Origin of the sequence: Ancylobacter polymorphus (assembly GCF_030813495.1) — a bacterium.
GTDB classification, from domain to species: Bacteria; Pseudomonadota; Alphaproteobacteria; order Rhizobiales; family Xanthobacteraceae; genus Ancylobacter; species Ancylobacter polymorphus.
In genome coordinates this window covers 563530-619171 of the sequence record NZ_JAUSUI010000002.1, presented here as the reverse complement: position 1 = coordinate 619171, position 55642 = coordinate 563530, and the positions used below count along the sequence as shown (strand labels likewise).

Genomic DNA, 55642 nt, shown 5'->3' with positions numbered 1-55642 from the left:
TCCAACGCCATCAAATACACGCCGCGCGGCCGGGTGCTGGTGGGCGTGCGGCGGCGGCGCGGAAAGCTGCGCATCGAGGTGCTGGACACCGGCGTCGGCGTGCCGCAGGCCAAGCAGAAAATCATCTTCAAGGAGTTCCAGCGCCTCGACGAAGGCGCGCGGGTGGCGCGCGGGCTGGGTCTCGGCCTTTCCATCGTCGAGCGCATCGCCCGCGTGCTCGGCCACAGCATCACCCTGGCTTCCGTGCCCGGCAAGGGCTCGGTCTTTTCAGTCGAACTGCCGGCCGCGCCCGCCCTGCCCGCCCGCGAGACGCCTTCGCCGCGCGCGGCGGCGCCGCTGGCGACGCTTCAGGGCCTCAGCGTGCTGTGCATCGACAACGACCCCGCCATTCTCGACGGCATGGAAACGCTGCTGCATGGCTGGGGCTGCGAGGTGCTGAAAGCGCCGGGCGTCGAGGAGGCGCTCGCCATGCTGCGCGAGCGGCGCGCCCCGCCCGACGTACTGCTGATCGACTATCATCTCGATGCCGGCGACGGCATAGAGGCGACCAAGAAACTGCGCTGGAAGCTCGGCCAGAGCCTGCCGGCGGTGCTGATCACCGCCGACCGCTCCAAGCGGGTGCGCGACGGGGCCAAGGCGACGGAGATGGAAGTGCTGAACAAGCCGGTGCGCCCGGCGGCGCTGCGCGCTTTGCTCGCCCAGTGCCGCGCCGCGCGGGCGGCGGCGGAGTGAGGAACGCCCGTCTCAGGGATGCGGATCGGGAAAGCCGTGCCTCTCGCTCAAAGCCGCAAGAATTCCATCCTTGTCGGCGATGAAGCCCCGCCCTTCATGACGGCCCGTCTCATGGGCCGAGGTCGCGCCGGGAGCCAGCAAGAGCAGCGGGAGCGACTGGTGCGCCTCGCCAACAACGCGAATGAGCGCCTGCCGAGGTCTCGCCCAGTCGATCCGTTCGACAGCGAGGCGCGTGGTCAGATCGGGAAAGGAGGCGAGCACGCCCTCGATCAGGGCACAGTGCCAGCAATAGAATGTCTGCCCGGGATAGGCCGGATCGGCGAAGCCGGGGCGCAGCAGAAAGAGCGTATCCGGCGCGGCCATTCTCTTCACCCCGCCGGCTGCGAGCCCTGCGCCCAGGTGCCGCCCTCGATCTTGGAGGCGGCGATCACCGCCTGGGTGCGGCTCTCGACCCCCAGCTTCTGCAATATGGCGGAGACATGCGCCTTCACCGTCGCCTCGGAGACGCCGAGCTCATAGGCGATCTGCTTGTTGAGCAGGCCTTCGGACAGCATCATCAGCACCCGCACCTGCTGCGGGGTCAGCGTGGCGAGGCGGGCGACGAGAGCCTGCGTCTCCTTGTCGGAACCGCCGGAGAGATCGACATCGCGCGGGGTCCAGGTGCGGCCCTCCAGCACGGCGGCGATGGCCTCGCGCATGGTCTCGGCCGCGCTGGTCTTCGGGATGAAGCCGGAGGCGCCGAATTCCATGCAGTTGCGGATGACGCCGGCTTCCTCATTGGCGGACACCACCACCACCGGAATGCCGGGATACTGCGCGCGCAAGTACATCAGCCCGGAAAAGCCGCGCACCCCGGGCATGGTGAGATCGAGCAGGATCAGGTCGAGGTCGCTCTCGCGCTCCAGCAGCGCCTGAAGGTCCTCGAAGCCGCCGGCCTCGAACAGTTCCGCCTCGGGAAACTGGCGGGACAGCGCCTCGCGCAGCGCGCCCCGGAACAGCGGGTGATCGTCGGCGATCACCAGCCGGAAACTCGTCGTCCTATCCACGCGCAGCGGCCCCCTCCACCTGCACCGACCCGTTCTCGCCGCGGGCCCGTGCCGCGATCATGGTGCGGACGGACCGCCACCGCAAGCCGCGCGGCCGGCGGGCCCGCCGCGGGCCTGACCGCAGGTCGTTACGCGACCTTTAGTGGGCCTCGCCGACAAACGCCACAACCAATTCGCGCCGGTGCGGCCGTACCCGGTGCTCGACGAGATAGAGTCCCTGCCAGGTGCCGAGCGCCATGCGCCCGCCAAGGACCGGCACGGCGAGATGCACGCCGGTGAGCACCGCCTTGATATGGGCGGGCATGTCGTCCGGCCCTTCGAGGTCATGCACCCAGCCCGCATGCTCGGGCGCCAGCCGCTCCAGCGCGGTGAGCAGGTCCGTCTTCACATCCGGGTCGGCGTTTTCCTGCAAGGTGAGCGAGGCGGAGGTGTGGCGGCAGAACACCGACACCTCGCCCTCGCCGGCGCCGATCTCCGTGAGGAACGCCGCCACCGGCACCGTGATCTCAACAAAACCCCGCCCCGGCGTGTCGACGGTGAGAAGGGTGGTGAACCGCCGCGTCACCGCGCTTTCGCGCACCTCGCCCTGACGGATCCGCGCCATCGGCATGCCTCCTGCCCCCTTGCGCGCTGGACGTCGCGCGCCAGCTAGGCTTGGATAGACCCGATCAGCCCCTGATGACAGGTCCTTCGCCACCCCCGTTCCTCGGAGTGTCGCTTGCCTATGAGTTCGATGCCTTCCCCCGCGCCCGCGCGCGCTAGCGCCCCGCTGGTGGTTGATCCCGCCCTGTTCGACCCCTCGGCCATCGCCCCGGACACGCGGGCGGTGAACGCCAGCATCATCAAGGCGCTCGGCGCCGTGCCGGACCGCTGGGTGTTTCCCATGGCGATGCTGCGCAAGCTGCGGCTGGAGGGAAAGGGTCCGTTCCCGCTCTCGCCGGAAAGCCCCTATGCCAAGTCGATCGAGATCGAGGGCCCGCGCGGCCCCATCCCGCTGCGCCTTCTCACCCCGCCGACGCCGGCCAGGGGCGTGTATCTGCATCTTCATGGCGGCGGCTGGTGCCTCGGCTCGGCGCGGGAGAATGACGGGCTCAACCACCGCTTTGTCGAGCGCACCGGCTTCGCCGTGGTCTCGGTCGATTACCGGCTGGCGCCGGAGCACCCCTATCCCGCCGGTCCGGACGATTGCGAGGCTGCCGCGCTATGGCTGCTGCGCGAGGGGCCGGCGCGCTTCGGCACCGACCGCTTCGCCATTGGCGGGGAATCCGCCGGCGCCAATCTCTCGGTCGCGACATTGCTGCGCCTGCGCGACCGGCACGGGCTCACCCCGTTCCGCGCCGCCAATCTCAATGCGGGCGCCTATGATCTCGGCCTGACGCCGAGCGCCCGCAACTGGGGCGACGAGCCGCTGGTGCTGAACACGCGCGACATCAATGTGTTCGTCGGCCACTATCTGCGCGAGGGCGGCGACGTCGCCGCGTCGGACATCTCGCCACTGCACGCCGACCTCAAGGGCCTGCCGCCGGCGCTGTTCACCATCGGCACGCGCGATGCGCTGCTGGACGACACGCTGTTCATGGCGCCGCGCTGGCTGGCCGCCGGAAATGGCGCGGAACTCGCCGTCTATCCCGGCGGCTGCCATGTCTTTGTCGGCTTCCCCGGCTCGCTGGCCGACCAGGCATTGGCGCGCGTCCACGCCTTTATCGGCACCTGCTGACCGGAGCGATGGGGCAGCTACAGCCCCTCGCCCTTCGGCGGCGGGGGCGCGCCATCCGGCGGCAGGTCCTTGCGCAGGCGCTCGATCATCTCGACAAAGCGGCGGAAAGCGTGCTCGGCCAGATCAACCGCCTGGTCGAGCTTCTGGCGCGCCTCTCCCGGCAGGTCCTCCGGCGCGGCGGAAGGCGGGGCGTCCTTCGGCGATGGTGAATCCGGCGTTGTCTGCGGCGGCGCCATGATGTCGGGAACGCCGGCGCGGCCCTGTTTCTCCAGCGCCGCGAGCCGCGCCTGCAGCCGGCCGATCTCCGCTTCCAGCGCCGCCCGGTCGTCGGGCACCGCCTCGCAGCTCCAGCCGCCGGCGCGGGCGGCGCAGAACGACATCGCCCCGGTGCGGGTGTCGAGCCGCATCAGCCCGCCCTCCACCGGCTGCATGGTGAATCCGGTCGCCTCCGCCGGGGGAGCCCCCGTACCCGGCCCCGGCTGCGCCTGCGCGCCCGCCGCCAGCAGTACCGCGCCGGCGATGAGGCCCGCGCGGCCAGGTCGTGTCGTCATTCCCGTGCTCAGCCGCATGCTCGGCCTCCTTCGCCAGACGCGGGCGCGTGCGCGCTATGGGGTAAACGGCGCCCGCCCGCTTGATAACGCCGCGTCGAGGAGTTCGATCCGGTCCTGACCCCAGAACACCTCGCCATCCAGCACATAGGCGGGCGAGCCGAAAACGTCCGCCTCGATGGCGGCATCGTGATTGGCCTGGTAGATGGTGGCGGTGCGGTCCTGCGCGGCGGCGTCAAGCAGCTCCGACGGCAGGCCGAGTTCCGCCAGCAGGGTGGCGAGCGTTGCGGCATCCGCGAGGTTCTCCTCGCGCTGCCACACCCCGGCCATCAGCCGCTGCGCCAGCGGGCCGACATCATGGCCGGCGATCTGCGCGGCGATGATCAGCCGGTCGGCCTGCTTCGGATCGAACGGCCAATGGGCCGGCTTGACGTGGAGGTCGACGCCCCGCGCCTCGCGCCAGCGCTTCAGCTCGACCAGACGGTAACGCTGGCGGGCGGGGTGGCGCTTGGCGAGCGGCAGCCCGCCGGTCTCGGCGAACAGATCGCCGAGCTGCACCGGGCGGAAATTCACCCGCACTCCATGGCGCTGCGCCAGATCGAGAAAGCGGGCATGGCCGATGAAGGCCCACGGGCTGACGACGGAGAAATAATAGTCGATGGAACGCGACATGGTGGTACTCGGCTGAACGGGGTGATCCGGACCTTGCCGCCCACGCTAACCGATTTTTGCCGTCCGTGGGCAAGCGCCCGCCCGGCGCCGCGCCGAAAAGCAAACGGCGCCCACCGGGGCGCCGTTCAGGTCGGGTCTGAGGAAGAAGGCGTCAGGCCGCGCTGCGGGTGGCGAAGGCGGCGACCATCTGGCGCAGCTCGCCGATGGCTTCCTCGATCTCCACCTTCTGCTGCTCCAGCAGGCCAAGCTGCTCGGTGCACTTCTCGGCGGTGAGGGCGAGGCCGCCGGCCGGCACGGCGCTGCCTTCGCGCAGCGCGACCATGGCCTTGATCTCGGCGAGGGTGAAGCCGAGCTTCTTGCCCTTCAGAATGATGGCGAGGCGCGAGCGCTCGGCGGCGCTGTAGAGGCGGGTGAGACCCTCGCGGCGCGGCGCCAGCAGGCCCTTATCCTCATAGAAGCGCAGCGCGCGCAGCGTCACGCCGAATTCGCGGGCGAGGTCGCCAATGGTGAAGAAACCGGCTTCGCCCGACGTGGTGTGGGCGACGTCGAGGGTGCGTTCGGCCTCGTAGGAGGTGAAATCCATCTGGGCAGCTCCGGGGGGAAGGGACGGGTCACGCGTCAGCGCTGTTGACCCACTGTCGCAGAGAGGTTGCCGCAAGGGGAGAAAGTCACACCCTCCGTTAGGGAAACTTACTGTTAAATGGAAACTCAATCCTTTGTTTTTACTGAGGTATATTGAATACCTCGGCGAGCTGTCCGGCGGGGGTAAAGCGCGGACGAAGGCCGGCGCGAGCCGCGAATTTCCACGCAGGCCACCCGGCGGCACCCGGAATCGGCCGGTCGGGCACCCCAGGGAAGGCAGGGAAAGGGCCCGGCACCGTCCCCGTCATTAACCAGCCCTTTACCAAGATTCGTAACAGTTGCGGCAGGCAGCCTTCCGCGGTCGCCGCGATGATTCCTGCCGCCAATCGTGCCGGACGACGGAGACCCCAGGTGAGGCAAGAGGCCCCTTCGACGACCGGAACGATCGCCCCCGAGGCGTGGCGCGCCTTGGACGAGGCGGCCCGCCGGGACGGCCTTCCGCTCGACCAATGGCTGCGCGCCCAGCTCATGGGTCCGGCCGCCGGGGTCACACCGCCGGGGCTGGAGAGCCTGAACAACCTCGCCGAGCTGCGTCGCCGCATCGAGGAACTCGCCGGCCAGATCGGCCGCATCGAGGCCGCCACCCCGGCCGAGCGCGCGGCCGTCGCGCCGCAGCCCGTCGAGATGCCGCCCGTCGAGATGCCGGCGCCGCCCGAGGCCGTCGCCGCCGCGGCAATGTCCTCCAACGACCGTCTCGCCGCCGCCATGCGCGAAATCGACCATCGTCTGGCGGCGCTGCAGCTTTCGCGCCGGCGCGCCGCGACGCCGGAAGCCGCCCCCAGCCCCGCCGCCATCGAGGCCGCCGTGGCCGAGATCGCCGCGCGCCAGAGCGAGCTCGACCGCGACATCAACCCGCGCCGCCCCCTCGCGGCAGAGCCTCCCCGACGCGCGGCTGACGCGCCGATGCCGGCCGCCCCGGAGGCGCCAGCGCTTGAGAGCCCGATGCCGGAAGCCCCCGCCCGCCCGGCGCCGCCGCGCGACCCGTTCGGCGCCGGCATGGCCCGCAAAACCATCGCGCCGCCTGCGGCCCCCGCGCCGCTGCCTTCGGAGGCGCTCGCCGCGCTGCAGGAAGAACTTGCCGGCCTGCGGCAGTCCATCGCCGGCCTTGCCCCGCGCCATTCGGTCGACGAATTGCAGCGCGTGGTCGCGCTGCTGGTCGAGCGGGTGGAGCGCTCCGAAACGCGCGACGAAAGCCTGCGCGCCAGCCTCGCCGCGCTGCGCGAGATGATCGGCGGGCTGCGCCTGCCGGAGCCGCCGGACGTCCTGCTCGGACGCCTCGCGGCGCTGGAACGCAAGATCGACATCGTCAACGCCAAGGTGGTGGACGGCGCGACCGTCGCCCGGCTGCAGGCGCAGATCGGCGAAATCCGCGACCTGCAGGCCCGCGCCCTCTCCTCGGATTCGCTGCGGCTGCTGGCCGAGCAGGTGTCGCTGCTCGCCACCCGCGTGGCGGAAATGGCCGCCAGCGAGAACGAGACCATCTCGGCTGCCTTCGGCGCGCTGGAACGCCGGCTCGACACGCTGTCGGAGACGAGGACCGCACCGGCCACCCTGCCGCTCGATGATGTGCTCGCCCGTCTCGACGCCATCCAGGCCGATCTCGCCCGCACGCGAGGCGAGATGCCCGCCGGTCTGGAAGCCCTGTTCACCCGCCTGTCCGAACGGCTGGAACAGATCGCGCCGCCGGTCGATGACGGGCCCCGCTTCGAGGCGCTCGGCCGGCAGATCGAGGCGCTGGCGCAGCGCGTCGGGTCCGGCGGCAGCGCGTTGGCCGGCGACCTCGCCAGCCAGCTTTCCGGTCATCTCGCCAGCCAGTTCGCGGTCCAGCTCGCCGGCATCGAGCGCGCGGTCAACGACCTGTTCATCCAGATGGAGGAGACGCGGGCCAGCCTGCTCGCCGCCTCCCAGCCACGCCCGCCCGCCGGCCCCAGCGGCGATCCCGAAACCATCACCGCCCTCATCCGCCGCGAGATCGCCGCGCTGGAGAGCCGGCGTAGCGCTGAGAAATCGTCGGAGCGCGCCGCCGTCACGGCGGCGGCGGAAGCCGCAGTCGCGGCCGAACTCGCCAGCCTCGCCGCCTCCTCGCCGCCGGCGGCGCCCGAAACTGCAACGCCGGAGCCGGAAGCGAGCGCCCCCGCCCCTGCCGATGTCGTGTTCACGCCGGCCCCGGCCTCGATCCCGAAAGCCTTCGAGCCGCAGTTGATGCGCGCCGCGCTGGAAGCGCTCAGCCGCACCGCGGCCGCCACCCGCCGCACACCCGCGGCGTCCCCGACGCCAGCAGACGAAGCCGCGCCGGCGCCTCTCCCGCCGGTGGGGGCGAACGACGCTGCCACCAGCCGGGCGACCCTGATCGCGCAGGCCCGCCGCGCCGCCAGCCCGACGGAACGGCCGGCCGCGCCCCGGCCCGCTCCCGCCGCACTGGTGGAACCGCGCCGCCATATCGGCGCCCGCCCGGCCCCGGCGCCTGGCCGCTGGCTGGCGCGCATCCGTGCCATGCTGGTGATCGCGGTCTGCGGCTCGGCGCTGGCCTATGGGTCCTGGCAGCTTCTGACGCAGTTGCGGCAGGAGCAGTTGCGTGCCGCCGGCCCCGCCACCGTGCCGGGTCCGGAGGACATCACCGGCTCGGTCGGCAATGGCGCCCCGCGCGCCCCGGCCCCGCCGTCCAATCTCATCTTCTCGCGCTGAAAGCGCGCGCCGCTCAGCGGTCCGGCAGGCAGGCGTGATGGGCGATGCGGTAGGTGCGCGCGGCACCGACGAGATGCGCGTCATAGGCCCCGCCGAACAGACCCGCTAGCGCCGCGTCGCGTATGTTCAGCCCGCCGGCATAGGCGCCGAGCGCCGGCAGCACGAGGCGCCTTCCATCGGTGGCGAAACAGCGCCGGCGCAGGCTGCGCCCGCGCACCACCACCCGCGCGACGGGATGGAAATGCCCCGCGATCTCCCCCTCATCCGCGCCAGCTTCGGGCTCGTGGCGCAGCGTGAGCGGGCCCACGCGCAGTTCGTCGGCACTGTCGCCGGCGAGCCCCGGCATCGGCGCGGGATCGTGATTGCCGGCGATCCACACCAGATCGCGCCCGCGCGCGAGCGCGGCGAGACTGGCGCGCTCGTCCGGCCCCAGCCGGTCCACGCCGCCGCGATCGTGAAAACTGTCGCCCAGCGCCACCAGCACGCGCGGGCGCCGGCGCGCGACGATGCGGGCCAGCAGGTCGAGCGTCGCCCGGCTGTCATAGGGCGGCAGCGGCACGCCGCGCACGGCGAAGGCGGAACCCTTTTCCAGATGCAGGTCGGCGACGATCAGCATCCGCTCGGACGGCCACCACAGCGCCCCGGCGGCGTCGAGCACGAGCGTTGCACCGGCCAGCGTCACCGCCGCGCCGTCCTGCGCCACGTCCCGCTCCTCAACCGCTTCCCTCGCCTGCACCGTCCATCGCCTCCCGGATCAGTTCGTCCTCGGCCTCGGCCAATAGCGCCTCCGACGCCCCGCCCGCCACCATTTCGCGGCCGATCTCCAGCATCACCGGCACCGCCAGCGGCGACACGCGCGGCAGGGCGACATGGTCGATTCGGCCTCTGATACGGGCGAGCATGTCCGAGAGCCGACGAATGTCCAACAGGCCCGTCGCCGCATCCGCCCGCGCCGCGCGCAGCAGCACATGGCCCGGCTCGTGCCGGCGCAGCACGTCATAGACGAGATCGGTGGACATGGTCACCTGGCGGGAATTCTTCTCCTTGCCGGGGAAACGCCGCTCGATCAGCCCGGCAATGACCGCGCATTGGCGGAAGGTGCGCTTCATCAGCGCCGATTCCGCCAGCCATTCCTCCAGATCGTCGCCGAGCATGTCGGCGTCGAACAGCGCGTCCAGCGAGAGCCGTCCTTGGGCGGTGGCCAGCGACATGTCGGAGACGCCGTAAATCACCAGCGCGTAGTCATTGGCCATGAAGCCGAGCGGGTGCAGCCCGGCGCGGTCGAGCCGGCGGGTCAGCAGCATGCCGAGCGTCTGATGGGCGAGCCTTCCCTCGAAGGGATAGGCGACGAGATGGTAGCGGTCGCCGCGCGGAAAGGTCTCGACCAGCAGGTCTTCCCGCCCCGGCAGGCGGGAGCGCAGCTTCTGCAGTTCCAGCCAGTCGCGCACTTGGCCCGGCAGGCTCCGCCAGCGCTCCGGCGCGGAGAGCAGCGCCCGCACCCGCGCGGCGAGGAAGGTGGAGAGCGGAAACTTGCCGCCGGCATAGGAGGGAACGCGCGGCTCCTTGGCGCTGGTGCGGGCGACGCGCACCTCGTTCTCGTGGATGGTGAGATATTCCAGCACCTCGCCGGCAAAGACGAAGGTGTCGCCGGGGCTCATCGTCTCGACGAAATACTCCTCCACCTCGCCCAGCACCCGCCCGCCATAGCGCGATTTGGCGCTGGCGAGGCGCACTTTCAGCATGGTGGATTCGACGATCGTGCCAACATTCAGCCGGTATTGCTGCGCCACCTGCGGATTGGCGACGCGCCAGCTTCCGTCCTTCCTCTGGCGGATGCGGGCGAAGCGCTCATAGGCGCGCAGCGCATAGCCGCCGGTGGCGTTGAAGCCGACGACATCGTCGAAATCGGCGCGGGAGAGGTCGGCATAGGGCTCGGCGGAGGCGATTTCCGCGAACAGTGCATCCGCCTCGAACGGCCCGGCGCAGGCCATGCCGAGCACATGCTGCGCCAGCACGTCGAGCGCGCCGGACCGCACCACCGCGCTGTCCTGCGCCCCCGCCCGCACCGCTTCCAGCGCGGCGCGGCATTCCAGCACCTCGAAGCGGTTGGCCGGCACCAGCACCGCGCGGCTTGGCTCGTCCAGCCGGTGATTGGCCCGGCCGATGCGCTGCATCAGCCGCGACGACCCCTTCGGCGCGCCGACATTGACCACGAGGTCCACCGCGCCCCAGTCGATGCCGAGGTCGAGCGAGGAGGTGCACACCACCGCCTTCAGCTTGCCCTCGCCCATCGCCGCCTCCACGCGCCGGCGCTGCGACACGTCGAGCGAGCCGTGATGCAGGGCGATCGGCAGATTGGCGTCGTTGATGTGCCACAGCTCCTGGAACAGCAGTTCCGCCTGCATGCGGGTGTTGACGAAGACCAGCGTCGTCGTGTGCCGCTCGATCAGGCGGTAAATCTCTTTGAGCGAATGGCGCGCCGTGTGCCCGGCCCAGGGCACATGGGCGGCGCTGTCGAGCATGGAAAGATCCGGCGCCGCGCCGGGATCGGCCACCACCAGTTCCCCCATCTCGCCATTGCCCCGCTGCGGCACCAGCCAGCGCCGCAGCGTGTCGGGATCGGCCACGGTGGCGGAGAGGCCGACCGTCTGCGCCATGGGGGCGATCGCGCGCAGCCGGGCGAGGCCGAGGCTCAAGAGGTCGCCGCGCTTGGAGCCGGCCAGCGCATGGAGTTCGTCCAGCACGATGCGCTTCAGGTCCGCGAACAGCGGCTCGGCATCGGCGGAAGCGAGCAGCAGCGCGATCTGCTCCGGCGTGGTGAGCAATATGTCCGGCGGGTCGCGGCGCTGGCGCTGGCGGCGCGAGGCCGGGGTGTCGCCGGTGCGGGTCTCGATGCGGACGGCCAAGCCCATTTCCTGCGCCGGCCGTTCCAGATTGCGGGCGACATCGACGGCCAGCGCCTTCAGCGGCGAGATATAGAGCGTGTGCAGGCCGGGCGGGCGGGCGCTGTTGCGCGGGGTGGGACGGCCGGCGAGCTCGACGAGGCTCGGCAGGAAGCCGGCCAGCGTCTTACCCGCGCCCGTGGGCGCGATCAGCAGGGTGGAGCGGCCCTCCCGCGCCTGCGCCAGCAGTTCCAGCTGATGCGCGCGCGGCGCCCAGCCCCTGCCGGCAAACCAGCGTCGGAACGGCTCGGGCAGGAGATCGTCGGGCGCGGCATCCATGATCGTCACCGCGAGAAGCTAGTGACTCGCCCGCGAAATGCGAGCCCTCACCCCTCGCGCAACGCCACAACGAGCAGGCCGGCGACCGGCTGCTCCTTTTCCTTGCGCACCGAAACCGGATCGAGGGTGAGCGGCGCAAGGCCGGCGGCGACGAGTTCGGCGCGCACATAGTCCGCCGCATGGGCGAAGCGCAGCGTGTCGCGCAGCAGGACGCCCTCGCCGCCATGGGTCTCGGTGGTGAAGGCGAGCAGCCCGCCCGGCTCCAGCACGCGGCGGCTCTCGCCGAGGATCGGGCCGAGGTCGTCGAGATAGCAGAAGGCGTCGCCGGCGAAGATCAGATCCACCTCGCGCGCCGGGCGCGCCGTGAGGAAGGCGACCATCTCGTCGGCGGCCAGCGCGTCATAGACCTTCCGCCGCCGCGCATGGGCGACCATGTTGGGCGAGAGGTCCACGCCCTCCATCGTGCCGATGCGGTCGACCAGCCGGGCGCCGACCAGCCCGGTGCCGCAGCCGAGATCGAGCCCATGGGCGAAGGCAAAAGGGCGCGCCAGCCTTTCGCAGGCCTGCGCCAGCCCCGCCTCGATCACCTCCGGCCCGCGATAGTCGAGCCGCGCCAGCGCCGCGTCGAAGCGGTCGGCATATTGGTCGAACAGCGCGCGCACATAGGCCGGGCTCATGCCGGCCACCTCGCCCTCCAGCCGGGCGAGGCGCAGCGTGGCGCCGAGCGTGTCGGCGGGATCGAGCGCCCGCGCCTGCGCGAAAGCCTCGCCCGCCCCCGGCGCGTCGCCCGCCGCCTCGCGCGCCTCGCCGAGCAGGAACCAGCCCGGCGCATAGTGGCCGGCGCGGGCCACCGCCTCGGCGAGAAGCTCCGCCGCGTCGGCGGCATTGCCCTCTTCCATCAGCGCACGCGCCCAGTCGATCCGGCGATCGACCGTCGGGTCGCCGGAAGAGAGAATGAGCCGGCCGTCGGCCATGGCGGGGTCTCGCGAAAAAAGAGGAGGCGCGCCCTATATAGGTTTCACGATGCGCCCGGAAGAGCTTCTCCACACCACCCCACAGGGGCTTTACTCGCCAGCCGGCGACTTCTTCATCGACCCGACGCGGCCGGTGGCGCGGGCGCTCATCACCCATGGCCATTCCGACCATGCCCGCGCCGGCCATGGCCGCGTGCTCGCGACCCAGCAGACGCTCGACATCATGGCCATACGCTACGGCGAAGCCTTCGCCGGGACGACCCAGGCGGCCGACTATGGCGCGCGCATTGAGGTGAACGGCGTCGGCGTCACCTTCCACCCCGCCGGGCATATTCTCGGCAGCGCGCAGATCGCGCTGGAGTGGCGCGGCTGCACCATCGTCGCCTCGGGCGACTACAAGCCCGGCACCGACCCCACCGCTTTGCCCTTCGCCCCCGTGCCCTGCCATGTCTTCATCTCGGAAGCGACCTTCGGCCTCCCGGTGTTCCGCCATCCCGCCCCGGCGGTGGAGATCGGCAAGCTGATGGACTCGCTGGCGCTGTTTCCCGAGCGCGCGCATCTCGTCGGCGCCTATGCGCTCGGCAAGGCGCAGCGGGTGATGGCGCTGCTGCGTGCTGCCGGCCATGACCGGCCGATCCTGCTGCACGGCGCCATGGAGAAGCTCACCGCCTATTACCGCACGCAGGGCATCGATCTCGGCGAGACCCGGCCCGCCCGCGACGCGACCCCGGCCGAGCGCGCCGGGGCGGTCGTGCTCTGCCCGCCCGGCGCGCTCACCGATGTATGGTCGCGGCGCTTCCCCGATCCCGTCACCGCCTTCGCCTCCGGCTGGATGCGCATCCGCGCCCGCGCCCGGCAGAACGGCGTCGAGCTGCCGCTGATCCTTTCCGACCATGCCGACTGGGATGAACTCCAGGTCGCCATCCGCGCCACCGGCTGCGAGGAACTGTGGGTCACCCACGGGCAGGAGGACGCGCTGGTGCATTGGGCGACGCAGGAAGGGCTGCGCGCCCGGCCGCTGCACATGGTCGGCTATGGCGAGGAGGAGGGCGAGAGCGCCGCGCCCGCCCCCCCCGCCCCGGAGGCGCCGCCCACACCGGAGGTGGCACCGTGAACCGCTTCGCCGCCTTGCTCGACCGCCTCGCCTATGAGCCGCGCCGCAACGGCAAGATAAGGCTCATCGCCGATTATTTCCGCCACACGCCGGACCCCGAGCGCGGCTGGGCGCTGGCCGCGCTCACCGGCGCGCTCTCCTTCCGCAACGCCAAGCCGGGGCTGATCCGCCAGCTCATCGGCGAGCGGACCGATCCGGTGCTGTTCGCCCTTTCTTATGACTATGTCGGCGACCTCTCGGAGACGGTGGCGCTGATGTGGCCGGCGCCGCACGGGCTCAACGACACCGAGCCGCCGCCGCTTTCCGCCATCGTCCATGCCCTCACCCATATGGGCCGCGCCGAGATGCCGGCGGTGCTCGCCTCCCTGCTCGACCGGCTGGACGAGACCGGGCGCTGGGCGCTGTTGAAGCTCATCACCGGCGGCCTGCGCATCGGCGTCTCCGCCCGCCTCGCCAAGACCGCCGTGGCGGCGCTGGGCGAGCATGCGCCCGATGCGATCGAGCTGGTCTGGCCGGGGCTGACGCCGCCCTATGCGGAGCTGTTCGCCTGGGCCGAGGGGCGCGGGCCGAAGCCGGAAACCGAGGACCCCGCTCCGTTCCGGCCGGTCATGCTCTCGCACCCGCTGGAAGAGGCGGATGTCGCCAAGCTCGACCCCGCCGATTTCCGCGCCGAATGGAAATGGGACGGCATCCGCGTGCAGGCCGCCCGCGCCGCCGGGCCGGACGGGCGGCATGTGACGCGGCTCTACAGCCGCACCGGCGAGGATATCTCCGGCGCGTTCCCGGACCTCGCCGAGGCGCTGGCCTTTGACGGGGTGGTGGATGGCGAATTGCTGATCCTGCGCGAGGGGCGGGTTCAATCCTTCAACGTGCTGCAACAGCGGCTGAACCGGAAAGCCGTCACGCCAAAGATGCTGCTGGAGTTCCCCGCCCATATCCGCGGCTATGACCTGCTGATCGAGGCGGGCGAAGATGTACGCGATCTGCCCTTCGAGGCCCGCCGGGCGCGGCTGGAGGCCCTGATTTCAGCCCACCCCGCGCAGGGACGGCTCGACCTCTCGCCGCTCGTGCCCTTCCCCACATGGGATGCGCTCGCCGCCGCCCGCGCCGACCCCGCCGCCCATGGCGCGGGAGAGGACGCGGAAGCGGTGGAAGGGGTGATGCTCAAGCGCGCCGACAGCCTCTATTTGCCCGGCCGCCCCAAGGGGCCGTGGTGGAAATGGAAGCGCGACCCGCACAGCGTCGACGCGGTGCTGATGTATGCCCAGCGCGGCCATGGCAAGCGCTCTTCCTATTATTCCGACTACACCTTCGGCGTCTGGACCGAAGCGGGCGAACTGGTGCCGGTCGGCAAGGCCTATTTCGGCTTCACCGATGCCGAATTGATCGAGATCGACCGCTTCGTGCGCCGCCACACGGTGAACCGCTTCGGCCCGGTGCGCGAGGTGGTGCACACGCCGACCGAGGGGCTGGTGCTGGAAGTCGCCTTTGAAGGGCTGGCGCGCTCCACCCGCCACCGCTCCGGCCTTGCCATGCGCTTTCCCCGCATCGCCCGGCTGCGCTGGGACAAGCCGCCGGCCGAGGCCGACCGGCTGGAGACGCTGGAGGCGATGATCGAAGCCGGCCTCAGGCGCGGAACAGCCGCTTGATTGCCGCGAGCGGCCCTGTGCCGGCCAATGGCGCGCGCGGCGGCTTGATGATCAGCCCCTGGCCGGTCGGCAGCGACAGCACGCTCACGCCGAGCTTGCGGGCGCACGCATCCATGCCGAGCTTTTGCTGGCGGTAGCCGACATAGGCGTAATCGTCGAGCAGGATGAAACCTCCATCGACCAGCCGGGGCCAGAGATACGCGAGCGCAGCGACCTCGGGCGGCATGCAGTTCATGTCGATGCTGAGAAAGGCGATCTGCCGGGCCTCGATCTGACTGAGCGTCTCCGGCACGGCGCCGACGATGATCCTGTGGTTCTTCCATTCGGAGAAATTGGCGCGCGCCGCATCCGCCGAGGTCACATAGAAACCGCTGTCGATGGTCTTCCGGTTCTTTTCCAGAATGCCCTCGGCCTCCTCGGCCTCTGAAACATAGCGCGGGTCGATGCCGCTGAACGTGTCCAGCAGATGGAAGGTCCGTCCCGTGCGGTCCCAGTCCAGCAGTTCCATGATGGCCGAGCTGAGGAAGCCCCTATTGACCCCGCATTCCACGAAGTCGCCCGGCAGCTTACTGGCCGCCTGTGCGGCCCACAGGCCGACATGGACCCGCCAGTGCCAGCGATAATCGGTCTCCGCCGCCTTGACGCCGCGCGCATAGGCGCGCCGAAAGGCGGGGTCGTTCATGAACTCATGATTGTGCCGGGTCGCCAGCGCATCCTGGTCATAGAGGTGAACGGGCGACACCTCCTCATCCACCGCATCGGCTACGGGGTCCGGCAGGGCAGCGGGTGGCTCATTCTCCGGCGGCTTGATCTCGGGCGGCGCAACCGCGCGCGCCTCACTCCCGCTCCGCCGGGCCTCGTCCGGGCGGCCGACCGACCAGGCGAGTCCGGCGGGATAATCGACGGTCTCGAGGTGAAGGGAGGTGGCGCCAATCTCCGCCAGCAGCGTCCAGATATCCGCGCCGAACTCGCTGTGGACGATGTAATCCTCCGGCTGCGTGTCGGGCGAGCCGTGATAGCTCGGCGGCAGGCCGTCGCGCCGGCGGGAGAGGCGGCCGACGATCACCGGCGCGGTGAAGCACAGGCGGCCACCTGGCCGGAGCACGCGCAGGCATTCGCGCAGCGCCGCTGCCGGGTCGGGAATGTGCTCGAGCGTGTCCGAGTGGAACACCAGATCGAAACTGTCATCGGGCAGGGACAGGTCCTGCATGTCGAAATCGGGGAAATCCGCCCGCTGGTAGCCATCCAGCCTGCTGAAACTCTCCGACACGCCGGCACAGCCATTCATGTCGGCGACCTGCAGGCCGCGCCAGCGGTCGCGTTTCAACACCTCGCGCAAAGGCCCATTCTCTCCCATCCAGGCGAGAATGGCGCGCGCCAGAGCCATGCCACGAATCTGCGTGCCGCAGTCCCGGCACTTGGTGCCCTGCTGATGATTCACATAGGCCACCTCGTCCGGGGACAACTCCCACGCCGCGACAAGTCCGGGCCACAGCACCTCGGCTTTGGTGACTTCACTACCGCCGCAGACGGGGCAAGGGTTTCGCATATCTGCTCTGTCGCTGGTCATTCTGCCACGCGGCGAATCCGGTAGCGGGATCACAGAGCTTAGACTGACGGCTTTGCAACCCGCGAGTCCCCCGCCGCCGCTCCCCGTCGGCCCACGGCCGTGCTAGGGAAGCAGCGTTCGCCTGCCGGGGAAATGTGAGTCATGGCCGATAATCAGCTTGCCCGCTGGATGGGCGGTTCGCCCTTCTGGGTTCTCATGCGGCTCGTGCTGCTCTCGGTGGTGGTGGGCGTCATCCTCGCCGCGCTGGGGCTCGACCCGCTCAACATCCTCGCCAGCCTGGAAAGCCTGGTGCGGCATCTGTTCAATTTCAGCTTCGAGGCGATCGAGCGGCTGTGGCGCTATTTCATCCTCGGCGCGGTCATCGTCATCCCGCTCTGGCTCATCCTGCGCATCGCCAATCGCGGACGCTGATCCCGTGAGCCTCGCGGCCGCCGGCCGGGTGGAGGTCACCTCCCGGCGCTTCCTCCTCCTCGCCTTGCCGGCGACGCTGGCGCAGATGACCACGCCGATCCTGGGGCTGGTGGCCACCGGCGCCATCGGCCGGCTCGGCGACGCGACGCTGCTCGGCGCGGTGGCGGTGGGCGCGCTGCTGTTCGACTTCGCCTTCTGGATCTTCGGCTCGATCCGCATGGGCACGGCCGGCCTCACCGCGCAGGCGCTCGGGCGCGGCGAGAGTGTGGAACTGCGGGCGGTACTGATCCGCGCGCTGCTGATCGCCGCTCTCATCGGCCTCGCGCTCATCGTGCTGCACGGGCCGCTGGCCGATCTCGCCTTTCTCGCCATGGGCGCCAGCGAGGGCGTGCACGCGGCGGCGACGCTGTATTTCTCCGTGCGCATCCTTTCCGCGCCCTTCGCCATCGCCAATTTCGCCCTGCTGGGCTGGCTGGTCGGCATCGCCCGCACCGATATCGGCCTCGCCCTGCAAATCCTCATCGCCATCGTAAACGCGGTGGCCACGGTCGCTCTGGTGCTGTGGTGGGATTTCGGCATTGCCGGCGCCGCGAGCGCCAATGTGCTGGCGGAAATCGCCGGCACGCTGTTCGGGCTCATTGCCGCCGCGCGGCTGGTGGGGCGGGACTGGCGGGTGCCCTGGCACACGGTCATCGCCCGCACGCGGCTCATCGAGACGGTGGCGGTCAATCGCGACATCATGATCCGCACCGCGCTCCTGATGAGCGTGCTGCTGTTCTTCACCGCGCAGGGGGCGCGGCAGGACGATGTGACGCTCGCCGCCAATGCGGTGCTCTATAACATCGTCATGGTCTCGGCCTTCTTCCTCGACGGCTTCTCCACCGCCGCCGAGCAGATTTGCGGCCAGAGCGTCGGCGCCAGGGACAAGGCGGGCTTTCGCCGCGCGGTGCGGCTGGTGCTTGCCTGGGGGTTCGGCTTCGCCGCGCCGGCCACCGCGCTGCTGCTGGTGGGCGGCGGGCCACTGATCGATCTTCTGTCGGCGAATGAACAGGTGCGGGAGGTCGGCCGCGCCTTCCTGCCGCTGGCGGCGCTGACGCCGCTGCTCGGCGTCGCCGCCTTCGCCTATGACGGCATCTATGGCGGCGCCACCTGGGCGCGTGACATGCGCAACATGATGCTGCCGGCGGTGGCGCTGTTCTTCCTCGCCTGGTGGCTGACCCTGCCGCTGGGCAATAGCGGCCTGTGGCTCGCCTATCTCGCCTTCATCGCCGGGCGCGGCGTGTTCCTGGCGCTGCGGATGCCGGCGCTGGAGCGCGGAACCTTCGGTTAGAGCATTTTCGATCGAAGTGGGTTCCGGTTCGGGTGACGAAAATGCGTAAAAACAAAAACCTAGAGCGCATCAGGTGAACCCGTTTTCACCTGATGCGCTCTAGGCCGGAAACGGCGCCGCCACCAGTTCGCGCGCCCGGCGCCCGGTCAGCGCCGCGAGCGTGGTGTTCTCGCGCGCCAGCTGCGCGGTGAGCCCCTGCTTGATCCGCTCCGCCAGCCCCAGCCCCTCATAGACCAGAGCGGAATAGAGCTGGATGAGGCTCGCCCCGGCCTCGATCTTGGCCAGCGCGGCGGCGGGGCTGTCGATGCCGCCCACCCCGATGAGCGGGAAGGCGCCGTCCACCCGCACAGAGGTTTCCGCCAGCATGCGGGTGGAGAGCGTGAACAGCGGCCGGCCGGAGAGGCCGCCGGTCTCGCCTTTGTGCGGCGAGCGCAGGCCGGGCGGGCGGGAAAGGGTGGTGTTGGAGACGATCAGCCCGTCGATCCGCCGCCGACGCGCCACGCTCACCACCCCGTCGAGATGCGGCAGAGCGAGATCGGGCGCGATCTTCAGCAGCAGCGGCACGCCGGGCGCGACCTCATCGCGCGCCTCGATAACCCGCGCCAGCAGGTCGTCGAGCGCCTTCTCCTCCTGCAGGTCGCGCAGGCCGGGCGTGTTGGGCGAGGAGACATTGGCGGTGAAATAGCCCGCCACTCCGGCGAAGGCGCGGATGCCGGCGACGTAATCGGCGGCGCGGTCGGTGCTGTCCTTGTTCGCCCCGACATTCACCCCGACAATGCCGGGCGCCCGGCGCTTTGTGCGGGCGGAAAGCCGCGCCAGCGCGGGGCCATGGCCGCCGCTGTTGAAACCGTAGCGGTTGATCACCGCCCGGTCCTCGACAAGGCGGAAATTGCGCGGGCGCGGATTGCCGGGCTGGGGGCGCGGCGTGATGGTGCCGACCTCGACAAAGCCGAAGCCGGCGCCCAGCATCGCGTCCGGCACCTCCGCCTCCTTGTCGAACCCCGCCGCCAGCCCCACCGGATTGGGAAAGGCGAGGCCGAAGGCCGACACGTTGAGGCGGGAATCGTCCACCGGCGCCGGGCGCGGCGGCAGGCAGGCGAGCGCGCGGATGGAGAGGCCATGCGCGGTCTCGGGGTCCATCAGCCGGGCGAAGGGAAGGGCGAGGTCGAGCAGGCGGCTCATCGGCGCACTCATGAGATCACCCCTCCAGCGCCGGGAACAGATGCCGCCCCTGCGGGCCGAGCGGCAGGTCGCGGATATAGGCCACCGCCTCAAGCGCGAGCGGGCCGTAGAGATGCGGGAACAGGTCGCCCCCGCGCGAGGGCTCCCAGCGCAGAAGGTCGGGCGGAAGGTGCTCCACCCGCACCGCCACCAGCAGCAGGTCGTCCTGCCCGGCGAAATGCTTGGCCGCCGTCTCCGCCACCTGCCCGGCGGTGGAGAAATGGATGAAACCGTCCGCCACATCCACCGGCGCGCCGTCGAACCGCCCGGCGGCTTCCGCCGCCTGCCACAGCGCGCGCGGCGCGATCTTGTAGATGAGCCTCGCCTGCGCCGCCGCCATGTCCGTGTTCCCGCCTCGTGCCGTTCGGCCCGTCCTACAGGGCCTCGGGGGCGGAGGCAACGCGGCGCCAGGCCCGGATGATGGCGTCGGCGGAGAGATGGATGTCCGCCTCGGTGGTGGAAGCGCCGATCACCGAGAGTCGCATGATCCAGCGCCCGCGCCATGCCGCGCCGGCGGCGAAGCAAAGGCCGTCTTCCTGCACCGCGGCGATGGTGGCGCGGGTCAGCGCGTCGCCTGCCGCCCCCTCCGCCGCGCCGCCGAAGCGCAGGGCGACCTGGTTCAGCACCACCTTGTTCAGCACGGCGATGCCGGGCTCGGCGGCGAGACGTTCCGCCAGAAGCCGGGCCTGCGCGCAATGGCGCTCCACCAGGGCGGCGATGCCTTCGCGGCCGAAATGGCGCAGCAGCGCCCAGCTGGCGAAGCCACGGGCGCGGCGCGACAGTTCGGGCACATAATGCGAGGGGTCGCGCTCATGCTCGCTCACCGGCGGCAGATAGCTCGCCGCGATGGTCATGGCGCGGCGATGGGCGTCGGCGTCGCGCACGATGGCATAGCCGCAGTCGAACGGCGTCTGCAGCCATTTGTGCCCGTCCGTCGCCCAGGAATCGGCCGCCTCACTACCGGCGGCGAGGTGCGCGCGCGTCGGGCAGGCCCGCGCCCACAGGCCGAAAGCGCCGTCCACATGCACCCACCCCACCCGCGCCCGGGCGAGCGGGACGAGCCGCGCATGGTCGTCGCTGGCGCCGCTATGGATATGCCCGGCCTGCGTCACCACGATCAGCGGCGCGCCCGCGGGCACGGCACGCGCCAGCACATCCTCGAACGCGTCCGGCCGCATCACCCCCTCAGCATCGGCCGGCACGCGGATCAGGCTCGCCTTGCCGAAGCCGAGATAATGCAGCGCCGAGAACACGCTGGCATGCGCCTCCTCGCCGATCAGCACCCGCACCGGCGGGGCGCCGAACAGGCCCAGCGCCTCCACATCCCACCCCACCCGGCGCAGCACCTCGCCGCGCGCGGCGGCGAGGGCGACGAAGCTCGCCATGGTGGCGCCGGTGACGAAGCCGACCCCGCTCTCCGCCGGCAGGCGCAGCACCTCCAGCAGCCAGCGCGCCGCCACCGTCTCGGCGGCGGCGGCGGCGGGCGCGGCGAAGTGATTGGCGGTGTTCTGGCCCCAGGCCGCGGTCAGCCAGTCGGCGGCGACGCCGACCGGGTGGGAATTGCCGATCACCCAGCCGAAAAAGCGCGGCCCGACGGAGGCGCGCAGCCCCGGCTCGGCCCGCGCCACCAGCGCGTCGAGCACGTCCGCGCCCGGCACGCCGGCCTCGGGCAGCGGGCCGTCAAAGGCGGCGAGGCAGGCGGCATAATCCCTCGCCGGCGGGTGCGCTGTGGGGTCCGCGCGGTAGGCGATGGCCCGGCGCGCCGCTGCCAGCAGCAGGGCCTCGGTCTCGTCCTGTGGCGTCTCGTCTGTGCGCATGCCGGCCCCTGCCCGAAAGGGCGGCCATCCTAGGCAGGGTGCGCGCCCTGTCCAGCGCCGGGCCAAAGCTGCGCCAAAGCCGCGCCAAAGCCGCCGCAAGACGGCTGGACAGCGGCAAGAATAGGGTATAATTCCTACATATCTGACAAAAATCCGAGCACGAATCATGCTCAGCCATGCCCAGATCTGGCGCGCTTTGGACAGGCTGGCGGAACGGCTGGACCTCAGCCCCTCCGCCCTCGCCCGCCGCGCCGGGCTGGACGCCACCACCTTCAACCGCTCCAAGCGTGAGGCGGCGGACGGGCGGCCGCGCTGGCCGTCCACCGAGAGCATCGCCAAGGTGCTGGCCGCCACCGGCACCAGCCTCGACGAGTTCATGGGGCTGGTGAATGGCGGCACCGGCGGGCGCCGCGCCATTCCGCTCATCGGCTTCGCGCAGGCGGGCGAAGGCGGCTATTTCGACGATGCCGGCTTTCCCGTCGGCGGCGCCTGGGACGAGATCGCCTTTCCCAATGTCGGCGACGAGCACGCCTATGCGCTGGAAATCTCCGGCGATTCCATGCTGCCGCTCTACCGCGACGGCGATGTCGTCGTGGTCTCGCCCTCCGCACCGATCCGGCGCGGCGACCGGGTGGTGGTGAAGACGCGCGAGGGCGAGGTGCTGGCCAAGGAGCTGAAGCGCCAGACCAACCGCACGGTGGAACTGCGCTCGCTCAACCCCGAGCATCCCGACCGCCTGCTGCAGGAAGCGGACATTGCCTGGATCGCCCGTGTGCTGTGGGCGAGCCAGTAGCCGAACACGAAAACGGCCCCGCTTGGGGCCGCCTCGTTTGTCGCTTGGGTAAGGCGCTGCGGTCAGCAGCGCACCGCCACGCGGCGGCCATAGCGGTCATAGGCCCAGCAGTCGCCCGGCGAGGTGGCCGCGCCGATCAGCGCGCCCGTACCCGCGCCCACGCCCGCGCCGATCGCCGCGCCCGTGCCGCCGCCGGCGATGCCGCCGATGACCGCGCCGGTGCCGCCGCCAATGAGCGCGCCGCCCGTGGCGCGGCGTTCCGTGGTGGTGCAGGCGGCGATGCTGAGCGTGGCCAGCGAAAGCACAACGATCTTGAGCATATCCCTCTCCTTTTGAGAATGCCGGACCTGCCCGGCAGACCGTGACGGCGATACCTGATCTCGATGGCGCCCTGCCTCCGGCCGGAGGCGGCGCCCGTCCGGTAACGTGCGGTTCGCCCTGAGGTTCCACTGTCACGGTCGCAGGGTAGGATGCGGCTTGCACCCGCCGCCGCGCGGAGTATGCTACAAAAACACTAGATTTTTTGACGGGAGTTCGCCATGACCATCCGCCTCGGGGACATCGTTCCCGATTTCGATGCCGAGACCACCGAAGGCCCGATCCGCTTCCATGAATGGCTGGGCGATTCCTGGGGGGTGCTGTTCTCGCACCCGAAGAACTTCACCCCGGTCTGCACCACCGAACTCGGTCAGGTGGCACGGCTGAAGCCGGAATTCGACCGGCGCAACGTCAAGGTGATCGGCCTCTCCGTCGATCCGCTCGACGCGCATGCGAAATGGGCGGAGGACATTGCGGAGACACAGGGCTACGCCCCGAACTTCCCGCTGATCGCCGACCCGGAGCGCACCGTCTCCGGCCTTTACGACATGATCCACCCCAACGCCTCGGACACGATGACCGTGCGCTCGGTGTTTGTCGTCGGGCCGGACAAGAAGCTGAAGCTCTCCCTCACCTACCCCGCCAGCGCCGGGCGCAATTTCGACGAGATCCTGCGGGTAATCGACTCGCTCCAGCTCACCGCGCAGCACGCTGTCGCCACCCCGGCCAACTGGAAGGACGGCGAGGATGTGATCATCGTCCCCTCGGTCAGCGACGAGGCGGCGAAGGAGAAGTTTCCCGGCGGCTGGAAGACGCTGAAGCCTTATCTGCGCATGGTGCCGCAGCCGGGCAAGTGAGAGCGCTCTCGTCTCGCCCCAATGCGCCATCCCGGCCGCAGCGAAGCGGCAGCCGGGATCGTCCGCCGCTGTCACGCGATCCCGGATCGGCCTTGCGGCTGTCCGGGATGACGGGTTCGAAGGGGTACGTCCTCAGACCGTGAGCGGCTTGCGGTACTGAATGAAGCCGGCGCGCTCGGCGACGGCGTTGTAAAGCCGCTGCGCCGTGTGGTTGGTCTCATGGGTCAGCCAATAGAGTTCGGCGCTGCCCTTCGCCGCCGCGTCCGCCGCGACATGGTCGATCAGCCGGCGGCCGAGGCCCTGCCCGCGCTGGCTGGCGTCCACATAAAGATCGTTGAGGTAGCACACATCGCCCACCGACCAGGTGGAGCGGTGGAACAGCCAGTGCACCAGCCCGACCGCCTGCCCGCCAGCATCGAAGGCCAGCGCGCCATGCACCGGCTCGGCCGGATCGAGCAGGCGCTGCCAGGTCGTCGCCGTCACCTCGTCCGGCAGCGTCGCCTCGTAAAAGACGAGATAGGCCTGCCAGAGCGGCAGCCAGAGCGCGTGATCCCCGGCCGTGAGAGCGCGTATGTCCGTCATGTCACCACCCTGCCCGCGGTCAGGTCGCTGCCGCGCAAAAACTCATCCGCCGGCATCGCCCGGCTGCCGGCCTTCTGCACCTCGATGAGCCGTACCGCGCCCTCTCCGCAGGCGATGGTGAGCGCGCCGTCCAGCACCAAACCGGGGGCGCCGGAACCCGCGCCCCGCGTCGAGCGCAGCACTTTTACCCGCGCGCCGTCGAGCTCGAACCAGGCGCCGGGAAAGGGCGAGAGGCCGCGAATATGGTCGTGCACCGCCGCCGCCGGCCGGGTCCAGTCGATGCGGGTCTCGTTCTTGTCGATCTTGGCGGCATAGGTCACGCCGTCTTCGGGCTGAGGCGTGAAGCCGAGCGCGCCGCGCTCCAGCGCCGCCAGCGCCCGCGCCATCAGGTCGCCGCCGACGATCATCAGCCGGTCGTGCAGCTCGCCTGCCGTCATGTCCGGCCCGATGGCGACGCGCTCCACCAGCCCCACCGGCCCGGTATCGAGCCCCGCTTCCATCTTCATGACCGCGACGCCGGTCTCGCTATCGCCGGCCATGATGGCCCGCTGGATCGGCGCCGCGCCGCGCCAGCGCGGCAGCAGCGAGGCGTGGAGATTGAGACAGCCGAGCGGAGGAAGATCGAGGATCGCCTGCGGGAGAATGCGCCCATAGGCCACCACCACGGCGGCGTCGGCCTCATGCGCGGCGAAGGTCGCGGCCGCCTCCTCGGTGCGCAGGGTAGACGGCGTCAGCACGGGAATGCCGAGCCGTTCCGCCGCGCGGTGCACCGGCGAGGGCACGAGATCGAGCCCGCGCCGCCCGCCCGGCGCCGGCGCGCGCGTATAGGCCGCCACCACCTCGTGGCCGGCGCCGACGATCTCCACCAGCGTGGAAACCGCGAAATCGGGCGTGCCCATGAAGACGATGCGCATGCGGCTCTCCGCTGAAAGGTGGAAACGAAGCGTCGCCTGCGCGGCGGGGTCAGGCCCGCTCTTTCTTCGCCAGCTTGGTGAACTTGGTGATCACCCGGTCGCGCTTGAGCTTGGAGATGTGATCGATGAACAGAACGCCGTTGAGATGGTCGATCTCATGCTGAACGCAGGTGGCGAGCAGCCCGTCGGCGTCCATTTCCTGCGTCTCGCCATTGAGGTCCATATAGCGGACCTTCACCCGCGCCGGGCGCTCGACATCGGCGTAATATTCCGGGATCGACAGACAGCCCTCGGCATAGACCGACATCTCCTCGGAGGAGGCAATGATCTCCGGGTTGATCAGCGCCAGCGGGTGCTTCTCGCGCTCGGCTTCCTCGTCCTCCGCCCCGTCCGCCTGCGCCTGGCGCGGGCCGACATCGACGGTGACGATGCGCTCGGGAATGCCGACCTGGATCGCCGCCAGCCCGATGCCGGGGGCGTCATACATGGTCTCGAACATGTCCTCGACGATCGCGCGCACGCGCGCATCCACGCGCAGCACGGGGTCGGAGAGCTGGCGCAGGCGGGTATCGGGGAGGATCACGAGCGGACGTATCGACATGCCGTTCAGATAAGCGCCGCGCCGAATTCCGTCAACGCGGGGTTTACCCTGCCCGCGACGGATGTTCACTCTCCGTTCGCGCCAACGCCAGAATCTGCTAGAAGACGGCGATGGATCAGATCGTGTTCACGCTCGGCACCCAGCCGGTGACGCTGGCGCAGACGCTCGCGGGCGCTGGCGCGCTCGCCTTTCTGCTGCTCGTCGCCGTTCTGCGCGCGGTTTCGCGCAGCGCCCGGCAGAACGCGCTTGAGGCGGACGAGCAGGCCCGCCGCGCGGACGAACTGGAAGAACGCCTCGCCGATCTCGCCCGCACCCAGGCGGAAACCATCGGGCGGGTGCAGTCGATGACGGAGGTGCTGGCCCAGCGCCAGGGCGATCTCGCCCGTGCCGTGGCCGAGCGGCTCGACGCCTCCTCCCACCGCATGGGCGAAAGTCTGGCGCGGGCGAGCGAAGCCACGCACGAAAATCTCGTGCGGCTCAATGAGCGCCTCGCCCTTGTCGACCAGGCGCGGGCGAGCCTGGGCGAACTCTCCGGCCAGGTGATGAGCCTGCGCGAGACGCTGGCCAACAAGCAGGCGCGCGGCGCCTTCGGCGAGGGGCGGCTGCAGGCCATCATCGCCGACGCCCTGCCGCGCGACAGCTTCGCCTTCCAGCACACGCTGAGCAATGGACGCCGCGCCGACTGCGCCATCTTCCTGCCCGGCGACACGCGCCCGCTGCTGGTCGATTCCAAATTTCCGCTGGAATCGATCACCGCCTTTCGCGAGGCGCCGACGCCGGAAGCGCGCAAGCCGGCGGAAGCGCGGCTGAAGGCCGATGTCGGCCGGCATGTGAAGGACATTGCCGAGCGCTACCTCGTCGGCGGCGAAACGCAGGACGTGGCGCTGATGTTCGTGCCCTCCGAATCCGTCTATGGCGAGTTGCACGAACATTTCGACGATCTCATCCAGCAGGCGTTCCGCGCCCGCGTGATCCTCGTCTCGCCCTCGCTGCTGATGCTCGCCGTGCAGGTGGTGCAGGCCATCTGCAAGGATGCGCGCATGCGCGAGCAGGCCGACCTCATCCGCACCGAATGCGGCAAGCTGGTCGCCGACGTGATCCGCCTGCGCGACCGTGTCGGCAATCTGCAAAAGCACTTCGGCCAGATGACCGACGACGTGGCGCAGGCGCTGACTTCCGCCGACAAGATCGCCAGGCGCGGCGCGCGCATCGAGCAACTGGAGTTCGAGGCCGACGGCCCGGCGCGCACCTCCGCGCCGCCTGATCTCTTCGCTGCGGATACGCTGCCCACCCCGCCGCTGCGCGGGGCGGCCGAATGAGGGGTGACGGTGGGCGCGGCGGTCTTTAATCTGTCCAATTCGCAGGATGAAGCTTTTCTGATAGTTTGATAGAATGTTTCTATCGTCTGTGTCAGGAAACGTCCCGCGTGATCGACCGTTTCGAACTTCTGCTCGCCCTCGCCAAGGAGCGCCATTTCGGCCGTGCCGCCGAATCCTGCGGGGTGACCCAGCCCACGCTCTCGGCCGGCCTCAAGCAGCTGGAGGAACAGCTCGGCGTCCGGCTGGTGGAGCGCGGCTCGCGCTTCATCGGCTTCACCCCGGAAGGGGAGCGCGCGCTGCAATGGGCGCGGCGGGTCATCGGCGATGTGCGCGCCATGCGCCAGGAAATCGCCGGCATGCGCAAGGGGCTTTCCGGCCATCTGCGCATCGCCGCCATTCCCACCGCCATGCCGATGCTCTCCGAGCTCACCACGCCGTTCCACGCCAAGCACGCCGATGTGCGCTTCACGCTGATTTCCGCGTCTTCCAACGAGGTGCTGCGGCTGATCGAGAATCTGGAGGCCGATGCCGGCATCACCTATCTCGACAACGACCCGCTCGGGCGGGTGCAGACCGTGCCGCTCTACAAGGAAGGCTACCGCTTCCTCACCTCGGCCGACTCGCCGCTCGGCGACAAACCTAAGGTGACCTGGGAGGAAATCGGCCGGGTGCCGCTGTGCCTGCTGACCCCCGACATGCAGAACCGCCGCATCGTCGACAAGCAGCTCGCCGAGGCCGGGCATGCGGTGGTGCCGATGCTGGAGGCCAATTCGACCCTCGCTCTGCTCTCGCATGTGCGCACTGGCAAATGGGCGAGCGTGGTGGCCAACACTTTGGCGGATGTGTTCGCCTTTCCCCCCAGCATCCGCTCCATCCCGATCCAGGGGCCGGAAGTTCTGCACCAGATGGGCCTCGTCGTGCTCGACCGCGAGCCGATGACGCCGATCGTCACCGCCCTGCTGGCGGAAGCCCGCGCCGTCGCCCCCTCGCTGGCGACGCGGATCTGAGCCGCACGTACCGGGCGGGGCGACGCTCAGGAGCGCCCCACCCGCGACATGACCGGCGGAAAAACCGGCCCCTTCTCGAAAATCACCATCGAATCGTGCACATGAATGCCGCTGCAGCCTTCACTCACCGACGGATGCCGGAGGCTGTGACGGTGATACCAGCGGTGCATGTCGGCGATGACCTCGCCGACATAGCGGAAGAAATTGCGCCGGCCGCGATACCCGCCCCCATAGTCACGCCAATAGGCGGTGTGCAGATCTTCGATCACATAGATCCCGCCGGGGTGCAGACGGCCGAAAAGCGCCTCCAGAGTCACGGGCAGATGCTTCATCTGGTGGCTGCCATCGTCCAGCACGATATCCACGCCGCCCATCTCATCGACGACCCGGTTCAGGAAGGCGACATCGTCCTGCGAGCCGATGCGGACCTGGCCGGCGACACCATCATAAGCGAGGCAGCTCGGGTCGATGTCGATTCCATAGATGACGGCATCGGCCCCGAAATATGTCCGCCACATCTGAAGACTGCCGCCCTTACCGACTCCTATTTCCAGAAATCTCACCGGCGCAGCGCGAAACGGCGCGAAGTAGCGATCATAGAGCGGTATGTAATGGTGCCATTTGCTGACGATACCGAACTCGTTTCCGGCGAAGCAGGTCAGCATGTCGCCTGAGTAGGCGTATTTGCGCGAGATATCTTCGCTCACCTCGCCGGCATCGTCATAGGAGAAATGATAGCGGGTGCGAGGCGGATAGATCGCGTCCCTGACGCTCCGCAGCACGGGGACGAGAGCCGCCGGCACGAAAGGCCTTAACCGTGCCCGAAGACTCATCCGTCGCTCCCGATCCTGCCGGTGGGGAATATTTTACCTTCATCTGATGGCACGGCAAGCGGCGGGCTGTGGGGAGGTCTCACATCCGCGCCTGCGCCCCTCTCAGCCCAAGGAACCCTGAGCCGCCTCAATTGTTGTCCCGCCACGCGGCCAAGGCCGTATCGTACGTGGAGGCTTACATGCTGGGTTGGGCGCTGACCTTTCTCGTGGTGGCTCTGATCGCCGCCGTTCTCGGCTTCGGCGGCATCGCCGGAACCGCCATAGAAATTGCCAAGATCATCTTCTTCGTCGCCATCATCCTGTTTCTGGTGTCGGCGGTGTTTGGCTTCATGCGCCGTGGCCGGGCGCCCTGATCCCGCTTCCGGCGCTAAAGCAAAGAACGCCCCCGACGCAAGCCGGGGGCGTTCTCGCGTGAGGGCGAGGTCGAGGCGCGGTATCTGGGAGAGAATGAATGTGCGCCTCAGCTGGCCGGCAAAGGGCCGGGGCGCGGGACGTTAGGTGCGCTCGGCGGCGAGCACGGCGCGCGTGGTCTTGTCGGGACCGAAATCGCTGACATCGTCCAGTGCCAGCATCTCGCCGAGCCGCTTGCGCGCCCGGTTCACCCGGCTCTTGATGGTGCCGACCGCGCATTGGCAGATATCGGCGGCTTCCTCATAGGAAAAGCCGGAGGCGCCAACCAGGACGAGCGCTTCGCGCTGGTCGGGCGGCAACTGGTCGAGCGCGGCGCGGAAATCCTCGAAATCCAGATGGGTGTTCTGGTCGGGATTGCTGGTCAGCGTCGCGGCGAAGGCGCCGTCCGAATCCGGCACTTCCCGCCGCCGCTTGCGGTACTCGGAGCGGAACAGATTGCGCAGGATGGTGAACAGCCAGGCCGGCAGATTAGTGCCGGGCCGGAAGCTCGAAATATTGGCGAAGGCACGCAGCAGCGTTTCCTGCACCAGATCGTCCGCCCGGTCGACGCTACCCGACAGCGAGATGGCGAAGGCCCGCAGATTGGGGATGGCGGCGATGATCTCGTCGCGCAAAGTCGGGTCGAACCGGCTCACTTGCGCCCCCCACCCTCGCCGGACGGCGTGTCCGCTTTATCGAGTTTGGACAGCAGGTCCATGAATCGATCGGGCACGCCCTGGCGCACCACGTCGTCATACATGGCGCGCAGGTGCTGGCCGATCTTGGCCTGTATCTCGCTGCCGAGCGCGGTTTCCTTGCCGCCGCCCATAGGCGAGGAGGACATGCCGTCCGCCGCAGCGGCCGCACCCTCGGAATGATCGTCACTCATCATTTTCTTTCCCGACATTGAGCCCCCGAAAGGTCGAGAGGGAAGACGGCTCCGTCGCTGCATACGAGGCCACAACGAGCCAGAAGCGAAACGGTTCCGGGAATTCTAGTGCATCGTGAAAATTTTTGACCTACTCCGGAACCACGCGGTCCGTCGCGCGTTATCAGCCGCTTCACAATTTGCAGCTTCGGGGAGACGCGAGTGAGCACTTCTCAACTTGTCGCGCAGCACCTGCCCTTTCTGCGCCGCTATGCGCGCGCGCTCAGTGGCAGCCAGTCGGCCGGCGACGCCTATGTTACGGCCATGCTGGAGACGCTCATCGCCGATCCCTCGACGCTCGACCGCTCGATCGATCCCCGTGTGGCGCTCTACACCCTGCTCACGCGGCTGTGGGACTCCGTGACGCTGAACGCCCAGGTCGATGCCCCGTCCGCCCCGCTGCAGGGCGAGCGGCGGCTCGGCCACATCACCCCGGTGGTGCGCCAGGCGTTCCTGCTGGTGTCGCTGGAGGGCTTCACCGAAGAGGAAGCCGCGAGCATCCTCTCCATCGACGTTCCCACGCTGCGCAATCTGGTCGCCGATGCCGGGCGCGAACTGGCGGCGGAAATCGCCACCGATGTGCTGATTATCGAGGACGAGCCCTTCATCGCGCTCGATCTGGAAGGTCTGGTGGAAGGCCTCGGCCATCGCGTCACCGGCATCGCCCGCACCCATACCGAGGCGGTGGACCTCGCCCGCCGCAAGGCGCCCGGCCTCATCCTCGCCGACATCCAGCTGGCGGACGGCTCCTCCGGCCTCGATGCGGTCAACGAGCTGATCGAGAAGACCGAGGTGCCGGTGATCTTCATCACCGCCTATCCCGAACGCTTCCTCACCGGTGTCCGCCCCGAGCCGGCGTTCCTGATCGCCAAGCCCTTCCAGCCCTCGACCGTCGCCGCCGTCATCAGCCAGGCGCTGTTCTTCGAACGACGCGCCCGTCCGCGGGAGCAGCGTGCCAGCGCCTGAGCACCCCTAAATGCCCGACATTGCCCTTGTCGACAACGCGGCGCGCTGGATCACGGTCCTGTCGTCGCTGGCCATTTTCGTGGCTCTGGTGCGGCTCCTGTTCCTGCGCCGCAACCTGTCGATCCGTACACGGCTCCTGGGCCTGCTTCTAGCGACCCTGGTGCTGCTTTTCGGCGTGCTCTCACTGCTGGTGATCTTCGATTTCGGCAGCACCTTTCCCTTGCTGCCGATGGGCGTGCGCATCGGCATCGCCCTGCTCAACCTGATCGGCGCGGTCGCCCTGTGGTCGAACTTCGCCGCGCTGATCGACATGCCGACCCCGCGCCACGCGGTGAGCGAGCAGCGACGGCTGACGCTGGAACTCGCGACCGCCCTGCAGCGCTATGAGATGGCGCTGCGCGGCTCCAATGTCGCGATCTTCACCCAGGACCGCGAGCTCCGCTACACCTCGGTCAGCAAGCCGCTGTTCGGTTTTCCCGTGGAACAGGTGCTCGGTTCCAGCGATGCCGACCTGCTCGGCGAGGCGCAGGCGCAGGCGCTGACCCTGCTCAAGCGCGACGCGCTCGCCTCCTCCGCCTCGCGCAAGGGCGAGATCGAGATCGAGGAGGCCGGCCGCAAATACTGGTACGACATCCATATCGACCCGCTGCGCGATCTCGCCGGCACCACGGTGGGCCTCACCGGCGCCGCCGTCGATGTCACCGAGCGCAAGGAGAATGAGCAGCATCTGCGCCTTCTCATGCGCGAGCTCACCCACCGCTCGAAGAATCTGCTGGCGGTGATCCAGGCCATGGCCCGCCAGACCGCCCGCCATGCCGGCTCGATCGACAATTTCGTCGAGATTTTCAGCGCCCGGCTGCAGGCCCTGTCGAAGTCGCATGATCTGCTGGTGCAGGAGAGCTGGTACGGCGCCTCGCTGAACGACATGGTGCGCTCGCAGCTCGGCCATCATCTCGACCGCGAGAACAGCCAGTTCACCATCAAGGGCCCGAACCTGTTCCTCAAGCCGGAAGCGGCGCAGAATATCGGCCTCGCCATTCATGAACTGTCGACCAACGCCGCCAAATATGGCGCGCTGTCCGTGCCGACCGGCCATGTCGACATCATCTGGACCCGGCGCACACCGGAGGCCGGCGGCGGCTTCGAGCTTTCCTGGCACGAGCGCGGCGGGCCTGTCGTCTCCAAGCCGGAAGGACGCGGCTTCGGCTCGCTGGTGATCGAGCGCAACCTCGCCCGCGCGCTCGACGGCAAGGTGGAGCTCGACTTCGCCCCCTCCGGCCTCATCTGCACGGTGAGCGTGCCCGAGAGCCATTTGACGCCCGAGCGCTGACCGCGCCGGGCGTTCTCTCCTTCTCCCACCGCATGGGCCGCGCGCGAAAACGTGATCGCACGCGGGAACGCGTTACGGTTTACGCGCGTTAACCCTGCGATCACGGCGACCGCCTTCGCCGGACCAATTCATCGAAACCATCGTCTGCGGAAAAGCTCCGGCGGCGACGTGCTCCACGTCGCGCGACCGCACATGCATGCCCGCAGGTCCGGACGGAAGGGGAAGCAGTGATGAAGGGCATCGACAGCGTCTTCAAGGGGTCCGCCTACCTTCTCGGCGCCGTCACCGGCGTTGCCTTCATGGTGCCGCTCACCGCCGGCGCCCTGGCCACCGGCTCGCTCACCCGCGCCGCGCCGCAGGCCATCGCCATCGACGCCTTCGGGCCGGAGATTGGGGCCCGGCAGGCGCACCTCGTCAATCGTGCCGGCAAGGGTGCGCGTCTCGATACGGCCCGCAAGCCGATCCCGGCCGCCTCCGCCCCCGCTGCGGCTCCCGCACCTGTCATCGTTAACAGCCAGCCGGAACCCGCCCCGCTCGCACCCAGCCGCGCCACCCGTACGCCCAAAGGCTGCCTTTCTGCGTTGGGTGTGACGAAATCAAGTCTATCGACCGAAGAATTGACGATTTGCGTCGCCGACGCTTCGATGATCGGTCGAAGCTGAGATTTTTGTAAATAAATACCACCTCCCAAAAAGTGACTACGTTGGGGAACTCATCCGGTTCTATTCCGTTTCTACCACAGAGGATCGAACGATCGGTCCGATTTCCGAAATTACTGAACACGGAGAAGACGATGACCAGCAAGCTTGCGACACTCACCGCCGCCGCTGCCCTGGCGCTCGCCCCCGCGGTCGCCTTCGCCCAGAGCCCGGCGCCTGAGACCACGACGCCGCCGGCCGCCAGCCCGGTTCAGCCGGATGCCGGCAACCCGCAGGCCCCGGCCTCCGAAATGCCGGCGACCACCCCGACGCCCGGCACGGCCGGCTCGACCGACAGCGCCGCTCCGGCTGCCTCGGCGACCGCGACTCCGGCGACGCCGAAATTCGTCAGCGCCCAGAGCGCGGGCCAGTGGCTCGGCTCCGACCTGATGGGCACCGAGGTGGTGACCGCCAATGACGAGAAGCTCGGCTCGATCAGCGACGTGATCGTCGAGCGCGAAGGCGAGATCATCGCCGTGGTGATCGATGTCGGCGGATTCCTCGGCATCGGCGCCAAGCCGGTCGCGGTGTCCTTCGACTCGCTGACCGCCACGCCCACCGACGATGGCGAGAAGGTCGTGGTCTCGATGACCAAGGAAGAGCTGAATGCGGCTCCCGAATTCAAGAGCCTGGAACAGGCCCGTTCGGAAACTCCGAGCACCGGCGCCGCCACCACCACGACCAACTGATCCGCGCCTCACGGTTCGGCCGCGCCCGCGGCCCTCGCCTAGCGACCGCCGGCATCCGCCGTGCCGTCAGGATGGACATGCCCGGCTCCCAGGCCGGGCATGTCTCGTTTTGGGCACCTTGCCCGCCCTCGTGGCGGGCATGTCTCGTTTTTACCTAGGGTTGGCGAGCCTCAACGGGTCGCAGGCGCCTTCCCGCGCGGCAGCGCACGATGACGGCGGCCGGCGGATCGGGTAAAGCGGATATCCGACCAGCCGGACCCCGCCATGACCGAACCCCGCCGCCGCCCCGACCATCCCTTCAAGGAACTGTTCGACATCGACGCCATGCGGGTCGAACTCGCCGCACTGGCGCGCGAGGTGCTCGGCACCAGCAAGTCCGGCCGCGAGATCGAACTGCGCACGCAGATGGCGCGTCGCCTCAAGGCCGCCTATCAGCACGGCCATAAGGTGGCCGAGCGCTGGCTGATGGTGGAAGGCTCCGGCCGTCGCTGCGCCGAGCGGCTCTCGCGCCTGCAGGACGAGATCATCGCGCTGGTGCATGAGCTGGCGGTGAAGACACTCTACCCCTCGGACAACCCCTCCACCTCCGAGCGCATGGCGATTGTCGCCGTCGGCGGCTATGGGCGCGGTCTGATGGCGCCGGGGTCGGATACCGACATCCTGTTCCTGCTGCCCTACAAGCAGACCGCCTGGGGCGAGAGCGTCGCCGAGGCCATTCTCTACGTGCTCTGGGACATGGGGCTCAAGGTCGGCCACTCCACCCGCTCGGTCGATGAATGCATCCGCCAGGCGCGCGGCGACATGACCATCCGCACCGCGCTGCTGGAAGCGCGGCTGCTGATCGGCGAGAAGACGCTGTTCGAGGAGCTGACCGCCCGCTTCGACAAGGAAGTGGTGCAGGGCACGGCGGCGGAATTCGTCGCCGCCAAGCTCAGCGAGCGCGAGGAGAGGCTGAAGCGCGCCGGCCAGTCGCGCTATGTCGTCGAACCGAATGTGAAGGACGGCAAGGGCGGCCTGCGCGATCTGCACACGCTGTTCTGGATCGCGAAATATGTCTACCGGGTGCACGAGACGCGCGAACTCGTGGCCAAGGGCGTGTTCACGGCTGAAGAAGCCAAGATCTTCCGTCGCTGCGAGAATTTCCTCTGGTCCGTGCGCTGCCACCTGCATTTCCTCGCCGGCAAGGCCGAGGAGCGGCTCTCCTTCGACCTGCAGCGCGAAATGGCCGAGCGGCTCGGCTATGTCTCCCATCCCGGCCTGAAGGATGTGGAGCGCTTCATGAAGCACTATTTCCTCGTGGCCAAGGATGTCGGCGATCTCACCGCCATCGTCTCGGCCGCGCTGGAAGAGCGCCACGACAAGCCGGTGCCGCGGCTCGACCGGATGATCGCGCGGCTGCGCCGCTCCGGCCGGCGCACGCTGAAGGAAAGCGCCGATTTCATCGTCGACAATGACCGCATCAATGTCGCCGATTCCAGCGCCTTCGGCCGCGACCCGCTCAACCTCATCCGCATCTTCCATCTCGCCGGCAAGCACGGGCTGAACTTCCACCCCGACGCGATGCGCCTCGCCACGCGCTCGCTCAAGCTCATCGACCACAATCTGCGCGAGAATCCGGAAGCCAACCGGCTGTTCGTCGAGATCCTCACCTCGAAGGAAAGCCCGGAAATCGTGTTGCGGCGGATGAACGAGACCGGCGTGCTCGGCCGCTTCATTCCGGAATTCGGCCGCATCGTCGCGATGATGCAGTTCAACATGTATCATTCCTACACGGTGGACGAGCACCTCATCCGCTCCATCGGCGCGCTCTCGCGCATCGAGCGCGGCGACCGGCCCGATTACGGCCTTGCCAACGAGCTGATGCCGACGATCAAGAACCGGCAGCTGCTCTATATCGCGGTGCTGCTGCACGACATCGCCAAGGGCCGGCCGGAGGACCATTCCATCGCCGGCGCCCGCGTCGCCCGCCGCCTGTGCCCGCGCTTCGGCCTCAGCCCGGTGGATACCGACACGGTTGCCTGGCTGATCGAACAGCACCTCACCATGTCCACCATCGCCCAGTCGCGCGACCTTTCCGACCGCAAGACGATCGAGAATTTCGCCGCCGTGGTGCAGAATCTGGAGCGGATGAAGCTGCTGCTCATCCTCACCACCGCCGATATCCGCGCCGTGGGGCCGGGCGTGTGGAACAACTGGAAGTCGCAGCTTCTGCGCACGCTCTATCACGAGACCGAGCCGGTCATCACCGGCGGCTTCTCCGAGAGCAACCGCAACCAGCGCGTCGCCCGCGCCCAGGCGGAACTGCGCGGCGCCCTCGCCGAGTGGGATGCCGCCGATCTCGACGCCTATATGGGCCGCCATTACCCCACCTACTGGCTGCAGACCGACCGCCAGCACCAGATGGAGCATGCCCGCTTCATCCGCGAGACCGAGGCGCAGGGCAAGGCGCTCGCCACCCGCGCCATCACCGATCCCAAGCGCGGCATCACCGAGCTCACCGTCTTCGCGCCCGACCATCCCAAGCTGCTGGCGGTCATCGCCGGCGCCTGCGCGAGCGCCGGGGCGCACATCGTCGACGCGCAGATCAGCACCACCACCGACGGGCGGGCGCTCGACACCATCTCGCTCACCCGTGCCTTCGAGCAGGATGAGGACGAGATCCGCCGCGCCGACCGCATCGCTTCCGCCATCGAGAAGTCGCTGGCCGGCGAGATCCGGCTGCCGGAAGTGGTCGCCCGCCGCATTCCGCGGCGGCCGCGCGCCTTCACCGTGGAGTCCGAGGTCACGCTCAACAATTCCTGGTCGAACCGCCACACGGTGATCGAAGTGTCCGGGCTCGACCGGCCGGGCCTGCTCTACGGCCTCACCCAGACGCTGTCGCGGCTCAACCTCAACATCGCCTCCGCCCATATCGCCACCTTTGGCGAGCGGGCGGTGGACGTGTTCTACGTCACCGACCTGATGGGGGCGAAGATCATGGGCGCGGCGCGCCACTCCGCCATCCGCCGCGCGCTGCTGCAGGTGCTGGACGCCGATGACGAGGCCAACGCCGCCTGAGGCGGCGCGCCGGTATGTGCCGGGCGCGCGGGGTCAGGACACCCGCGCCCCCCGCAGGCTCGGCAGCAGGAAGGCCAGCAGGCCGAAGGCCGGCAGAAAGGCGCAGGCCTGATACACCGCGTCGATACCGTAGCGGTCGGCGAACACGCCCAGCGCCGCCGCCGCCAGCCCGCCGAGGCCGAACACCAGCCCATAGAAGAACCCGCCCACCAGCCCGATGCGGTGCGGCATCAGCTCGATGGCATAGACCAGGATGGCGGCGAAGGCGCTCGACATGATGAGGTTGATGACGATGGTCAGCACCGCCGTGCCGGCGAGCCCGGCATAGGGCAGCGCCAGGGTGAAGGGCAGCGCGCCGAGGATCGAGAACCAGATGATCTTGTTGCGGCCGATCCGGTCGCCGAGCATGCCGCCGAACAGCACCCCCGCCGCCGAGGAGACGAGGAACAGGAACAGCATCAGCTGCGAGGCCTGCACCGACACGCCGAAACGCTCGATCAGGTAGAAGGTGTAGAAGGAGGTGAAGCTCGCGGTGTAGGCGGTCTTCGAGCACAGCAGCACGATCAGCACCGCCAGCGGAAACGCCACTTCGCGGAAGGGGCGGTGCGCGACTTCCGGTCCGCCCCGGTGCCCTTCCGGCCGCGCCGGCACGGCGAGCGCGCTGTGGCGGGCGGTCCAGGCCAGAAGCGGCATGGCGAGGAGCGCGGCGGCGCAGAACCAGGCGAGGCTCGACTGGCCGTTCGGCACGATGATGAACGCCGCCAGCAGCGGCCCGATGGCGCCGCCCGTCTGCCCGCCGACCTGGAACAGCCCCTGCGCGAAGCCGTGCCGCCCGCCCGAGGCCTTGCGCGCCATGCGCGTCGCCTCCGGGTGGAAGATCGACGAGCCGATGCCGACAAAGGCCGCCGACACCAGCAGCAGCGGATAGGTGCCGGCATGGGCGAGGCCGATCAGCCCGGCCAGCGTGAACGCCATCCCCGCCACGGTGGAATAGGGCAGCGGGTGGCGGTCGGTATAGAGCCCGATCAGCGGCTGCAGCAGCGAGGCGGAAATCTGGAAGGTCAGGGTAATGATGCCGATCTGGCCGAAATCGAGCGCGTAGGCGCTCTTGATCAGCGGGTAGATCGCCGGGATCAGCGACTGGATCATGTCGTTGAGGAAATGGGCGGCGCTGAGCGCCACCAGCACCGGCATGGCGGTGCGGCGCAGGGAATCGGCCGGCACGGAGAGGGACATGGCACGCTGCTTCGGCGGGGGATCGTGACCTTTCTCTAGGACAAAGTGACGCGCACGACAAATGCTGTTGCTGCATTGCAGGTCGCCATCGCCGCGCGCGCGGCGATGGAAAGGCGGGCCGGCGAGGGCTATAGCTTTCCCCGCGCCCGCAGCCGGCGGGCATGGGGAGCCTAGCGCCCGCATGAGCGACGCCTCGACCTTCGTTCTCGACCCGCGCCTTGAGGGCGACAGCTTCCCGGTGCTGGACCTTTCCCTCGCCACGGTGCGGCTGATGGACGATGCCCGGTTTCCATGGGTCATCCTGGTGCCGCGCCGCCCCGGCCTTGCCGAACTGATCGACCTCGATGACGCGGCCCGCGCCACGCTGTGGGCCGAGATCGACGCGGTGAGCCGGGCGCTGAAATCGCTCACCCACTGCGACAAGCTCAATGTCGCCGCGCTCGGCAATATGGTGCGCCAGCTGCACATCCATGTCATCGCCCGCTTCGAGACGGACGCCGCCTGGCCCGGCGCGGTGTGGGGCGTGGGCGGCGAGCGCCAGACCTATGCCGCACCGCAGGCCTTGAGGCTGGCGGCGCGGCTGCGCGAGGCGCTGGCGGCATGAGCGGCCCCGCCCCCGCCGACCCCGCGCTCGGCCTGTGGCCGCATCTCGGCTATACCGGCTCCCGGCTCGACCGGGCCGGGTTGCGGCGCGGCGAGATGGAGCGTTTCCGCGCCGATCCACGCGCCCGCGCCTGCCTGATTTCCGGCGAAAGCGTCGTGCTGCGCCGCCTGCCCGGCTTCATCGCCGGCATGGAAGAGGGGCCGGGCTCCTGCACCGCGCTGCTGGCGCTCGACGACGCCGTCGCGCTGGGCGGGCGGCTCGATGAGGCCTGCCTGCTCGGGCTCGACGGCGAGGTGCCGCATCTCGTCCTGCCGCTTCCCGCCCCCGCTCTCGGCGCCCTCACCGAGCGGACGGAAGCGCGGCCGGACCTCTTCGTCATCGACCTGCGCGCCATCGCGGTGCGCGAGCTCACCAGCGTCGAGGAGGCGGGCCAGCTCGCCACCGCCAAGGCGATGCTGGCCTGGCACGCCCGGCGCAGCTTCTGCTCCAATTGCGGCGGACGGCTCGCCATGGCCGAGGCCGGCTGGCGGCGCGACTGCCCGAGCTGCGGCGCCCAGCATTTTCCCCGCACCGATCCCGTCGTCATCATGCTCACCGTCGATGGCGATGAGTGCTTGCTCGGCCGTTCCGCCCGCTTCGCGCCCGGCATGTGGTCCTGCCTCGCCGGCTTCGTCGAGCCGGGCGAGACCTTCGAGGATGCGGTGCGGCGCGAGACGCTGGAGGAAGCCGGCATCGCCACCGGCGCGGTGCGCTATCTGTGTTCGCAGCCCTGGCCGTTCCCGATGTCTGTCATGACCGGCTTCCACGCGCAGGCGGCGTCACGGCAGATCGCCATCGACCCGAACGAGCTGGAAGCCGCGCGCTGGTTCTCGCGCGAGGAAGCGCGGCTGCTGCTCACCCGCACCCATCCGGACGGGCTGATCGCCCCGCCGCGCATGGCGATCGCGCATCATCTGCTGCGGGCCTTCGTGGAAGGGCGCGACCCGCCGGCGGGGTGAACCGGCCGCGCCGCCGCGCGTCGGCGGAGGACGCTCGTGAAATGGGAAGGTGAGAAAGCGCTTGACCTGGAGTGCGCTCCAGCACCTAGACCCATGCGCGTCGTAACGTTCAGGACAGAGATGAAGATCGGCGAACTGGCCCGGCGCACGGGATTGAGCCTCGACACGATCCGCTACTATGAGCGTATCGGCCTGCTCCCGCCTGCCGACCGCAACACGGCGCGCCAGCGCGACTATGACCCGTCCATCCTCACCTGGATCGCTTTTCTCCGGCGGCTGAAAACCACGGGAATGCCGATCCGCGACATGGTGCGCTATGCCGCGCTGCGGGCACAGGGGGAGGAAACGGCCGCCGAGCGCGGCGCCCTGCTCCGGCATCACCGCGACGCGGTGCAGGCGCATGTCGACGAACTTCACGCCTGCCTGGCTGTCCTCGACACCAAGATCGCCGGCTATGCCGGCACCACCCGTGAGGACGTGAACCATGACCCCGACGATCAACGCCCCGGCCCCGCGCCCGACGCCCAACGACGCCGGTGACACTAATACCCGCTATGCCGCCGGATGGGCGGCACTGGCGCGGATCGACGGCGACGCCGGCACGCGGGTGGTGGAGCAGCTCAGCGACATCGCCCCGGATTTCGGCCGGCTGCTGATCGAGTTTCCCTTCGGCGACATCTACACCCGTCCGGGGCTCGACCTGCGCCTGCGCGAGGTGGCGACCATCGCCGCGCTCGCCGCGCTGGGCAATGCCGCGCCGCAGCTGAAGGTGCATATCGAGGCCGGGCTGAATGTCGGCCTCAGCCGCGAGGAGATCATCGAGATCCTCATGCAGATGGCCGTCTATGCCGGCTTCCCCGCCGCGCTCAACGGGCTGTTCGCCGCCCGCGAGGTGTTTGCGGCACGCCCGGCCTGACGGCGCTCAGTCCCGCGTCCAGGCCTTGAAATGCTTGGAGAGTTTCAGCCCCTGCGCCTGATAATTGGAGCCGAGTCCCTCGCCATAGAGGGTGCGGGGGCGCTCCAGCATGGTCTCATAGACCAGCCGGCCGACGATCTGGCCGTCTTCCAGAATGAACGGCACCTCGCGCGAGCGCACTTCCAGCACGGCGCGGGCGCCTCGGCCGCCGGCGGCGTCATGGCCGAAGCCGGGGTCGAAGAAGCCGGCGTAATGCACGCGGAACTCGCCCACCAGCGGGTCGAACGGCACCATTTCGGCCGCATGGCCGGGCGGCACATGCACGGCTTCCTTGGAGGCGAGGATGTAGAAGGCGTCCGGGTCCAGCACCAGTTCCCGCCGGCCGCGCGTCACCAGCGGCTCCCAGAAATCCTCGACCTCGCAGGCGGCGCGGCGGTCGACATCGATCACCCCGGTGTGGCGCTTGGCGCGGAAACCGAGCAGGCCGCCAAAGCCCTCGCCGGAGAGATCGACGCTCACCGCGATGCCGCCGCCGGCCACATCAGGTTCAGGGCTGTCGACCAGCCGCTCGGCGGCGTTGAGGGCGGCGATGCCGGCCTCGTCGAGCCGCGCATCGCCGCGCCGGAAGCGGATCTGCGACAGGCGCGAGCCCTGCCGTACCAGAATGGGAAAGGTCCGCGGGCTGATTTCCAGATAGAGCTTGCCGGCATAGCCGGCCGGCACGATGTCGAAGGCGCGCGAACGGTCGGCGATGACGCGGGTGAACACGTCGAGCCGGCCGGTGGAGCTTTTCGGATTGGCGGAAGCCGCGATGTCGGCGGGCAGCGCCAGCGCTTCTTCCAGCTCGACGAGATAGACGCAGCCGGTTTCCAGCACCTCGCCGCCAGTGAGGTCGAGCTGGTGCAGGCCGAGCCGGGTCAGGCGGTCCGCCACCGTCTCGCCGGGGCCGGGCAGGAAGCTGGCGCGGATACGCCAGGCGACCGGGCCGAGCCGCAGATCGAGGCTGGCCGGCTGCACCTGGTCGGCATCGAACGGGCGGGTGCTGCGAATGGCGCCGCCCGCGGCCAGCGCCTCGATGGCGTGGCCGGGCAGAATGCCCTCGCCGCTCAGACCTGACTCCGCCACTCTGCCGCTCCGTCGCTGCGCGCCAACCGTGTCATGGCTTTAGCGGAGGCATCCGACGACGCCAAGTGCTGGTTGGCCAAGTGCTGGTTGGCCAAGTGCTGGTTCGCCACGTGCTGGTTCGCCACGTGCTGGTTCGCCACGTGCTGGTTCGCCAAGTGCTGGTTGGCAGAAGTCCGCTTGACGCCCCGCCCGGCACGGGAGTAAGCGGAAAGCATCGACGTGGTCATTTGAGCCGGCCGGCTTGCCGCCACGCTAAACAAGGTTGCTAAACAGGCCGGGGCCGCGCGACAGCGCGGGCGACCCCGGTTCAATGCGAGAGACCGGAGCCGCCGATGACCGACACGCCCAAGCTTTCCCCTGCCGAAATCGCCGGGCTCCGCCCCGAGACCCGCCTCGTGCAGGGCGGCATTCTGCGCTCGCCCTTCGGCGAGACGGCGGAGGCGCTCTACCTCACCCAGGGCTATGTCTATGAAAGTGCCGAACAGGCCGAAGCCCGCTTCAAGGGCGAGGACCCCGGCTTCATCTACACCCGCTATTCCAACCCGACGGCGGCGATGTTCGAGACCCGCCTCGCGCTGCTGGAAGGGGCGGAAGTCGCCCGCGCCACGGCGTCGGGCATGGCGGCGGTCACCGCCTCGCTGCTGTGCCAGCTCAAAGCCGGCGACCATGTGGTGGCGGCGCGGGCGCTGTTCGGCTCCTGCCGCTATGTGATCGAAGAACTGCTGCCGCGCTTCGGCATTGCCTCGACGCTGGTGGACGGCACCGACCTCGCCGCGTGGAAAGCAGCGGTGCGGCCGGAGACGAAGGTGTTCTTCCTGGAGAGCCCGACCAACCCGACGCTGGAACTGGTCGACATCGCCGCCGTGGCGGACATCTCCAAGGCGGCCGGCGCCTGTCTCATCGTCGACAACGTCTTCGCCACGCCGATGCTGCAGAGCCCGCTCCGCCTGGGCGCCGATGTGGTGGTCTATTCCGCCACCAAGCATATTGACGGCCAGGGCCGCTGCCTTGCCGGCGTGGTGCTGTGTTCGGAGAAGTTCCTCAATGACCATCTGCAGACCTTCCTGCGCCAGACCGGCCCGTCGGTCTCGCCCTTCAATGCCTGGGTGATGCTGAAGGGGTTGGAGACCCTGCCGCTGCGGGTCGAGCGTGCGCAGGCGAGCGCCGCCACGCTGGCCGACCGTCTCGCCGCCCTGCCCGGCGTCTCCCGCGTCATCTATCCCTTCCGCGCCGACCATCCCCAGCACGAACTGGCCAAGCGCCAGATGCGCGGCGGCGGCACGCTGGTGACCTTCGAGGTGGAGGGCGGCAAGACCGGCGCGTTCCGTTTCCTCAACGCGTTGAAGGTTGTGCGCATCTCCAACAATCTCGGCGACGCCAAGAGCCTCGTCACCCACCCCGCCACCACGACGCATCAGCGCTTCACCCCGGAAGCCCGGGCCGAGATGGGCATTTTCGACGGCATGGTGCGGCTCTCGGTGGGGCTGGAGCATGTCGACGACCTCACCGACGATGTCGCCCGCGCGCTGAAGGCGGTGTGAGGGAGGACGGCGGCACGGTACCCGGCGGCGGCGCGCAAACGCAGGCGTGACCCGCCGCCGCTTGCCCTGCGGTGCCAAAAGCCTTTCAGTAGACACACTTGGGCGATTCGGGGGGCGCGGGAGAGCGGGCATGTATCGGGCGACGACGAAAGGCGTGCAGGTGACGGTGACACCGCGCTTCGCACCCGAACGCTCCGATCCCGAGCGTAGCCAGTATTTCTGGGCCTACACGATCGAAATCATCAATCTCGGCGTCGACACGGTGCAGCTCAAGTCCCGCCACTGGGTCATCACCGACGCGCTGGGCCGCGTGCAGGAAGTGCGCGGCGCCGGCGTGGTCGGCGAGCAGCCGGTGCTGCCGCCGGGCGGGCATTTCGAATATACCAGCGGCGTGCCGCTGCCGACCTCCACCGGCATCATGGAAGGCCGCTACAGCCTGGAGACCACCACCGGCGAGACCTTCGAGGCCGAAGTGCCGGCCTTCTCGCTGGATGTGCCCGGCGAAGCGCGGACGCTGAACTGACGGGATGACCGGCGCGGGCGGCTTCCGGCCCTGCTGGGAAGCGGCTATGGTGGCGGCAGCTTTCCTCCGTGGGCCTCCCGCCGCGCCGAACGGTTTCCATATCCCGTGATCGACTTCCGCCCGATCGCCGCCATTCTCGGCGTCCTCCTCGCCGTTCTCGGCACGACGATGATGATTCCGGCGATGGTTGACCTCGTCGCCGGCCGGGGCGACTTCCTCGCCTATGCCGCCTCCTCCGTCATCACCGTGTTTGTCGGCCTGTCGCTGTGGCTGGCCGGCCGTTCCAGCGAGGTGCAGAGGCTGTCGCTGCGCCAGGCCTTCGTGCTCACCACGCTGAGCTGGCTGCTGCTCTCGGCCTTCGCCGCCATCCCCTTCATGTGGGCGGAATCCAACCTCTCCTTCGCCGATGCCTATTTCGAGGCGATGAGCGGGCTCACCACGACAGGCGCCACCGTCATTAGCGGGCTCGACCAGCGCCCGCCCGGCCTGCTCATCTGGCGCGCCTTTCTGCACTGGTATGGCGGCATCGGCATCATCGTCATGGCCATCGCCCTGCTGCCGATGATGCAGATCGGCGGCATGCAGCTTTTTCGCGCCGAATCCTCCGACAAGTCGGAAAAACTGCTGCCGCGCGCGGCGCAGATGGCCAAGGGCATTCTCGCTTCCTACATCTTCCTCACCTTCGCCTGCGCCCTCACCTATGCCTTTTGCGGCATGAGCGTGTTCGACGCCGTCGCCCACGCCATGGCGACCATTTCCACCGGCGGCTTCTCCACCCACGACGCCTCGATCGGCTATTTCAACAGCCCGGCGATCGAATATGCCGCCATCTTCTTCATGCTGTCGGGCTCGCTGCCCTTCGTGCTGTATGTGCGGGTGCTGGCGGGCGATTTCAGCCGGCTTTTCGCCAATGCCGAGGTACGGCTTTTCCTCTCACTGGTCGCGCTGTTCGCCATCGTCTCGACCCTCCAGCAGGTGAGCGGTGGCATCAACCAGGGCGAGACGGCGCTGCGCTTCGCGCTGTTCAACGTCGTGTCGCTGATGTCGACCACCGGCTTCGTCACGGTGGATTACACGAATTGGGGCCCGCCGACCGAGGCGCTGTATTTCGTGGTGATGTTCCTCGGCGCCTGCACCGGCTCCACCTCCGGCGGCATGAAGGCCTTCCGCATCGCCATTCTCGGCTCGGCGCTCAAGCAGCATCTCAAGCGCGTCATCTACCCCAATGGCGTGTTCCCGGTGGTCTATGGCGGCAAGCCGATCGGCGATGATGTGGTGGCCTCGGTGCTGTCCTTCGCCTTTCTCTACCTCACCAGCTTCATGCTGATCGCCATCGCCATCAACATGCTGGGCTTTGATCTCATCACCGCCTTCTCCGCCTCGATCACCGCTTTGGCCAATGTCGGCCCCGGCCTCGGCCCGTTGGTCGGCCCGGCGCAGAATTTCGCCGGTCTGCCCGATCATGTGATCTGGCTGCTGTCCTTCGGCATGCTGGTCGGGCGGCTGGAATTGTTCACCGTGCTGGTGCTGTTCCTGCCGAGTTTCTGGCGGCGCTAGAGCAAACGTTTCTATCAATCATTGAGAGACTGATTCAGCGGTCAGTCGATTCAACCTGATCGGATCGGGCTCTAGCGCCTTTCCGCGCGCTCGAAGAAGGCGCTAGTTGGGCACCGCAGCATAAGCCGGTATGCTGGCGCTCATTTCGCGACGGGGATTCTCCATGCTTGCCGTACGGACGACGACCGAGGAATTGCTGGCCTATCTGGTCGCCTTCGACACGACGAGCCGCAACTCCAATCTCGATCTCATCGCCTTCGTGCGCGACTATCTCGCCGCCTTCGGCATCGAGAGCACCATCATCCCCAGCGAGGCCGGCGACAAGGCGAGCCTGTTCGCCACCATCGGCCCTGCGGGCGTCGGCGGCGTATGCCTCTCCGGCCATTCCGACGTGGTGCCGGTGGACGGCCAGCCCTGGAGCACCGACCCGTTCACCCTCACCCCCGTCGACGACAAGGTCTATGGGCGCGGCTCCTGCGACATGAAGGGCTTTCTCGCCTGCTGCCTCGCCATGGTGCCGGACATGGTGGCCCGGCCACTGGCGACGCCGATCCATCTTCTGGTGTCCTATGACGAGGAGATCGGCTGCACCGGCGTGGTGCCCGCGGTGCGCCGGCTGGGCGTCGACCTGCCCCTGCCCCGCGCCTGCATCGTCGGCGAGCCGACCTCGATGCGGGTGGTGGACGCGCATAAATCCGGCATCGCCTATGTCACCACGGTCACCGGGCGGGAGGCGCACTCCTCGATGCCGCAACTCGGCGCCAACGCCATCTTCGCCGCCGCCGCGCTGATCGGCGAGCTCGACCGCATCCGCGCCGAGCTGGTGGCGGCGGGCGACCCTTCGGGCCGCTTCGACCCGCCCAGCACCACGGTGCAGGTGACGGTGGTGGGCGGCGGCACCGCCGGCAACATCGTGCCGCGCGAATGCGCCATTCGCTGGAATGTGCGCGGCCTGCCGGGCTTCGACGAGGACGCGCTGCTGGCGCGCGTCACCCGTTTCGGCGCTGAGGTGGTGCTGCCGAAGCTGCGCGAAACCGCGCCGGAAGCCGCGATCACCACCGATTTCATCTACAAGGTGCCGCCGCTCAGCCCCCAGACCGGCTCGCCGGCCGAGACTCTGGCGCTGCGCCTCGCCGGGCAGAACCGCACCTATACCGTGTCCTACGGCACCGAAGGCGGGCATTTCCAGGCCCAGGGCATCCCCACCATCATCTGCGGGCCGGGCTCCATCGACCAGGCGCACAAGCCGGACGAATATATCGAGATCAGCCAGCTGCGCGCCTGCGAGCGGTTTCTCGCCGGGCTCATCGCGGAGTGCGCGGGGTAAGCGCCGCTGTCGGCAACACTCCCCGGGCCACGCCCGGGGATGAGGCGATGAAAGGGTGTGGCCGGCTCAGCCCTGCGCCGCGCTTTCGTCCGCCGCGCCGGCCTCGACGACTTCCTCGGCCTTGAAGTCATAGGTGCGGCCGCAGAATTCGCAGGTGACGCCGATCTTGCCGTCCTCCACCAGGCTTCCGCGCTCTTCCGCCGTGAAGCTGGAGAGCACGTTCATCACCCGCTCGCGCGAGCAGGAGCATTTGGCGACCACGGCCTCGGTGTCGAACACCCGCACGCCGCGCTCGTGGAACAGGCGGAACAGCAGCCGCTCGCTGGACAGGTCCGCGTCGACCAGTTCCACATCCTCCACCGTGCCCATGATGGAGAGCGTCTCGACCCAGGCGTCGTCCTCATCCGTCTCGGGCAGGTCCGTGCCCTCCGGCGCGTCGCCGGGATGCAGGTCCACCGGGCGCACCCGCCCGCCCTCGGTCGGCAGGAACTGCACCATCAGCCCGCCGGCCCGCCAGGAGGAGGGTGCGCCGCCCGGGTGCATCTCCTCCGCCACGGCGAGGCGCACGCGGGTGGGGATCTGTTCGGACTGGGTGAAATACTGGTGCGCGGCGGCTTCCAGCCCCTCGCCCGCCAGCGCGACGACGCCCTGGTAGCGGTTGACGCTCAGGCCCTGGTCGATGGTCATGGCGAGATGGCCGTGGCCGAGCAGTGCGCCGCTGTCGAAGCCGGCGCCGGCGGGCAGCGCCGCCTGCATCGCCTCCAGCCGCTCCAGATCGAAGCGGGCATAGGCGCGCACATCCTGCGGGGCGGCGAAATCCACCACGAGCAGATCGACCGGCCCGTCGGTGCGGGTCTGCAAGATGAAACGGCCCTGGATCTTCAGCGTCGAGCCGAGCAGCACGGTGAGCGCCACGGCCTCGCCGAGCAGGCGTTTGACGGCGGCGGGATAGTCGTGATGCGCGAGCACGGCGTCGAGGCTGGTGCCCAGACGCACGACGCGCCCGCGCACATCGAGCCCGTCAATGTGGAACGGGGTCACGCGGTCATCGACCGCGCGGGGATCGGGCCCACGAGAGGCCGGGGAGGGAGAAGCGCTGTGTGTTGTCATGTCGCCCGCCCATATAGGAGCGCCGCCGGGAATGTGCGAGGGGCGGGCGAGAGGGTCCGCCCGCAGCCCATCCATCGTTTCGTTCAGCCTTTCGGCCGGCAGCGTCGGCGCCGTCAGACCGCGCCTTCGAGGCACCAGGCGAGAATGCCCTTCTGCGCGTGCAGCCGGTTCTCCGCCTCGTCGAACACCACGGATTGCGGGCCGTCCATCACCTCGTCGGTGACTTCCTCGCCGCGATGCGCCGGCAGGCAGTGCATGAACAGCGCATCCTTCGCCGCCCGTCGCATCAGCGCGCCATTCACCTGGAAGGGTTTCAGCAGATTGTGCCGGCGCTCGGCCTCAGCGTCTCCCATCGACACCCAGGTGTCGGTGACGACGCAATCCGCGCCTTCCACCGCCGCCTCGGCCTCATGGCCGAAAGTGACCCGGGCGCCGGTCTCGCGCACCCAGTTCACCAGCGCCGGGCGCGGGGCAAGCTCGGGCGGCGTGGCGACATTGAGCGCGAAGTCGAAGCGCTGGGCGGCATGCACCCACGACACCAGCACATTATTGGCGTCGCCGGTCCAGGCGACGGTGCGCCCGGCGATCGGTCCGCGATGCTCCTCGAAGGTGAGCACATCGGCCATGATCTGGCAGGGATGGGAGTCGCGCGTCAGCCCGTTGATGACGGGCACCGTGGCATATTCGGCGAGTTCCGCCAGCGCCGCATGGTCGAGAATGCGGATCATGATCGCATCGACATAGCGCGAGAGCACGCGGGCGGTGTCGGCGATGGTTTCGCCACGCCCGAGCTGCATTTCCGCGCCGGTCAGCATCAGCGTGTCGCCGCCGAGCTGGCGCATGGCGAGATCGAACGAAATGCGCGTCCGCGTGGACGGCTGGTCGAACACCATGGCCAGCACTTTGCCGGCAAAAGGCTTCTCCGCCGCCACTTCGCGCCGGCGGCTCTTGAGGCTCTTCGACAGCTCCATCACCGCGCGCAGTTCGTCCGCCGGCATCTGGTCGAGGTCGAGGAAGTGCTTCACCGCACCCGGATTATGCGCGTTCATGCCGCGGCTCCCTTGGCGGCATCCGCCTTCAGCGTCGCCTCGATCCGCGCGCAGGCGGCGTCGAGCTTGGCGAACGCCGCGTCGATTTCCGCGTCGCCAATGGTCAGCGGCGGCAGCAGGCGCACGACATTGTCCGCCGCCGAGGGGGCGAGCATGCCCTCAGTACGCATGGCGGCGATGAGATCGGTGTTGGGCACCACGGTGCGCAGGCCGAGCAGCAGCCCCTCGCCGCGCACTTCCGCGATCACGGCGGGGTGGCGGTCCTTCAGCTCGGCGAGGCGCTGGCGCAGCCGGGCGGAGGTGGCGAGCACCTCTTCGAAAAAGCCCTCTTCCAGCACCACGTCCAGCACCGCATTGGCGACGCTCATGGCCAGCGGGTTGCCGCCATAGGTCGAGCCATGGGTGCCGGCGGTCATGCCCTTGGCGGCGTTCTCGGTGGCGAGGCAGGCGCCGACGGGGAAGCCGCCGCCAATGCCCTTGGCCACGGCCATGATATCCGGCGTGATGCCGGCCCATTCATGGGCGAAGAACTTGCCGGTGCGGCCGACGCCGCACTGCACCTCGTCGAGAATGAGCAGCAGCCCATGCGCGTCGCACAGCGCCCGCAGCTCGCGCAGGAACGCCCAGGGCGCGGTGCGCACGCCGCCCTCGCCCTGCACCGGCTCGATGAGGATGGCGCCGGTTTCCGGGCCGATCGCCGCCTTCACCGCGTCGAGATCGCCGAACGGCACCTGGTCGAAGCCGGGCATGGCCGGGCCGAAGCCCTCCAGATATTTCGCATTGCCGCCGGCGGCGATGGTCGCCAGCGTGCGGCCATGGAAGGCGCCCTCGAAGGTGATGATGCGGGCGCGCTCGGGCTGGCCGCTGGCGGAATGGTATTTGCGCGCCATCTTGATCGCGCATTCCAGCGCCTCGGCGCCGGAATTGGTGAAGAACATGGTGTCGGCGAAGGTCGCCGCGGTAAGGCGCGCGGCGAGGCGCTCGCCGCCTTCGATGCGGAACAGGTTGGAGAGGTGCCAGAGCTTGCCGGCCTGCGCCGTGAGCGCCGCCACGAGATGGGGATGGGCGTGGCCGAGCACATTCACCGCGATGCCGGCGGTGAAGTCGAGATATCGCTCGCCGTCCTTGGTGAACAGCCAGGCGCCCTCGCCCCGCTCGAAAACGAGGTCAACACGGTTATAGGTCGGCAGGATGGGGGTGATCACCTCGCCCCTCCCTCTCTCAACATGAAGCGCCGCACAGGATCAGCGCCCGCCCAAAACGAAACGTGCCGCCCTTGCGGGGGCGGCACCCGATGGCGGCAATTCTAGCGAATGGCGACGTGTGGTCAATATTCGCCGGCCCGGCGGACGCGAATTGCCGCCGGGCCGCGCGCCTTCGCGCCGCTGTTCCCGCTCGGGCGCGAACATCCACCGTTCCAGCGTCGGCTGCGGGCGCCCCTCGCGTTCGGTCATGTCGAGAAAGGCGGGGATGCGGTGCTTCTGCGCCACGCTCAGCGTCGCGACCCGCGGCTTCAGCGCCGCGATGACGGAATTGAATTCGACGACACGCGCCGCCTGCGCCAAGGCGAGGCGCTCCGGCACGTCGAGGAAATCCTGAGCCGGCTCCGCTTCCGCACGGTCCGCCGCGCGACCGGCGGCGTTCTTCGCCGCGTGCCGGATCGCCGCCCCCACCGGCGGCCAGGGCTTCTCCTGTTCCGCGGAGAGGCGGATGACGGTCTTGAGCGCCGCCGGCCGAGCGGCGAGCGCCGCCTGCGCGCCCTCGCGCCAGAGCGTGACGCCCGCTCGGCATGGCGAAAGGGAACGGCCGCGCCTTTCCTCCAAACCGGCGGAAAAAGCTTGAGTTCCCAGGCTCGCGCATGGCTGGTCTGCACCGAAATGAGAGACATCGGCCCGGCGCCCGCGCGACCGGCGCGGCCAAGTGCTTGATCCGACTCCGCTTCGCCGGCGAGTGTTGCAGCGCGGACTCTAGCTGGGGAAAACGATCGTTTCGGCTCTGAACCTACTCGCTCCGAGTCCGCGCATATTGTAGCCTCCCCCCAGTGAGATACGACATCTCGTGCGGCGGCAATTCCCTGTTGCGTTTGCGGGCGTTGGGTTCGGCAGGTTCGACCTGCCGGAGCGTTGAGGGATTCCGCTTCCCGGTCAGCACGAAGGAGGCCAAGCGATGAACTGGACCGACGAACGCGTCGAGCTGCTCAAGAAACTCTGGTCGGAAGGCCTCTCGGCGAGCCAGATCGCGGCCGAACTCGGCGGCGTCACCCGCAATGCGGTCATCGGCAAGGTGCACCGTCTGGGCCTTTCCGGCCGCGCCAAGGCGCCCGCCGCCCCGGCACCCCGCCCGCGCAAGCCGCGCCCGGCGCCGGCCGCCCAGGTCGCGCGGCCGATGGTGCAGGGCAACACCGTCCTCGCCCCGGTCATGGCGCCGGTCGCCGAGCCGGAGCCCGAGGTTGTGCCCGAGGTCGCCGCCAAGGTGATCCCGATGGGCGAGCGCTGCACCATTCTCGACCTTACCGAATTCACCTGCCGCTGGCCGGTGGGCGACCCCGGCAAGGGCGATTTCCATTATTGCGGCAGCCGCTCCAAGACCGGCCTGCCCTATTGCGCCTATCACGCGCGCATCGCCTATCAGCCGGTGCAGGACCGCAACCGTCGCCGCGTCGCCCGCTAAGCGACGCCTCCCGCGGCGGAACCGGCCGGCACGTTCCCCGTCTGGCGCAGGCGCGCCGGCGGGTGCCATAATTGGGGCGCCTTTTCCCGGCCCGGTCGTTTCATGCTCTTCCGCGCCCTCGCCTCCGCCCGACGCAAGACCCCGGCCGCGCCGGAGCCCAGCCATTTCCGGCTGCGGCTGACGGCCGAGGAGGTCCTTGTCCAGCTCCGCCGCAACCCGCGCGCCCGGCGCTACACGCTGCGCGTGCGGGCGGCGACGCGCGACGTGGTGCTCACCCTTCCCGCCCGCGGCACGCTGGACGAGGCGCTGGATTTCGCCCGCCGCCATGCCGGCTGGGTGGAGTTGCGGCTCTCCCGCCTGCCGGAAGTCGTCGCCTTCACCCCCGGCGCCACCGTGCCGCTGCGCGGCACGCCGCACCGCATCGTCCATCGGCCGGAGATGCGCGGCACGGTGTGGACCGGCACGGAAGGCGACGAGGCCGCGCTGTTCGTTGCCGGCGACAGCGCGCATGTGGCCCGGCGTGTCAGTGATTTTCTCAAGCGCGAGGCGCGGCGCGATCTGCTGGAGGCGGCCCGGCGCCATGCCGGCGCGCTCGGCGTCTCCATCACCCGCGTCACCCTGCGCGACACGGCGAGCCGCTGGGGCTCCTGCTCCAGCACCGGCGCGCTGTCCTTTTCCTGGCGGCTGATCCTCGCCCCGCCTTCGGTGCTGGACTATCTGGCGGCGCATGAGGTGGCGCATCGGCGCGAGATGAACCACGGTCCGCGCTTCTGGGCCACGGTGGACCGTCTCTTCCCCGAGCGGCATGCGGCGGAAGCCTGGCTGAAGAAGCACGGCGCGAGCCTGCACCGCTACGGCGCGCAGTAGCCGATCCGCCGGCAGGGTGCGCGGCCTGTGGCGCGTCTCACCCGTTGCCGAACAGCTTGTCGAGCAGCCAATTGTCGAGGCCCGGACGGGGGGCGGCCGGGGCGCGCTGCGGGCCGCCGGTCACGACCGGCTCCTCCGGCACGTCGCCCGGCGGCAACTGGCCCGCCCCGCCGGCGATGGCGGGCGCCTCGGTGCCGGGCAGCGGCACCACCGGCTGGTCCTTGTGCGCCACCTTCATCACCTGGCTCCAGATATCCACCGGCAGGCCGGAGCCGCCGGCCTTCTTGGTCGGCGAGGAATCGTCATTGCCCAGCCAGACGCTGGTGATGAAGCGGCCGGTATAGCCGACGAACCAGGCATCGCGGTAATCCTGGCTGGTGCCGGTCTTGCCGGCGGCGGGCCAGCCCGGCAGGTCGGCGCGCCGCGCCGTGCCGGTGACGAGCACCTCCTGCATCATCCGGTTCATCATCGCCACATGCGGCGGCGCCATCACCAGGCCGCGCCCGGCCTCGGCATAGGCGTAGAGGATGGTTCCCGCCTTGTCGCGCACCCGCTCGATGATGTGCGGGGTGACGCCGACGCCGCCATTGGCGAAGGGCGCATAGGCGCTCGCCATTTCCAGCACCGACACTTCCGACGTGCCGAGCGCGATCGAGGCGTTGGGCTCCAGCTTGGAGTTGATGCCGAGCCGGTGCGCGGTCTTCACCACCTCGTCCGGGCCCACTTCCAGCGCGAGGCGCACGGAGACGGTGTTGAGGGAGAGCGCCAGCGCGGTCTTCAAATCCACCGCGCCGCGATATTCGCGGGAGAAATTCTCCGGCTTCCAGCCCTTGAGCTGGATCGGCGCGTCGGCGCGCACGCTTTCCGGCGTCAGCCCGCGTTCCATGGCGGTGAGATAGACGAAGGGCTTGAAGGAGGAGCCGGGCTGGCGCCGCGCGGTCACCGCGCGGTTGTACTGGCTCTCCTCATAGGAGCGCCCGCCGATCAGCGCCCGCACGCCCCCGCCCGTGTCCATCACCACAAGCGCGCCCTGCTCGACGCCGAGCTTCTTGCCGGATTTCGCCAGCGCGTCCTTCAGCGCCTTGTCGGCGGCGATCTGCACGGCGGGGTCGATGGTGGTCTGGACCACAAGGTCCTGCGTCACCGGGCCGACCAGCGTCTTCACCTGCTCCAGCACCCAATCGGCGACATAGCCATAGGAATCCGGCCCCTGCGCCTTGGCGACGGTGGCGGGGCGATTGAGCGCGGTCTGGCGCATTTCCGGCGAGATGAAGCCCTCCTCCTGCATCGCCGCCAGCACCACCTCGGCGCGGGCCTGCGCGCCCTCCAGGTTGCGCGTGGGGGCGAGGGCGGAGGGCGATTTCACCAGCCCCGCCAGCATCGCCGCTTCCGACAGCGTGACCTGCCGCGCCGACTTGCCGAAATAGCGCTGCGCGGCGGCTTCCACCCCATAGGCACCGGCGCCGAAATAGACGCGGTTCATATAGAGTTCGAGAATCTCGTTCTTGGAATATTTGGTCTCCAGCCAGATGGAGAGGATCAGTTCCTGCACCTTGCGCGACAGGGTGCGCTCCTGGGTCAGGAACAGGTTCTTGGCCAATTGCTGGGTCAGCGTCGAGCCGCCCTCGCGCAGCCTTCCCTTGGTCAGGTTGACCACCACCGCGCGGGCGAGGCCCATCGGGTCGAGGCCGAAATGGGTGTAGAAGCGCCGGTCCTCGATGGCGACGAAAGCCTGCGGTAGATAGGGCGGCAGCGCGCGCAGCGGCACATTGGTGCCGCCCATCTCGCCGCGCGTGGCGATCGCCTGCCCGTCCGCGCCCTGGATGATGACGGTGGGCGGGCGTTCGGGAATGGCAAGGTTCTGGATCGGCGGCAGCTGGCTCGCCTCATAGACGATCAGCCCGGCAAGGCCGATCGTCCCCCACAGGCCGAGCACGAGGCCCCAATAGACCAGCCGGCCGAACAGGCCACGTTTGGGCGGGCGGCGCCTGCCGCCACGGCCGCGCTCGCGTGGGCGGTCCTCCTCCTGTCGGCGGTTCCGGCTTTTCCTCGCCACGCGCGGCTCGTCCTCCCAATCGGCTTCCTCGGCCTCCTCCCATTCATCATGGCGGCGGCGGTTGACGCGCGGCGGCGGCAGTGCCTTCGGCGGCGCCTTGCGGTTGCGGGCGGGGGCGCGCTCCAGCGGCGCGGGCGGAATCGTCGGCCGGTCGTCGGCGCTGAGGCGCAGGTCGCCGTCGAAGCCGGGCGTGCCCAGCACCGGCTCCCGCCTCTCCCTGTCGCCGCGTCGTCCGAACATGAACCTCCGCCCCTGCGGGCACCTGATGGCGCCGGTAAAGGAACCCTAAATCAGGGCTTTTAAGCGGGGGTTAAGGGGAGAGACTGAGGCATGTCGAGCCGCTTCAGCCTCAGATGTTCGCCGGCGCGGTTGCGGCGTCGGCGTCATTTCGGAGCCCGTTGCCGCCGCTCGGGCGGGATTGTGTACGGACGATTCATTAACTCGGACGGCTTGCGTCAAATCAAAAGCGCGCAGAGCGCCTCTCTTTATTATGAGGGGACATAGTTCTATTTTCGTATTACTGATGCCATCCAGGCTGCCCGCCACAGGAGCCCCGCATGATCGCGCACGCTTCCCGCCTCGCCCGCCTGTTCGCACTGTCGCTCGCCGGGCTCACGGCCGCCGGCCCGGCGCTGGCCTGCACGCGGCTGGTCTATCTCGGCCCGGAATCCAACATCGTCACCGCCCGGTCGATGGACTGGAAGACCGATATCCTCACCAATCTCTGGATCTTTCCGCGCGGCGCCACCCGCAGCGGCGAGGCCGGGCCGAACTCGGTGTCCTGGACCTCTCGCTATGGCAGCGTCATCGCCTCCGGCTTCGACATCTCCACCGCCGACGGCGTGAACGAGGCGGGGCTGGCGGCCAATGTGCTGTGGCTCACCGAGGCGGCCTATCCCGCCTATGACGGCAAGACACCCGGCCTCTCCATCTCGCTGTGGGCGCAGTACATGCTGGACAATTTCGCCACCGTCGCGGAAGCGGTGGCGGCGCTGGAGAAGCAGCCCTTCGTGGTCCGCACCGCCGATCTGCCGGATGGCGAGACGCTGGCGACACTGCATCTCTCGCTGTCCGATCCCTCCGGCGACAGCGCCGTGGTCGAATATCTCGACGGCAAGCAGGTGATCCATCACGGCCGGCAGTACCAGGTGATGACCAATTCGCCGAGCTTCGACCAGCAGCTGGCGCTGGCGAGCTACTGGAAGGAGATCGGCGGCGCCATGCTGCCGGGCACCAACCGCGCGGCCGACCGCTTCGTGCGTGCCTCCTATTATGTCGGGGCGGTGGCGCAGCAGCCGGAGCCGGATAAAGCGGTGGCCGCCGCCATCAGCATCATCCGCAACGTCTCCGTGCCCTATGGGCTCGCCTCGCCGGATGCGCCCTATGTCTCTTCCACACGCTGGCGCTCGGCGGTGGACCACAAGCGACGGCT

Annotated in this window: 55 protein-coding genes and 1 riboswitch (2 of these 56 running past the window's edge); of the genes, 28 read left to right on the top strand and 27 right to left on the bottom strand. The window is 69.2% G+C overall.

The window, feature by feature from the left end:
• Window positions 1-732 carry the 3' end of a PAS domain-containing hybrid sensor histidine kinase/response regulator gene (locus tag J2S75_RS07125; protein ID WP_307019101.1) on the top strand. Its footprint begins 2808 nt before the window's first position, so 732 of the gene's 3540 nt are visible here — the last part of the coding sequence; its start codon lies beyond the left edge, outside the window; it ends in the stop codon at window positions 730-732.
• Between the two features lie 12 nt (window positions 733-744).
• Here the strand turns inward: J2S75_RS07125 and J2S75_RS07120 are convergent, their stop codons facing one another.
• From J2S75_RS07120 to J2S75_RS07110, 3 genes are all read right to left on the bottom strand, one after another.
• Window positions 745-1095, bottom strand: coding sequence for a DUF3088 domain-containing protein (locus tag J2S75_RS07120; protein ID WP_307019100.1), 351 nt, complete (start codon window positions 1093-1095; stop codon window positions 745-747).
• 5 nt (window positions 1096-1100) lie between these two features.
• Window positions 1101-1778, bottom strand: coding sequence for a response regulator transcription factor (locus J2S75_RS07115; RefSeq protein WP_244378935.1), 678 nt, complete (start codon window positions 1776-1778; stop codon window positions 1101-1103).
• A gap of 139 nt (window positions 1779-1917) precedes the next feature.
• On the bottom strand, window positions 1918-2382 hold the full coding sequence (locus J2S75_RS07110) for a secondary thiamine-phosphate synthase enzyme YjbQ (protein ID WP_307019099.1): 465 nt from the start codon (window positions 2380-2382) through the stop codon (window positions 1918-1920).
• A gap of 129 nt (window positions 2383-2511) precedes the next feature.
• On the opposite strand from J2S75_RS07110, the gene J2S75_RS07105 reads away from it, so the two are divergent.
• Window positions 2512-3495: an alpha/beta hydrolase gene (locus J2S75_RS07105; protein ID WP_370874099.1), complete on the top strand. Its 984-nt coding sequence runs from the start codon at window positions 2512-2514 to the stop codon at window positions 3493-3495.
• A 17-nt stretch (window positions 3496-3512) separates the two neighbouring features.
• On the opposite strand, the gene J2S75_RS07100 is transcribed toward J2S75_RS07105, so the two are convergent.
• From J2S75_RS07100 to J2S75_RS07090, 3 genes are all read right to left on the bottom strand, one after another.
• Window positions 3513-4046, bottom strand: coding sequence for a hypothetical protein (locus J2S75_RS07100; protein WP_307019097.1), 534 nt, complete (start codon window positions 4044-4046; stop codon window positions 3513-3515).
• A gap of 54 nt (window positions 4047-4100) precedes the next feature.
• Window positions 4101-4715: a 2-hydroxychromene-2-carboxylate isomerase gene (locus J2S75_RS07095; protein ID WP_307019096.1), complete on the bottom strand. Its 615-nt coding sequence runs from the start codon at window positions 4713-4715 to the stop codon at window positions 4101-4103.
• A 151-nt stretch (window positions 4716-4866) separates the two neighbouring features.
• Entirely contained in the window at window positions 4867-5298 is a 432-nt protein-coding gene (locus tag J2S75_RS07090) for a MerR family transcriptional regulator (RefSeq protein WP_244378945.1), read from the bottom strand.
• Window positions 5299-5708: 410 nt separating this feature from the next.
• On the opposite strand from J2S75_RS07090, the gene J2S75_RS07085 reads away from it, so the two are divergent.
• Window positions 5709-8042 (top strand): hypothetical protein, encoded by a 2334-nt coding sequence (locus J2S75_RS07085; RefSeq protein ID WP_307019094.1) that lies wholly within the window; start codon window positions 5709-5711, stop codon window positions 8040-8042.
• A 13-nt stretch (window positions 8043-8055) separates the two neighbouring features.
• Here J2S75_RS07085 and pdeM read toward each other — a convergent pair whose 3' ends face one another.
• From pdeM to J2S75_RS07070, 3 genes are read right to left on the bottom strand one after another with little or no spacing between them, the layout of a single operon-like run.
• Window positions 8056-8745 (bottom strand): ligase-associated DNA damage response endonuclease PdeM, encoded by a 690-nt coding sequence (pdeM, locus tag J2S75_RS07080; protein ID WP_307019093.1) that lies wholly within the window; start codon window positions 8743-8745, stop codon window positions 8056-8058.
• Between the two features lie 10 nt (window positions 8746-8755).
• Entirely contained in the window at window positions 8756-11263 is a 2508-nt protein-coding gene (locus J2S75_RS07075) for a ligase-associated DNA damage response DEXH box helicase (RefSeq protein WP_307019092.1), read from the bottom strand.
• Between the two features lie 47 nt (window positions 11264-11310).
• A complete protein-coding gene (locus J2S75_RS07070; protein WP_307019091.1) occupies window positions 11311-12237 on the bottom strand; it encodes a class I SAM-dependent DNA methyltransferase in 927 nt (308 codons plus the stop codon).
• 49 nt (window positions 12238-12286) lie between these two features.
• Here J2S75_RS07070 and J2S75_RS07065 point away from each other — a divergent pair, with 49 nt between their 5' ends.
• Window positions 12287-13351 carry a ligase-associated DNA damage response exonuclease gene (locus tag J2S75_RS07065; RefSeq protein ID WP_307019090.1) on the top strand — a complete coding sequence of 355 codons (1065 nt, stop codon included), beginning with the start codon at window positions 12287-12289 and terminating at the stop codon, window positions 13349-13351.
• Window positions 13348-15000, top strand: coding sequence for a cisplatin damage response ATP-dependent DNA ligase (locus J2S75_RS07060; protein ID WP_307019089.1), 1653 nt, complete (start codon window positions 13348-13350; stop codon window positions 14998-15000). Before J2S75_RS07065 ends, J2S75_RS07060 begins: the two co-directional genes overlap by 4 nt.
• Here the strand turns inward: J2S75_RS07060 and J2S75_RS07055 are convergent.
• Window positions 14978-16498: a class I SAM-dependent methyltransferase gene (locus J2S75_RS07055; RefSeq protein ID WP_307019088.1), complete on the bottom strand. Its 1521-nt coding sequence runs from the start codon at window positions 16496-16498 to the stop codon at window positions 14978-14980. The genes J2S75_RS07060 and J2S75_RS07055 overlap by 23 nt on opposite strands.
• 213 nt (window positions 16499-16711) lie before the next feature.
• Between J2S75_RS07055 and J2S75_RS07050 the strand changes: the two genes are divergently transcribed.
• Both J2S75_RS07050 and J2S75_RS07045 read left to right on the top strand, forming a co-directional pair.
• Window positions 16712-16981 (top strand): DUF6460 domain-containing protein, encoded by a 270-nt coding sequence (locus J2S75_RS07050; RefSeq protein WP_307019087.1) that lies wholly within the window; start codon window positions 16712-16714, stop codon window positions 16979-16981.
• Between the two features lie 4 nt (window positions 16982-16985).
• Window positions 16986-18311: an MATE family efflux transporter gene (locus J2S75_RS07045; protein WP_307019086.1), complete on the top strand. Its 1326-nt coding sequence runs from the start codon at window positions 16986-16988 to the stop codon at window positions 18309-18311.
• A gap of 99 nt (window positions 18312-18410) precedes the next feature.
• Here the strand turns inward: J2S75_RS07045 and J2S75_RS07040 are convergent, their stop codons facing one another.
• From J2S75_RS07040 to J2S75_RS07030, 3 genes are read right to left on the bottom strand one after another with little or no spacing between them, the layout of a single operon-like run.
• Window positions 18411-19493 carry a quinone-dependent dihydroorotate dehydrogenase gene (locus J2S75_RS07040; protein WP_307019085.1) on the bottom strand — a complete coding sequence of 361 codons (1083 nt, stop codon included), beginning with the start codon at window positions 19491-19493 and terminating at the stop codon, window positions 18411-18413.
• A 16-nt stretch (window positions 19494-19509) separates the two neighbouring features.
• Window positions 19510-19872, bottom strand: coding sequence for a DUF952 domain-containing protein (locus J2S75_RS07035; protein WP_307019084.1), 363 nt, complete (start codon window positions 19870-19872; stop codon window positions 19510-19512).
• A 34-nt stretch (window positions 19873-19906) separates the two neighbouring features.
• The gene (locus J2S75_RS07030) at window positions 19907-21349 is read right to left on the bottom strand and encodes a pyridoxal phosphate-dependent decarboxylase family protein (RefSeq protein WP_307019083.1); all 1443 of its coding nucleotides are present in this window, start codon (window positions 21347-21349) and stop codon (window positions 19907-19909) included.
• A gap of 166 nt (window positions 21350-21515) precedes the next feature.
• Here J2S75_RS07030 and J2S75_RS07025 point away from each other — a divergent pair, with 166 nt between their 5' ends.
• Window positions 21516-22142 carry a S24 family peptidase gene (locus J2S75_RS07025; protein ID WP_307019082.1) on the top strand — a complete coding sequence of 209 codons (627 nt, stop codon included), beginning with the start codon at window positions 21516-21518 and terminating at the stop codon, window positions 22140-22142.
• A 62-nt stretch (window positions 22143-22204) separates the two neighbouring features.
• Here J2S75_RS07025 and J2S75_RS07020 read toward each other — a convergent pair whose 3' ends face one another.
• Window positions 22205-22462: a YMGG-like glycine zipper-containing protein gene (locus tag J2S75_RS07020; protein WP_307019081.1), complete on the bottom strand. Its 258-nt coding sequence runs from the start codon at window positions 22460-22462 to the stop codon at window positions 22205-22207.
• A 219-nt stretch (window positions 22463-22681) separates the two neighbouring features.
• On the opposite strand from J2S75_RS07020, the gene J2S75_RS07015 reads away from it, so the two are divergent.
• Entirely contained in the window at window positions 22682-23317 is a 636-nt protein-coding gene (locus tag J2S75_RS07015; protein ID WP_307019080.1) for a peroxiredoxin, read from the top strand.
• 132 nt (window positions 23318-23449) lie between these two features.
• Here J2S75_RS07015 and J2S75_RS07010 read toward each other — a convergent pair whose 3' ends face one another.
• The 3 genes from J2S75_RS07010 to def are packed head-to-tail and all read right to left on the bottom strand — an operon-like array spanning window position 23450 to window position 25414.
• Window positions 23450-23899, bottom strand: a complete 450-nt coding sequence (locus tag J2S75_RS07010) for a GNAT family N-acetyltransferase (RefSeq protein WP_307019079.1) — start codon at window positions 23897-23899, stop codon at window positions 23450-23452.
• The gene (gene fmt / locus J2S75_RS07005) at window positions 23896-24813 is read right to left on the bottom strand and encodes a methionyl-tRNA formyltransferase (protein WP_307019078.1); all 918 of its coding nucleotides are present in this window, start codon (window positions 24811-24813) and stop codon (window positions 23896-23898) included. Before fmt ends, J2S75_RS07010 begins: the two co-directional genes overlap by 4 nt.
• A gap of 49 nt (window positions 24814-24862) precedes the next feature.
• The gene (gene def, locus J2S75_RS07000) at window positions 24863-25414 is read right to left on the bottom strand and encodes a peptide deformylase (protein WP_244378977.1); all 552 of its coding nucleotides are present in this window, start codon (window positions 25412-25414) and stop codon (window positions 24863-24865) included.
• Between the two features lie 110 nt (window positions 25415-25524).
• Here def and J2S75_RS06995 point away from each other — a divergent pair, with 110 nt between their 5' ends.
• A complete protein-coding gene (locus J2S75_RS06995) occupies window positions 25525-26733 on the top strand; it encodes a DNA recombination protein RmuC (protein WP_307019077.1) in 1209 nt (402 codons plus the stop codon).
• Window positions 26734-26840: 107 nt separating this feature from the next.
• The gene (locus tag J2S75_RS06990) at window positions 26841-27740 is read left to right on the top strand and encodes a LysR family transcriptional regulator (protein ID WP_307019076.1); all 900 of its coding nucleotides are present in this window, start codon (window positions 26841-26843) and stop codon (window positions 27738-27740) included.
• A gap of 26 nt (window positions 27741-27766) precedes the next feature.
• On the opposite strand, the gene J2S75_RS06985 is transcribed toward J2S75_RS06990, so the two are convergent.
• Window positions 27767-28543 carry a class I SAM-dependent methyltransferase gene (locus J2S75_RS06985; RefSeq protein WP_307019075.1) on the bottom strand — a complete coding sequence of 259 codons (777 nt, stop codon included), beginning with the start codon at window positions 28541-28543 and terminating at the stop codon, window positions 27767-27769.
• Between the two features lie 209 nt (window positions 28544-28752).
• Here J2S75_RS06985 and J2S75_RS06980 point away from each other — a divergent pair, with 209 nt between their 5' ends.
• Window positions 28753-28926 carry a DUF1328 domain-containing protein gene (locus tag J2S75_RS06980; protein ID WP_018389091.1) on the top strand — a complete coding sequence of 58 codons (174 nt, stop codon included), beginning with the start codon at window positions 28753-28755 and terminating at the stop codon, window positions 28924-28926.
• Between the two features lie 141 nt (window positions 28927-29067).
• Here J2S75_RS06980 and J2S75_RS06975 read toward each other — a convergent pair whose 3' ends face one another.
• Both J2S75_RS06975 and J2S75_RS06970 read right to left on the bottom strand, forming a co-directional pair.
• Window positions 29068-29619 carry a sigma-70 family RNA polymerase sigma factor gene (locus J2S75_RS06975; protein WP_244378983.1) on the bottom strand — a complete coding sequence of 184 codons (552 nt, stop codon included), beginning with the start codon at window positions 29617-29619 and terminating at the stop codon, window positions 29068-29070.
• On the bottom strand, window positions 29616-29807 hold the full coding sequence (locus J2S75_RS06970) for a NepR family anti-sigma factor (protein ID WP_307019168.1): 192 nt from the start codon (window positions 29805-29807) through the stop codon (window positions 29616-29618). The genes J2S75_RS06975 and J2S75_RS06970 overlap by 4 nt, the downstream gene beginning before the upstream one ends.
• Before the next feature lie 246 nt (window positions 29808-30053).
• Between J2S75_RS06970 and J2S75_RS06965 the strand changes: the two genes are divergently transcribed.
• From J2S75_RS06965 to J2S75_RS06945, 5 genes are all read left to right on the top strand, one after another.
• Window positions 30054-30857: a response regulator gene (locus tag J2S75_RS06965; RefSeq protein ID WP_307019073.1), complete on the top strand. Its 804-nt coding sequence runs from the start codon at window positions 30054-30056 to the stop codon at window positions 30855-30857.
• A 10-nt stretch (window positions 30858-30867) separates the two neighbouring features.
• Window positions 30868-32187, top strand: coding sequence for a sensor histidine kinase (locus tag J2S75_RS06960; protein WP_307019072.1), 1320 nt, complete (start codon window positions 30868-30870; stop codon window positions 32185-32187).
• Between the two features lie 230 nt (window positions 32188-32417).
• Entirely contained in the window at window positions 32418-32849 is a 432-nt protein-coding gene (locus tag J2S75_RS06955; RefSeq protein WP_307019071.1) for a hypothetical protein, read from the top strand.
• A 131-nt stretch (window positions 32850-32980) separates the two neighbouring features.
• Window positions 32981-33574, top strand: coding sequence for a PRC-barrel domain-containing protein (locus tag J2S75_RS06950; protein ID WP_307019070.1), 594 nt, complete (start codon window positions 32981-32983; stop codon window positions 33572-33574).
• Window positions 33575-33838: 264 nt separating this feature from the next.
• Entirely contained in the window at window positions 33839-36631 is a 2793-nt protein-coding gene (locus tag J2S75_RS06945) for a [protein-PII] uridylyltransferase (protein WP_307019069.1), read from the top strand.
• Between the two features lie 33 nt (window positions 36632-36664).
• Here J2S75_RS06945 and J2S75_RS06940 read toward each other — a convergent pair whose 3' ends face one another.
• The gene (locus J2S75_RS06940) at window positions 36665-37867 is read right to left on the bottom strand and encodes an MFS transporter (protein WP_307019068.1); all 1203 of its coding nucleotides are present in this window, start codon (window positions 37865-37867) and stop codon (window positions 36665-36667) included.
• 181 nt (window positions 37868-38048) lie between these two features.
• Here J2S75_RS06940 and J2S75_RS06935 point away from each other — a divergent pair, with 181 nt between their 5' ends.
• From J2S75_RS06935 to J2S75_RS06920, 4 genes are all read left to right on the top strand, one after another.
• Window positions 38049-38471 (top strand): HIT domain-containing protein, encoded by a 423-nt coding sequence (locus J2S75_RS06935; RefSeq protein ID WP_307019067.1) that lies wholly within the window; start codon window positions 38049-38051, stop codon window positions 38469-38471.
• Entirely contained in the window at window positions 38468-39469 is a 1002-nt protein-coding gene (gene nudC, locus J2S75_RS06930) for an NAD(+) diphosphatase (protein ID WP_307019066.1), read from the top strand. The genes J2S75_RS06935 and nudC overlap by 4 nt, the downstream gene beginning before the upstream one ends.
• 120 nt (window positions 39470-39589) lie before the next feature.
• Window positions 39590-40009, top strand: a complete 420-nt coding sequence (locus J2S75_RS06925; RefSeq protein ID WP_307019065.1) for a MerR family transcriptional regulator — start codon at window positions 39590-39592, stop codon at window positions 40007-40009.
• Window positions 39954-40385: a carboxymuconolactone decarboxylase family protein gene (locus J2S75_RS06920; protein WP_307019064.1), complete on the top strand. Its 432-nt coding sequence runs from the start codon at window positions 39954-39956 to the stop codon at window positions 40383-40385. The genes J2S75_RS06925 and J2S75_RS06920 overlap by 56 nt, the downstream gene beginning before the upstream one ends.
• Before the next feature lie 6 nt (window positions 40386-40391).
• On the opposite strand, the gene J2S75_RS06915 is transcribed toward J2S75_RS06920, so the two are convergent.
• Window positions 40392-41510 carry a 2'-deoxycytidine 5'-triphosphate deaminase gene (locus J2S75_RS06915; protein WP_307019062.1) on the bottom strand — a complete coding sequence of 373 codons (1119 nt, stop codon included), beginning with the start codon at window positions 41508-41510 and terminating at the stop codon, window positions 40392-40394.
• 209 nt (window positions 41511-41719) lie between these two features.
• Window positions 41720-41800: riboswitch (SAM riboswitch) on the top strand.
• 42 nt (window positions 41801-41842) lie between these two features.
• Between J2S75_RS06915 and J2S75_RS06910 the strand changes: the two genes are divergently transcribed.
• The 4 genes from J2S75_RS06910 to argE all read left to right on the top strand — a co-directional run bounded on the left by J2S75_RS06910 (window position 41843) and on the right by argE (window position 46458).
• Window positions 41843-43051, top strand: coding sequence for an O-succinylhomoserine sulfhydrylase (locus tag J2S75_RS06910; RefSeq protein ID WP_307019061.1), 1209 nt, complete (start codon window positions 41843-41845; stop codon window positions 43049-43051).
• A 130-nt stretch (window positions 43052-43181) separates the two neighbouring features.
• Window positions 43182-43574: a Co2+/Mg2+ efflux facilitator ApaG/CorD gene (gene apaG / locus J2S75_RS06905; RefSeq protein ID WP_244379000.1), complete on the top strand. Its 393-nt coding sequence runs from the start codon at window positions 43182-43184 to the stop codon at window positions 43572-43574.
• 105 nt (window positions 43575-43679) lie between these two features.
• Window positions 43680-45131 (top strand): TrkH family potassium uptake protein, encoded by a 1452-nt coding sequence (locus J2S75_RS06900; protein WP_307019060.1) that lies wholly within the window; start codon window positions 43680-43682, stop codon window positions 45129-45131.
• Between the two features lie 163 nt (window positions 45132-45294).
• Complete coding sequence (argE, locus tag J2S75_RS06895) at window positions 45295-46458, top strand: acetylornithine deacetylase (protein ID WP_307019059.1); 1164 nt, start codon at window positions 45295-45297, stop codon at window positions 46456-46458.
• Window positions 46459-46524: 66 nt separating this feature from the next.
• Here argE and J2S75_RS06890 read toward each other — a convergent pair whose 3' ends face one another.
• The 4 genes from J2S75_RS06890 to J2S75_RS06875 form a co-directional block, all read right to left on the bottom strand.
• A complete protein-coding gene (locus J2S75_RS06890; protein WP_307019058.1) occupies window positions 46525-47568 on the bottom strand; it encodes an Hsp33 family molecular chaperone in 1044 nt (347 codons plus the stop codon).
• A gap of 113 nt (window positions 47569-47681) precedes the next feature.
• Window positions 47682-48617: an ornithine carbamoyltransferase gene (gene argF / locus J2S75_RS06885; protein WP_307019056.1), complete on the bottom strand. Its 936-nt coding sequence runs from the start codon at window positions 48615-48617 to the stop codon at window positions 47682-47684.
• Entirely contained in the window at window positions 48614-49822 is a 1209-nt protein-coding gene (locus J2S75_RS06880; protein ID WP_307019055.1) for an aspartate aminotransferase family protein, read from the bottom strand. Before J2S75_RS06880 ends, argF begins: the two co-directional genes overlap by 4 nt.
• 39 nt (window positions 49823-49861) lie before the next feature.
• The gene (locus tag J2S75_RS06875) at window positions 49862-50290 is read right to left on the bottom strand and encodes a hypothetical protein (protein WP_307019054.1); all 429 of its coding nucleotides are present in this window, start codon (window positions 50288-50290) and stop codon (window positions 49862-49864) included.
• A 493-nt stretch (window positions 50291-50783) separates the two neighbouring features.
• Here J2S75_RS06875 and J2S75_RS06870 point away from each other — a divergent pair, with 493 nt between their 5' ends.
• Both J2S75_RS06870 and J2S75_RS06865 read left to right on the top strand, forming a co-directional pair.
• Complete coding sequence (locus J2S75_RS06870) at window positions 50784-51287, top strand: GcrA family cell cycle regulator (RefSeq protein ID WP_244379012.1); 504 nt, start codon at window positions 50784-50786, stop codon at window positions 51285-51287.
• Between the two features lie 102 nt (window positions 51288-51389).
• On the top strand, window positions 51390-52154 hold the full coding sequence (locus J2S75_RS06865) for a M48 family metallopeptidase (RefSeq protein ID WP_307019053.1): 765 nt from the start codon (window positions 51390-51392) through the stop codon (window positions 52152-52154).
• A gap of 37 nt (window positions 52155-52191) precedes the next feature.
• Here J2S75_RS06865 and J2S75_RS06860 read toward each other — a convergent pair whose 3' ends face one another.
• Window positions 52192-54450: a transglycosylase domain-containing protein gene (locus J2S75_RS06860; RefSeq protein ID WP_307019052.1), complete on the bottom strand. Its 2259-nt coding sequence runs from the start codon at window positions 54448-54450 to the stop codon at window positions 52192-52194.
• Between the two features lie 317 nt (window positions 54451-54767).
• Between J2S75_RS06860 and J2S75_RS06855 the strand changes: the two genes are divergently transcribed.
• Window positions 54768-55642: the 5' portion of a linear amide C-N hydrolase gene (locus J2S75_RS06855; protein WP_307019051.1), read on the top strand. 187 nt of this gene lie beyond the right edge of the window; 875 of the gene's 1062 nt are visible here — the first part of the coding sequence; the start codon lies at window positions 54768-54770; the stop codon falls past the right edge of the window.

Bases quoted from the DNA above. Each gene is read 5' to 3' on its own strand.
- argE (WP_307019059.1), top strand. From the start codon at position 45,295: ATGCTTGCCGTACGGACGACGACCGAGGAATTGCTGGCCTATCTGGTC.
- J2S75_RS06995 (WP_307019077.1), top strand. From the start codon at position 25,525: ATGGATCAGATCGTGTTCACGCTCGGCACCCAGCCGGTGACGCTGGCG.
- J2S75_RS06970 (WP_307019168.1), bottom strand. From the start codon at position 29,807: ATGTCCTCCTCGCCTATGGGCGGCGGCAAGGAAACCGCGCTCGGCAGC.
- J2S75_RS06980 (WP_018389091.1), top strand. From the start codon at position 28,753: ATGCTGGGTTGGGCGCTGACCTTTCTCGTGGTGGCTCTGATCGCCGCC.
- J2S75_RS06890 (WP_307019058.1), bottom strand. From the start codon at position 47,568: ATGACAACACACAGCGCTTCTCCCTCCCCGGCCTCTCGTGGGCCCGAT.
- J2S75_RS06925 (WP_307019065.1), top strand. From the start codon at position 39,590: ATGAAGATCGGCGAACTGGCCCGGCGCACGGGATTGAGCCTCGACACG.
- J2S75_RS07095 (WP_307019096.1), bottom strand. From the start codon at position 4,715: ATGTCGCGTTCCATCGACTATTATTTCTCCGTCGTCAGCCCGTGGGCC.
- J2S75_RS07040 (WP_307019085.1), bottom strand. From the start codon at position 19,493: ATGAGCCGCCTGCTCGACCTCGCCCTTCCCTTCGCCCGGCTGATGGAC.
- J2S75_RS07050 (WP_307019087.1), top strand. From the start codon at position 16,712: ATGGCCGATAATCAGCTTGCCCGCTGGATGGGCGGTTCGCCCTTCTGG.
- J2S75_RS07035 (WP_307019084.1), bottom strand. From the start codon at position 19,872: ATGGCGGCGGCGCAGGCGAGGCTCATCTACAAGATCGCGCCGCGCGCG.
- J2S75_RS07100 (WP_307019097.1), bottom strand. From the start codon at position 4,046: ATGACGACACGACCTGGCCGCGCGGGCCTCATCGCCGGCGCGGTACTG.
- J2S75_RS06955 (WP_307019071.1), top strand. From the start codon at position 32,418: ATGAAGGGCATCGACAGCGTCTTCAAGGGGTCCGCCTACCTTCTCGGC.
- def (WP_244378977.1), bottom strand. From the start codon at position 25,414: ATGTCGATACGTCCGCTCGTGATCCTCCCCGATACCCGCCTGCGCCAG.
- nudC (WP_307019066.1), top strand. From the start codon at position 38,468: ATGAGCGGCCCCGCCCCCGCCGACCCCGCGCTCGGCCTGTGGCCGCAT.
- J2S75_RS07010 (WP_307019079.1), bottom strand. From the start codon at position 23,899: ATGACGGACATACGCGCTCTCACGGCCGGGGATCACGCGCTCTGGCTG.
- J2S75_RS07110 (WP_307019099.1), bottom strand. From the start codon at position 2,382: ATGGCGCGGATCCGTCAGGGCGAGGTGCGCGAAAGCGCGGTGACGCGG.
- J2S75_RS06940 (WP_307019068.1), bottom strand. From the start codon at position 37,867: ATGTCCCTCTCCGTGCCGGCCGATTCCCTGCGCCGCACCGCCATGCCG.
- J2S75_RS06945 (WP_307019069.1), top strand. From the start codon at position 33,839: ATGACCGAACCCCGCCGCCGCCCCGACCATCCCTTCAAGGAACTGTTC.
- J2S75_RS06960 (WP_307019072.1), top strand. From the start codon at position 30,868: ATGCCCGACATTGCCCTTGTCGACAACGCGGCGCGCTGGATCACGGTC.
- J2S75_RS06935 (WP_307019067.1), top strand. From the start codon at position 38,049: ATGAGCGACGCCTCGACCTTCGTTCTCGACCCGCGCCTTGAGGGCGAC.
- J2S75_RS06910 (WP_307019061.1), top strand. From the start codon at position 41,843: ATGACCGACACGCCCAAGCTTTCCCCTGCCGAAATCGCCGGGCTCCGC.
- fmt (WP_307019078.1), bottom strand. From the start codon at position 24,813: ATGCGCATCGTCTTCATGGGCACGCCCGATTTCGCGGTTTCCACGCTG.
- J2S75_RS06865 (WP_307019053.1), top strand. From the start codon at position 51,390: ATGCTCTTCCGCGCCCTCGCCTCCGCCCGACGCAAGACCCCGGCCGCG.
- apaG (WP_244379000.1), top strand. From the start codon at position 43,182: ATGTATCGGGCGACGACGAAAGGCGTGCAGGTGACGGTGACACCGCGC.
- J2S75_RS07120 (WP_307019100.1), bottom strand. From the start codon at position 1,095: ATGGCCGCGCCGGATACGCTCTTTCTGCTGCGCCCCGGCTTCGCCGAT.
- J2S75_RS06950 (WP_307019070.1), top strand. From the start codon at position 32,981: ATGACCAGCAAGCTTGCGACACTCACCGCCGCCGCTGCCCTGGCGCTC.
- J2S75_RS06860 (WP_307019052.1), bottom strand. From the start codon at position 54,450: ATGTTCGGACGACGCGGCGACAGGGAGAGGCGGGAGCCGGTGCTGGGC.
- J2S75_RS06870 (WP_244379012.1), top strand. From the start codon at position 50,784: ATGAACTGGACCGACGAACGCGTCGAGCTGCTCAAGAAACTCTGGTCG.
- J2S75_RS07015 (WP_307019080.1), top strand. From the start codon at position 22,682: ATGACCATCCGCCTCGGGGACATCGTTCCCGATTTCGATGCCGAGACC.
- J2S75_RS07030 (WP_307019083.1), bottom strand. From the start codon at position 21,349: ATGCGCACAGACGAGACGCCACAGGACGAGACCGAGGCCCTGCTGCTG.
- argF (WP_307019056.1), bottom strand. From the start codon at position 48,617: ATGAACGCGCATAATCCGGGTGCGGTGAAGCACTTCCTCGACCTCGAC.
- J2S75_RS07075 (WP_307019092.1), bottom strand. From the start codon at position 11,263: ATGGATGCCGCGCCCGACGATCTCCTGCCCGAGCCGTTCCGACGCTGG.
- J2S75_RS07090 (WP_244378945.1), bottom strand. From the start codon at position 5,298: ATGGATTTCACCTCCTACGAGGCCGAACGCACCCTCGACGTCGCCCAC.
- J2S75_RS07020 (WP_307019081.1), bottom strand. From the start codon at position 22,462: ATGCTCAAGATCGTTGTGCTTTCGCTGGCCACGCTCAGCATCGCCGCC.
- J2S75_RS07105 (WP_370874099.1), top strand. From the start codon at position 2,512: ATGCCTTCCCCCGCGCCCGCGCGCGCTAGCGCCCCGCTGGTGGTTGAT.
- J2S75_RS06920 (WP_307019064.1), top strand. From the start codon at position 39,954: ATGACCCCGACGATCAACGCCCCGGCCCCGCGCCCGACGCCCAACGAC.
- J2S75_RS07025 (WP_307019082.1), top strand. From the start codon at position 21,516: ATGCTCAGCCATGCCCAGATCTGGCGCGCTTTGGACAGGCTGGCGGAA.
- J2S75_RS07065 (WP_307019090.1), top strand. From the start codon at position 12,287: ATGCGCCCGGAAGAGCTTCTCCACACCACCCCACAGGGGCTTTACTCG.
- J2S75_RS07070 (WP_307019091.1), bottom strand. From the start codon at position 12,237: ATGGCCGACGGCCGGCTCATTCTCTCTTCCGGCGACCCGACGGTCGAT.